The organism is Bradyrhizobium sp. 35, assembly GCF_023073215.1.
Taxonomy (GTDB): domain Bacteria; phylum Pseudomonadota; class Alphaproteobacteria; order Rhizobiales; family Xanthobacteraceae; genus Bradyrhizobium; species Bradyrhizobium canariense_D.
Map to the genome: position 1 here is coordinate 1 of NZ_JADPJC010000074.1, position 55522 is coordinate 55522.

A 55522-nucleotide genomic window follows, 5' to 3' on the forward strand; every position below is an offset into this window, starting at 1 on the left:
AAGGTTGCGAACCCCTCATCTCAAGACAGGACGCCTCGTTGCGCTATCCTCTCAGCCGCGCTGCCGGCCGTCGTGCCTACCGCGCGAGCGGTTTAGTCCTGTGGCCCCATAGCGGAAGTCTGCTCGACGTCGGCTTGTATCCCCTTCCATAGGTTGGGCGATATACGTGCTTAGGCGCGCGCTAGGCAGGCAAATCTGACCCGTCGGGCAAAACACCTCTCTCCTGCAAAATCTCGTCAACCCTCCCCCACAAAAATATTCCACTTTACCGAAATTCGGAATCGCAGTATCAATCCGCCATCCCGGTCCAGGGAGAGGGGCGATCGTCCGTCGTAACGTGCGTGGGTCGGGGGGCGGTGGACGCGGCAGTGTCGGGCACGCGAAGGCGGAACCAGGGCGAGATGAACCTCGTGAGGTCCTGTTGCGTGCGGACGAACGGCGCCTGTGTCCGGCGAGCCTCTTGGCGAAGCCGGATCGCTGCGTACGGCAAAATCGTGTGGTCCTGGCCGTCGTTGCTACGGTCAAGCCTTGCGGAGATGGATCGAGGCTCAACCGGGTCTCAATGCATCGTCAATTCGCAAGGCGACGGTGACAAAAAGGAACTCGTCGCCGGGGAGAGCGCGGCATAAGCCGTCAACCCACTGCGCAGGGAAGGCCGAGTGTTCGGCGTCACCTGTATGCTGCTGTGCGGTCTTTTTGCGCTACATTTTCGCGCAGCGGACCGCGGGTGCTAAGCCGGCACCCGGTCTTCCCTGCGCCTCTTCACAGAGGAGGGTCAAGGTAGAAGCAAAACTCGGGCATCTCATGCCGCGAGAAGGCTGTTTCATGTGTGATTTGAGCGAGGGAATGGTGCTGCCAGACAGGATTGAACTGTCGACCTCTCCATTACCAATGGAGTGCTCTACCACTGAGCTACGGCAGCATGTGCTGGGATAAGAATCGGCCGCCACGAGGGGCCTACCAAGCGGGCCGATATCTGCCACAAGGCCCCCTCCTGTGCAAGCTTGCTAGCTCCGCCAAAGCGATAAAATCGGGTCGATATCGGGGCCAAAATGCCTGTTCTGGCGCGAAACGGCCGACTTTCCGCGGAATAGGTTCCGATATCCCCACCCAACTGGCCAGTTGCCCGATACGCCGGATTCGATCCATTTCGATTTTCGCACGATCGGATCGCGCGGGCCTCTTGAGCCGCCTTATTCCTCGGGCATGTTATCGCCGATCGCTGTAATGGACCGGTGATGGCAGACGAGAACGACAAGAGCACGAAGCAGGACTCCAGACAGGCGAGGGCGTTCCGCGACGACCGGCTCAAATCGGCGCTGCGCGAAAACCTGAAGCGGCGGAAGATGCAGGCGCGCGAACGCGCCGCAAGCACCGACCCCTCGCAGAATGAAGATGGTTCCCTAGATGAGGGGGCCGCCGGCGAGATAGCCGGCAAGACCGGCGACTAGAATTTTTGGAGTGCATGGACGTGGCAATGGGGCAGGACGAATCGCAACGACCCGAGAGTGACGCGCAGATGTCGCGGTTCACCCGCCCTGAACAGACCTTTCCGGCGCTGACACCAGCCGAGATCGGGCGTGTCAGGCATTTCGGCGAGGTCCGCAACTATGCCGATGGGGAATTCCTGTTCGAGACCGGTAAGCCGGGACCCGGCATGTTCGTCGTGCTCAAGGGCCACGTCGCCATCACCCAGCGCGACGGCCTCGGCCATGTCACGCCGTTGATCGATCAGGGGCCGGGGCAATTTTTGGCCGAGCTGAGCCAGCTCTCCGGACGGCCGGCGCTGGTCGACGGCCGCGCCGAAGGCGATGTCGAGACGCTGCTGTTGCCGCCGGAGCGGCTGCGCGCGCTGCTGGTCGCCGAGGCCGAACTCGGCGAGCGCATCATGCGCGCGCTGATCCTGCGCCGGGTCAATCTGCTCCAGGGCGGCGTCGGCGGCGTGGTGCTGATCGGTCCGTCGCATTCGGCAGGCGTGGTGCGGTTGCAGGGCTTCCTCACCCGCAACGGCCAGCCGCATCATCTGCTCGATCCCGCGCGCGATCGCGACGCCGCCGACGTCATCGCGCGTTATTCGCCCAAGCCGGACGACTGGCCGCTGGTCGTCACACCCGATGGTGCGGTGCTGCGCAATCCCGGCGAAACCGAGCTTGCGCGCGCGATCGGCATGATCGGCGGTCCGCGCAACGACCGTATCTACGACGTCGCGATCGTCGGCTCGGGGCCAGCCGGGCTCGCCACGGCCGTGTATGCCGCGTCCGAAGGCCTCTCCGTCGCCGTGCTCGACACCCGCGCCTTCGGCGGCCAGGCCGGCGCCAGCGCGCGCATCGAAAACTATCTGGGCTTTCCGACCGGCATTTCCGGCCAGGCCCTGACCGCGCGCGCCTTCAACCAGGCACAAAAGTTCGGCGCGGAAATCATGATCCCGGTGACGGTGAAGTCGCTCGACTGCACGCGCAAGGACGGCGCGTTCTCGGTGGCGCTTGACGGCTGCGATCCCCTGCATTCGCGCGCGGTGGTGGTCGCAAGCGGCGCACGCTATCGCCGGCCCGAGATCGAGAACCTCGACAAGTTCGAAGGCCGTGGCGTCTGGTATTGGGCCTCGCCGGTCGAGGCGAAGCTCTGCGCCGGCGAGGAAGTGGCGCTGGTCGGCGCCGGAAACTCGGCGGGGCAGGCCGCTGTGTTCCTGTCGGGGCACGCCAAAAAAGTGCTGATGATCATCCGCGGCGGCGGTCTCGGCGCCAGCATGTCGCGCTATCTCATCGAGCGCATCGAAGCCACGCCGAACATCGAACTGATGTTCAACACCGAGATCACGGCGCTCGAAGGCGACGAGGCCTCGCTGCTGCGGCGCATCCGCTGGAAGAGCCGGCTCTCGGCCGACGAGGATTTCGCCGACATCCGCAATCTCTTCCTGTTCGTCGGCGCCGATCCCGCCACCAGCTGGCTCGACGGCTGCGGCATCACGCTCGATCGCGGCGGCTTCGTCGTCACAGGCGCGCAGTCCGAGCAGAACCAGGGCCGGCTGGTTGCGCCGCTGGAGACGTCGGTGCCCGGCGTGTACGCCGTCGGCGACGTCCGCTCCGGCTCGGTCAAGCGCGTCGGCGGCGCCATCGGCGAAGGCGCCCAGGTCGTGGCCTCCCTGCACGGCTTCCTCGGCGACGCCGCAAAACCGGCGCTTTAGTCAAGGACAAGGCAAGTAAATGGCAAGTCGAATGAGGCTTGCCATCTTGCGGTGTGATGCGTGACTATCTCCTCATCCTGAGGAGCGCGCATTGCGCGCGTCTCGAAGGATGAAGGCCCAGCTGCCAAAGCCGGGCCTGCATGGTTCGCGCGGCGATGCGCAAGCATAGTCCGCAGGGGCGCTCGCGCGCCTCCTCACCATGAGGATCGACAAAGAAGCGCTTAACGGGAGGACTAAATGGCTGAAATCGTCGTGCTGTATAAAACGCCCACGGATGCTGCGGCCTTCGACAAATACTATGCCGAGACCCATATTCCGCTCGCCAAGAAACTTCCAGGCTTGAAGAAGTACGCCATCAGCAAGGGGCCGGTCGGCTCCCCCGCTGGACCTTCCGGAATCCATCTCGTCGCCATTCTCACCTTCGACAGCACAGCCGACATCCAGGCGGCATTCGCTAGCCCGGAAGGCAAGGCGACCGGTGCCGACGTGCCGAAATTCGCCAGTGGCGGCGCCGACCTGTTGATCTTCGACACCAAGGAAGTGTGAACCGCGATTCGACTTCGTCGACTCGTAGCCCCGGATTTCGCTTCGCTCCATCCGGGCTACAACTGCCGTCGTTTGTGACAGCGGTGCAAATAATTCAGCCATGCGTTTTCTATTCGCACGACGACGCATGGCTGCGCACGCATGTGTGACGCCAGCGCGTGTGGCAATTCGATGAGGACCGTAATATCAATCCCGACCTCAATATGGAGAGTAGGAGAGATGTCATGGTTCTTGGGTTGAGCTTGCCCGCCTTCACGCTGGTTCATGTCATCATCAGCCTGATCGGCATCGCCGCCGGCCTTGTCGTGATGTTCGGCCTGCTCGGCTCGAAGCCGATGCCGCGCCTCACCACGATTTTCTTAGCGTTCACGATCCTCACCAGCGCCACCGGCTTCCTGTTTCCGTTCAAGGAGCTGCTGCCGTCGCATATCATCGGCATCATCTCGCTGGTCCTGCTCGCGATCGCCTGCGTCGCGCTCTACGGCATGAAGCTCGCTGGGGTGTGGCGCCCGGTCTACATCGTGACCGCGATGATCTCGCTCTATTTCAACGTCTTCGTGCTGGTGATCCAGTCGTTCCTGAAGGTGCCGGCGCTCGCCGCGCTCGCTCCCGCCGTGGCGCCGGCGCCGCCCGGAGGTCCGGTGTTCGCCGTGGTGCAGGGCCTCGTGCTGGTGTTCTTCGTGGTGTTCACCATCGGCGCCTGGCGCCGCTTCAAGCCGATGGCGGTCGCCTGAACATACAAGGAGCCTAGCAATGCCCACCATCACCACCAAGGACGGCGTCGAGATCTTCTACAAGGACTGGGGAAGTGGCCAGCCGATCGTGTTCAGTCACGGCTGGCCGCTGTCGGCTGACGACTGGGACGCGCAGATGATGTTCTTCGTCACGCGCGGCTATCGCGTCATCGCGCATGACCGTCGCGGCCATGGCCGTTCGTCGCAGGTCGCCGACGGCCACGACATGGATCATTATGCCGATGATCTCGCAGCCGTGACGGCCCATCTCGATCTCAAGAACGCGATCCATGTCGGCCACTCCACCGGCGGCGGCGAAGTCGTGCATTACATCGCGCGCCATGGCGAGAGCCGGGTGGCGAAGGCCGCGATCCTCTCCGCAGTGCCGCCGCTGATGCTGAAGACGGAGGCTAATCCCGGCGGCCTGCCCAAGAGCGTGTTCGACGATTTCCAGGTGCAGCTCGCTGCCGGCCGCGCCAGCTTCTACCGCGACATCGCGGCCGGCCCCTTCTATGGCTACAACCGTCCCGGCGCAAAGCCGTCGGAAGCGGTGATCCAGAACTGGTGGCGCCAGGGCATGATGGGCGGCGCGAAAGCCCATTACGACGGCATCGTCGCGTTCTCGCAGACCGACTTCACCGAGGATCTGAAGAAGATCAATGTGCCGGTGCTGGTGATGCACGGCGACGACGACCAGATCGTGCCCTTCGCCGATTCCGCGCCGCTGTCGGCCAAGCTCTTGAAGAACGGCACGCTGAAGACCTACAAGGGTTTCCCGCACGGCATGCCGACGACGCACGCCGAGACCATCAACGCGGACCTGCTTGCGTTCTTCAAGGGGTGAGCGGCCTCAGTCCACGCGCGGACCGATCTGATTTCGAACCGGCCGGGTGCGAACACGTTCCAGTCGCGTGTGAGCCGGTGGTTGCAGCCTTTCATTAGTCAGTCTGCCGCGGAAGGCGCGCTGCGGGGAGATCCCGATGCAGATCATCATCTTCGGCGCGACCGGCATGGTCGGGCAGGGCGTCTTGCGCGAATGCCTGATCGATGCCCGCATCGATCGCGTGCTCGTGGTCGGCCGCAGCCCGACCGGCGTGCGCCACGCCAAGCTCACCGAGATCACACACGGCGAGTTCACGGACTACTCGGCGATCGAAGCGCAGCTCACCGGCTTCGATGCCTGCTTCTTCTGCCTCGGCGTCTCCTCGATCGGCATGAGCGAGGAGCGCTACCGCCATCTGACCTATGACATCACGCTCGCAGCGGCGACCGCGCTGGCACGGCTCAATCCGCAGATGACATTCGTCTATGTCACGGGCGCCGGCACTGATTCCACCGAGCAGGGTTCGCGGATGTGGGCGCGGATCAAGGGCAAGACCGAGAACGACCTGCTCAAGCTGCCATTCAAGGCGGCCTACATGTTCCGGCCCGGTGCGATCCAACCGCTCCACGGTGCCCGCTCCAAGACTGCGTGGGTGCAGGCCGTGTATGCAGCAAGTTGGCCGCTGTGGTCGGTGCTGCGCCGGCTCTCGCCGCGGCTCGTTACCTCGACCGAGCAGATCGGCCGCGCCATGATCCGGGTTGCGCGGGAGGGGTATCCGCGAAAGGTGCTGGAGATGGAGGATATCAATAGCCTCTAGTCCCGTAGGGCATTAGTTCTAGGGAAATTTCGCCGCCCGCGCGCGTTGAGCCCTATCCGCCCGAAGGAGAAAGCGCCGTCGATGTCTCCCCAGCTCAAACTGATCGCACTCGACGCCGACGACCTCTCCGTAATCTCGGCCCACGTCCAGGACGCCCGCGTGCAGCCCTCGGACATCATCTGGCGGCAAAGTGAAAAGCGGCTGGTCGTCGGCATGAGCCGGTTGGACTGGGAGCAGACGCTGGACGGCGAAGCCGAGCCGCGCAGGCTGGTGGCGGCTCTCCGGTTCGACCGCGTGCTCGCCTGCAAGTCGCGCGACATCGACCTCGACGCGCCGGACACTGTCCTGGACCTTGTCGGCATCGAATTCCACGGCCAGGACGCCCCCGGCGGGAGCGCCCTGCTGCTGTTTGCCCAAGGCGGCGCCATCCGCCTCGACGTCGAATGCCTGGAATGCGAGCTGACTGATCTGGGGGCGGATCAGCTGGGGACGGGGTTGGAGGCTGAAGGCGAGGGGTGAGGTGGCATGCCAACGCCACGCCTTCCGGTTTCGCCAGGACGACGCCGGAGGGGAGCGGCCCGGCTCAAGGGTTGACGCAGCTTCCCCGCCGCGCCATTGAGCAGGGGCCTGGTGAGCCAAACCGCGCCCCCAAAAACCAGTTAGAAGCCAAGATGCCCGTTCGTCTCGACCGCAGCAGCGCCGATTTTGACCAGCGATTCGGGGCCTTCCTCGCCGCCAAGCGCGAGGCCTCGGCCGATGTCGAGGCGGCCGCGCGTGCCATCGTCGACGACGTGGCGAAGCGGGGCGATGCCGCCTTGCTCGAGGCCACGGCAAAGTTCGACCGGTTGACGCTCGATGCATCCGACCTGCGCGTCACCGCCGCCGAGATCGAGGCCGCGGTGAAAGCCTGTGATGCAGCGACGCTGGATGCGCTCAAGCTCGCGCGCGATCGCATCGAGACCTATCACCGCCGCCAACTGCCGAAGGACGAGCGCTTCACCGATCAGCTCGGCGTCGAGCTCGGCTGGCGCTACACCGCGATCGAATCCGCCGGCCTCTACGTGCCCGGCGGCACCGCGGCCTATCCGTCCTCGGTGCTGATGAATGCGGTGCCGGCAAAGGTCGCCGGCGTGACGCGTCTCGTCATGGTGGTGCCCTCGCCCGACGGCAAGCTCAATCCGCTGGTGCTGGCGGCGGCAAAGCTTGGTGGCGTCACCGAGATCTATCGCGTCGGCGGTGCGCAGGCGGTGGCCGCGCTCGCCCATGGCACCGCGACGATCGCGCCCGTCGCCAAGATCGTCGGCCCCGGCAATGCATATGTCGCCGCGGCAAAGCGGCTGGTCTTCGGCAAGGTCGGCATCGACATGATCGCGGGTCCCTCCGAGGTGCTCGTCATCGCCGATGACACCGGCAATGCCGACTGGATTGCCGCCGACCTGCTGGCCCAGGCTGAGCACGATGCCAGCGCGCAGTCGATCCTGATTACCGATTCCGCGCGCCTTGCCGCCGATGTCGAAAAAGCCGTCGAGGCGCAGTTGAAGACGCTGCCGCGCGCCGTAATCGCCAGCGCCTCGTGGGCCGATTTCGGCGCCATCATCATGGTGAAGAACCTCAACGACGCCATTCCGCTCGCGGATGCGATTGCCGCCGAACATCTCGAGATCATGACGCAAGATCCCGACGCGCTCGCCGCAAAAATCCGCAACGCCGGCGCCGTGTTCCTCGGGCCGCATACGCCGGAGGCGATCGGGGACTATGTCGGCGGCTCCAACCATGTGCTGCCGACGGCGCGCTCGGCACGATTCTCGTCGGGGCTCTCGGTGCACGATTTCCTCAAGCGCACCTCGATCCTGAAATGCGGCCCGGATCAGCTGCGTGCGCTGGGACCAGCCGCGATGATTCTCGGCAAGGCGGAGGGGCTAGATGCCCATTCGCGCTCGATTGGATTGCGCCTCAATTTGTCATGACCCAGCCGCCCGAACAGGACGACTCGACCAATCGCATCGTCGGCGTCACGCTCGACGAGGACTCGATCGGCCGTTCCGGGCCTGACATCGAGCATGAGCGCGCGATCGCGATCTACGATTTGATCGAGCAGAACCTGTTCGCGCCGGAGGGCGCCGACGGGAAGGGGCCGTTCACGCTGCATATCGGGATCACCGGCAGCCGGCTGATGTTCGACATCCGTCGCGAGGACGGCACGCCCGTGGTCGCGCATCTGTTGTCGCTGACGCCGTTCCGGCGGATCGTGAAGGACTATTTCATGATCTGCGACAGCTACTATCAGGCGATCCGCACAGCGACGCCGGACAAGATCGAGGCCATCGACATGGGCCGCCGCGGCATCCATGACGAGGGCTCGCGCACGCTGCAGGAGCGGCTGAAGGGCAAGGTGCGGGTCGATTTCGAGACCTCGCGCCGGCTGTTCACGCTCATTACCGTTCTGCACTGGAAGGGTTAAGCGCGATGGCGGGTCCGCCACGCGCACGCGATCCGCAATCGGTGCTGTTCGCTTGCGCCATGAACAGCGTGCGCTCGCCGATGGCCGAGAGCCTGCTGCGGCACATGTTTCCGCAAGGGCTCTACGTGAAATCGGCCGGCGCCAGGCGCGGCGAACTCGATCCGTTCGCGGTGTCCGTGATGGCCGAGCTCGGCCAGGACATCTCCGCCCACAAGCCTCAGACCTTCGAGGAACTGGAGGATTGGGAGGGGTTGAATTTCGACCTGATCATCACGCTGTCGCCGGAGGCGCATCACAAGGCGCTGGAGCTGACCCGCACGCTTGCCGCCGACGTCGAGTATTGGCCGACGCATGATCCCACCACCATGGAAGGCAGCCGCGACCAGAAGTTGGCTGCCTATCGCGACGTCTGCGACCAGCTCCTGCTGCGCATCCGCCGGCGGTTTTCGAAGGTGGGCGCGGCGAACGGGTAGCATTCGGCGCCCGTAACACCCGCGTCACAGACTGCAGGCACACGCATCCTGTACCCGTCGAATCAGTAAAGTCCGGGTTCCCGGGTTGTGAAATCAGCCCCCGTCCGATAGGTTCCGCGCGCAATTCACCCCCTGCTTCATTCCCCAAATCACCTGATGCTCGGCCGCCCCAAATTCGTTCTCGCCTCCGGTTCGCCGCGGCGCCTGTCGCTGCTCAACCAGGCCGGCATCGAGCCGGACGCGCTCCGGCCCGCCGACGTCGACGAGACGCCGAAGCGGGGCGAGCTGCCGCGCGCCTGCGCCAACCGGCTCGCGCGGGCCAAGGCGGATGCGGCGCTCAAATCGGTGCAGCTTGACGACGAGCTGCGCGGCGCCTTCATCCTCTCCGCCGACACGGTGGTGGCGGTCGGCCGCCGCATCTTGCCCAAAGCCAACCTCGTCGACGAGGCCGCGCAGTGCCTGCGGCTGCTGTCGGGTCGCAACCACCGCGTCTACACCGCGATCACCCTGGTGACGCCGCGCGAGGCCTTCCGCCAGCGCCTGGTCGAGACCCGCGTCCGCTTCAAGCGCCTCTCGGAGGACGACATTCAGGCCTATATCGGCTCCGGCGAATGGCGCGGCAAAGCCGGCGGCTACGCGGTGCAGGGCATCGCCGGCTCCTTCGTGGTCAAGATGGTGGGGTCCTACACCAACGTGGTCGGCCTGCCGCTCTACGAGACCACCACGCTGCTGGGCGGCGAAGGTTTCCCGATCCGCTTCGGCTGGCTCAACGCCACCGCCGCCTGAGCCGAAAAGCCGCTCCTGCAAAAATCGCGAAAACAACCCCATGCACAGTAGAATTGCCCCGCGGAAATCTGGCCGGGACGCCTGCGCTTCCGCCGGAGGAACCCCTTTGGCGACGGGCTCTTGAACTCTCTCACCTCGTGTAAGCTGAGCACCCTATGGACGACCAGGTGAAAAAGCCCGCAAGCCCCCTCAAAACCTGTCCGATCTGCGGCAAGCCGCAGTCCGAGGCCACCCGCCCGTTCTGCTCCTCGCGCTGCCGCGACGTCGATCTGAACCGCTGGCTGAAAGGCTCCTATGTCATTCCCGGCCGGGATGACGAGGCAGACGGAGAGGAATAACCCTGTTCTATCAAGCATTTAAATTGTAGATGCACCGCTACGCGGCGTTGCCTCCGAGCCACGTCCTGCCTTGTGCACAGCCGGGCCACGCCCCGCGAAGCCATCGGCGAAGCGTGGGTGGACAGGCAGCCTTCAGCCCACTATAAACCGCCCGCTCGATGGGCTTTGGCCCCTCTTTGGAGCACGCCCAGGTAGCTCAGTTGGTAGAGCATGCGACTGAAAATCGCAGTGTCGGTGGTTCGATTCCGCCCCTGGGCACCATTTTCGCTCTCCACGGGCAACATCTTGCCCAGCGCCAAGCCTTGAGCGCCAAGCCTTGACCAGCCGGCTCGCGCAGCAATCCGTTCCGGAACCAGATCGCGCCCGCCGTTGCTGGCACTCTGCTTGCTCAGCCAGGACCAAAGTCTGGCCTTGGAAGAGAGGCCGTTTCAGGTTGAGGCAAGTGATGCAAGAGATGTCCCGTTCTGGTGCTGCCGGCGAACTCCGGCTCGATGCGTTGGTCGCCGATTTGTGGTGGCGCGTTAGACTCATCAACACCGACATTCTCGAGGAAGAGGCGAGAGCAGGGGTGTTTGACGTGCTTCAGCCGACCTATCCGCTTCTTGCGCTGAATCTTCGCGCGCGACGCGACAATTTGGTCTCGACGATCGGCGTGCTCGAGCAGCGTGCGCGATCAACGTCGGAAGCGGCTTGAGCGCGGTCTTCTGTTACACCGGGAACGTCAGCGATTTCGCGAGCCTGACCAGATCGACCTGGCGCCGGCAGCCCGTCTTTTCGAAGACGTGAATGAGATGGCTCTTCACGGTGCTGACGGAAACGCGGAGCAAGGCCGAGATTGCGTCTCGTGTGTGTCCCTCGCAGATGAGCTCGAAGATGCGAATCTCGGCCGGCGTCAGGTCATAGAGCTGGTTGAGCGCATCGTGAAGCAATCGCGGCGGCCCGGAGGCTGACGTCACGAACACGGCGGCAGCGGCGCTCTGGATCAGACCGGATCGTGTGTGGCTGCGTCGCAGCGGCAGAACGTGGATGACGAGAGGCTCACCGCTTTGGCGAGGGATCGGGATGCCGATGCCTTTTTGCCCGAGCGTCGCCTCGTCCTTTGCCGCCTGCGCGACGGCTGATTGCAATGTGGCCGTGCTCGCCGCGGATTGAACCGCGATCCTGCCATGCCTTGCCACGATCGGATCGCCGGCCGCGAGCATCGCCGCGGCTGCGGCGTTGGTGTGAACGATCTTCGAATCCTCGTCGGCCAGGACGACGCCCACCGTCAGGGCCTCCACCGTCGCCGCGAATGTGTTGGCTTCCACCGCCTTCATGTCGAACAGATTGCTGATCGTCACGGCGCGGCGGATGTGAGGCGCCAGAAGGCGCAATCCGTCGACCTGCGCATCGTCGATCCGGCCTGCCGACTCATGCTGGCTGAATATCGCATTTCCAACCATCGTCCTGTCGCGAACGAGGCCGACGGCAACGGCGTCGAACAGGCCCCTGGGCATGGCCCATTCGCGATAGTAGCGGTTGCTGGAAATAACGTCCGGCCGGACGGCTTGGGATTGAACGACCGGCTCGCCGAGCGGGTATTGCCGAATGCGTTCGGCGCCGCCCCAGAGCTCGATGATGTCGGGGCCGTAGCCGACCCCGTTCTGGGCCATCTGGGCCAGGTCGGACCCGGAGACCGCATTGACGACGGCCTTCATGTTGGTGAGGCTGGCGACCGAGAGCGCGCCGGTGGCAAAGCCGAACTGGGCGCAGATCTGATCTAGAACTTCGGTCCAGCCTTCCGGCGCGATCACACAATCATAGACACTGCCGATGAGGTCCGAGAACTTCTCGACCGAAGCCTGCTGCATTCCAAACCACTCACTTGAAAATAACGGACGTCACGTGAACGCTAGTTTAGGAGTGGCTTCGTCGCCTATGGTGTATTTCACAATCCTGAGGTGATCTTATCATCGTGATTCCGTGGCGCAAACGGGAACACCGAACACAAATGCTTATGACGCTCTCCTGGGCAGCTGCCATGATTTTCACGAATTACGGAACGTCAACGCCTTGGCTGCATAAGCCCGACGCTCGGGTGTCTGATTAAAACTGCGGCAGATTCGACGTCGATTGCAAAATCTACCTTGTTGTCAGGTAGCTCGCAGTGATCCACCAAGCGAAAGGCAGAACTCCATGCACAACTCCATCCAGCGATCGCATTGGCGACGTGGTTACACCCTCGAGCGCGACGACGCATCGTCTGCGACCATCGCGACCAGCCCATCGTGGGCGACCATCGCAATCAACCCATCGTCCGGGACCACCGCCACTAAGCGTCCTGGCGCTTCGCGTCATGCATCGTCTGCGCGTGGCGCCTATGTCCATTCGCGATTGTGAGGCTGGAGAACGAGCCACGCCCGCGCTCTCATGCTATTGCTGCCTCGCAACGACGCGAGGACACCCATGCTCCCCCTTCCCGCCGATATCTTCACCGAGCCCGAGGACGTCTCGCCCGACGGACTTGCCAATCTCGGCCCGCTCCGCCGTCTCGCCGGTGTCTGGCAGGCCGACAAGGGTATCGACATCAATCCGAAGGCCGAGGGGCCGGAGCGGCGGACCTTCATCGAGCGCATCCGGATGGACCCGATCGATCCGCAGGCCAACGGGCCGCAGCTGCTCTATGGGCTGCGGTATCACATCCACATCAACACGCCCGAGGAAGACATCACCTTCCACGACCAGGTCGGCTACTGGTTGTGGGAGCCCGCGACCGGGTTGATCATGCAGACGCTGGCGATTCCGCGCGGGCAGGTGCTGCTGGCGTCGGGCAAGGCCGGGCCGGGCGACAAGGAGATCTCCGTGACCGCCAAGCGCGGCGACACCGCTTACGGGATCTGCTCGACTGATTTTCTGGAACAAGCGTTCCGCACCGATGCTTACCGCTGCGACATCACCTTCAACGACGACGGCAGTTGGACCTATCTGATCCAGACCGAGTTGTTCGTGCACGGCGCGCCGTTCAACCATCGCGACACCAACACGCTGAAACTCATCGCGCCGCCAAAGCTCAATCCCCTCGCTTTGATCGTGAACGATCGCGCCACGGGGAATGAGAAGGGCAATGAGCCGGCTGCCTGAGCGCGGCCCGGAGATACGCATGAAGCCTTACGTCATCTGCCTGATGCATTCGAGTCTGGACGGCCGCACCCATCCGAGCCGCTGGCGCCCGAAGGGGGCAGGAACGGACTGGTTCGAGAAGATCCACGACGAGCTCGGCGGCGACGCCTGGGTGATCGGCCGCATCACCGGCTCGGAGTTCGCCAAGGGCGATGCCTATCCCACGACGGCGGACGCGAAATTTCCGCGCGAAAACTGGTTTGTGCGACGCGACGCGAAAACCTATGGCGTCGTGCTCGATGCGCAGGGCAAGATCGGCTGGGGCCGCTCCGATATCGGCGGCGATCCGATCGTCGTCGTGTTGACCGAGAGCGTCGCCGATTCGCATCTCGCGGGGCTCCGCGGCGAGGGCGTGTCCTATATCTTTGCCGGCAAGTCCGAGATCGACCTCGCGCTGACGCTGGACATCCTCAACCGCGAGCTCGGCGTGAAGCGCCTGCTGGTGGAGGGCGGCGGTGTCGCCAACGGCGCGTTCCTGCGTGCCGGCCTGATCGACGAGTTCAACCTGATCCTCAGTCCCGCGATCGACGGTGCCAAGGGCGCGCCCTTCGTGTTCGATTCCACGGACTCGGACGGCGACCGGCGCGCACCGCTGAGCGCGATGACGCTGGAGAGCACGCGGGATCTCGGTGGCGGCGTCCTGCTGCTGCGTTATCTGATCCAGAACGATCCGCAGGCCGTGGGCAAGTAACAGCACCGAGATGTCGGCAACATCCGAGCATATCGTCATTGTCGGTGCCGGCGCGGCCGGTCTGATGGCGGCGCGCGAGCTGGCGCGCGCGGGCAGGACCGTGACAATCCTGGAGGCGCGCGAGCGCTGCGGCGGCCGCATCCACCCGCTGCCTGCTTCGGAGTTCGGCTACCCCGCCGACGGCGGCGCCGAATTCGTCCACGGCGAGGCGCCGGTCACGCGCGCGTTGCTGCGTGAAGCCGGGCTGTCCCTACAGGAGATCGAGGGCGAGCGATGGGGCTTTGACGGCGCTGACATCGTGCGCGAGGATCGCCACGATCCGCATCAGGCTGAGCTGCACGCCGTGGTCCGGGAATTGAACGACGACCTCACTGTCGCCGATTTCCTGCGCCGGCATTTTGCCGGGGATGAGCATGCGCGGCTGCGCCATTCGATCGAGCGAATGGTTGAGGGCTATGATGCGGCCGATCCCGAGTCCGCCTCCACGCTGGCGCTGCGCGAGGAATGGATGGCTGGCGGGCACTCTCCGCAGGCGCGCATCAAGGGCGGCTATGGTGGGATGATCGACTTCCTGGCAGCCGAGTGCCGCAAGCTTGGCGTGACGTTTCGCTTCGGCTGCGTGGTGTCGGCGATCGAGGAGGAGGGCGGCGCGATCGTCGTTCGCTGTGTCGGCGGCGACGTGCAGGGCTGCGATCGCGTGATCATCACCGTTCCGTTGCCGTTGTTGCGCGAGATCGGGCTGCCGAGCCGCGCGCGCGCGAAGGCGGCGGCGGCCGACGATATCGGCTTCGGTAACGTGATAAAAATCCTGCTGCGCTTCAGGCGGCCATGGTGGCGTGAGCGCAAGGAAGAGCTCGCGGACATGGCCTTCCTTTTGTCCGACCAGGCCATCCCGGTGTGGTGGACGCAATATCCGAACCGGCATCCCGTGCTGACCGGATGGTTCGGCGGCCCGCGCACGGCAGCGCTGTCGCGTCTCGACCCGCAAGCGCTGATCGATACCGGGCTCGATTCGCTTGCGATCGTCTTTGGCCTGTCGGGCCAGGACCTCGCACGCGAACTCGTCATCGCGGTCGCGACAAACTGGGCGCACGATCCCTACGCCCGCGGCGCTTATTCCTGGGCGACGCCGCGAACGCGCGAGGCGCAAACGATCCTTGCGCGCGCCGACGGTCCGGTGCTGTTCTCCGGCGAGGCGCTCTATCGCGGAGCCGACATGGGTACAGTCGAAGCGGCGCTGGCGAGCGGTCAACAGACGGCGGGGATAATCTTGCGGGAATAGGCTGACGAGCAAAGAAAGGCCCGCGTTTCGCGAGCCCTTCGTCTTGCTGCCTTTCGTCTTACCAGCGGCTGCCGCCGAAGCCGAACGTCACGCTGGGACCGCCGCCGCCGTAATATCCGTACGGTCCACCGCCGTAATAGCCGTGGTGCCGCGGATAATAGCCGTAGCTCCGGTAGTGCGGACGATGAAATCCGTGATGGTGGTGAGGACGCCAGTGATGGCGATAGCCGTGATGGTGGTGCCTGTGCTGCGCGCTGATATCGGTTGACTGGGCGGCTGGCGCGTTCTGTTTCGCACTTGAATGATTGGCCGCGTTCGCCGCGGATCCGCCGACAAGCGCCGCAGCACCGACGGCCATCGCGACAAAGAGATACTTCATGTCATCACTCCGGTTGAATGTCGTGTGACAACACATGGTCATCCGGCACGTTCCGGCCAGTGCGGGCGTCGAAACGACGCAGTTACATTGGTCCGGTTCGCGCGGCTGCGTGCGTCTCTTGAGATCTATTGTCGCATCACCGGCGTGATCGCAACTCTGCCATCACTCTGCCGCGAATGACGCAATCACGTCATCGGTGGTGACGATGCGCGCGAATTCGTCGGTGAGCAATCTCGGCTTCGACACACAGCTGGTGCGCGGCCATCTGAATTCGACCCTGGCGTCTTCGAGGATGCGATCTGCATTCCCTGCCGCATGCCCTACATCACCAGCATGTTCATGCCGCGCAGCGCGGCCGACCGCTGCCGGTGCCCAGGAATTCCGTCAATCTCGCCTTCTTCGCGACGCTGGAAAGGCGTTCACGTAACGGATGGAGCTATTTGAACGGATCCTGGATCGACGGCGCCGACTGCCTGATGCGGCGCACGCTCACCGGCGTGCCGTCGGAGACGAACAGGAGTTCGTACTTCCGGCCCTCGCTGTCGGTCGCGGAGCAGGTGACGTCGTTCACCTTCTTGGCGGCGAAATTGCCGGTCTGGCGGCAGAGGCCGGTGGAGGTCTGCTCGGCCGGCACCGGCAGCCCGTCGACCTTGGGGCGGTCCTTGGAGTTGAGCAGCATGCGGTCGATCGGCAGCTCGTAGGAATTGTCGTCGGCGCGCTTGCCGTTCTCGCCGGAGAACGACACGACGTGATTGTCATCAGCGGGATCGTCGACCGCGACCGTGAAATTGACCCGGCCCTTGTCACCATGAGCGTAGGCGACCGTCTTGCAGGGGAAGGTGCGGCCGGCAACCTTCAACGTCTTGCAGTGGCCGGACATCAGCGCCAGCAAGTCGATAAAGGCGGTCTGTTGCCCGGGCGGATTGTTGACGGGAATCGGCGCGGAAGACTCGGCAAAACAAGGGCTTGCCAAGAGGACCAAGGTGGCGACGAGGGCAGCAGCGAGGATGGGGCGGCAGAGGCGCATCGGAAGGCTCACATGCCAGGGAACGACCGAAAAGTCCCGTCGGATAACCAGCGAACCGTAAATTGGTTGCGATCCCGTTTGTTCTGCCGGACTCGTCTGAAATACCACCGCGCCACCCCAACGGCAATTCGCCCATATCGCCCAACCCATTCCCGGCCAGCACTTGCCGTCAGGCCGGTGTTTTTTTCGTGGCGGGCTACCCCATAGCCGCCCGCCAGCGCGTATCGCGCAAGGATGGGCGGCGGTGCAGGCGGGCGTCGAGCAGGGCGCGGGCGCGCGGCAGGTCGCCGCTGCGCATGAGGGCAACGACAAAAGTGTCCTCGATCAACTCGCGCTGGGCGTGGCTGCCGCCGAGACGCACGACCTCGTCGAGGACCGGCGCGAGCATTTGCACGCATGCCGCGTAATCCTCGTCCGCAAAGGCTGCCAGCGCGCGGCAGACCGCCGGCACGACGGGGCCGGCCGGCAGCTTGCCATCGGCGAGCCGCTGCTCGATCGCGGTCAACCGCGCGACAAGCGCCTCGCGATTTTGCGTTGCGGCTGCGAACAGTGCCATGTGGATATCGGCGAAGGGCAGGCTCGATTTCGGAAACAGTCTTTGCGCGGTGGCATCGGCTTCGACCCAGAGCGCTCTCGGCACGACGTGGCCGTAAGCCGACAGGCGCCAGAGCAGTGACGCACCGTCGGTGACGAGATTGAGCGGCGGCGCCTGTGTGGCCTTTGGCTGCAGCACATCGGCATAGATCGCGAGCGCCCGCGCGGCATCGCCATGCTCCAGCGCGCCGAGCGCCTGATGCCAGCGGATGTGGCCGTGCAAGATCCCGGCGCGGTCGTAACAGGGGATCCAGTCGTCGACGAGCCGGTCGGCCGCTTCGATCGAACCGTCCTCGAACATCGCATGCAGCACGGCGTGCACGGCATGGGCATTCTGCCGGCGCAGCTCGAAGCCGCGCTCGGTGACACCGCGGCCGCGACTGACATTGCCGTTCTCGGTCATCGCCCAGCCGTACATGGTGAGGAACCACCAATCCTCGCCATAGTCATGCGCGACGCGCTCGCACAGCTCCTGCCGGGCGCGGTCGTGATCGGCCATGCCGGAGAACGCGAACAGGCCGAAGGCGCCGAGCGGCAGCGACAGCACCAATGCATCGCGCGGCCACGCCTCGACGTGCTTCATCGTCGCCGCGATTGCCTCGGGCAGCCGGCCCTCAATTGAAAGCGCCAGCGTCTCGACATGCGAACGCTCGCGTTCCGTGCCGCGTGTCGCCACGAGCTCACGGGCGAGTGCCGCCTTCTGCCGTGCCAGATCGCCTTGCTGATAGAAGCCATGCAGGCGGGCGCGGGCGATATGGGCCAGCGCAAAATCCGGATCGGCCGCAATCGCGCACTCCAAGGTTTCCGCCGTGCCGGTCCAGCCCGCGAGCATGAGGTCGACGCCTTCGCGATAAGCGGACGCCGCCTTGGGCGAAGAGGTAGAGAGCGGCAGGCCGTAGCGATCTTCGAGGGCCATTCTTGTCTCCGGCTCAGGCCGTCCGCGCGCGACGTCCTTCAATCGGATAGGCCGGGTCGTTGTAGCCTGGCGTCGAGGGATGACCCGGCACGACCAGTCTGTCGATCAGCGCCTCGTCCTCGGCGGTGAAGCGATAGTCGAGCGCGCCGGTATAGCCGTCCCATTGCTCCTCGGTGCGCGGGCCGGCAACGATCGAGGAGACAAAGGCGGAGTTCAGCACCCAGGCGACCGCGAACTGGCCTGCGGTGATGCCATTTTTCTCGGCGTGGGCCTTGATCTCCTGCGCCAGCTGGAGCGATTCCGGCCGCCATTCGGTCTGCATCATGCGGGTGTCATTGCGGCCCGCGCGCGTCTCCTTGTCGGGAGCCGCGTCGGGCGTGTATTTGCCGGTCAGCACGCCGCGCGCCAGGGGGCTATAGGGCACGATGCCGAGGCCGTAATAGGAGCAGGCCGGGAAGTGCTCGACTTCGGGCATGCGATTCATGGCGTTGTAATAGGGTTGGCTCACCGCGGGCCGGTCGATGCCGAGCCGGTCGCAGATGTTGCAGATTTCGGCGACGCGCCAGGCGCGGTAGTTCGAGACGCCGAAATAGCGCACCTTGCCGGCGCGGATCAAATCGCCCATCGCGCGCACCGTCTCCTCCAGCGGCGTCGAATGGTCTTCCTTGTGCAGATAATAGATGTCGATGTGGTCGGTGCCGAGCCGCTTCAGGCTCTCATCCGCCGCTTGCAAGACCCAGCGTCGCGACAGGCCGACACGGTTGGGATCGTCGCCCATGGGATTGGCGAGTTTCGTGGCCAGCACCCAGGCGTGACGGTTGTTGCCGATGGCGCGTCCCACGACCTGTTCGGATGCGCCCTTGGAATAGGCGTCGGCGGTGTCGATGAAATTGACCCCGGCCTCGTGCGCCTTCGCGATGATCCGCTTTGAGGTGGCTTCATCGGTCGGCCCGCCGAACATCATGGTGCCCAAGCAGATCGGCGACACTTTCAGGCCGCTGCGGCCGAGTTGGCGGTATTGCATGGGCGCGTCCTTGCTGCTTCTTCTGGCGACAGCATAACCGTCTCACTCCGTCATTGCGAGCGCAGCGAAGCAATCCAGAGATGCGTCTGCGGCGGCAGTCTGGATTGCTTCGCTGCGCTCGCAATGACGCGGTTGGCGGAGATGCTTGCTACGCTCTCAGCTGTCATCGCCCGGCTTGACCGGGCGATCCAGTATTCCGAGAGGGCTGTAGTTCAATCGAGAAGCCGCGGCGTACTGGATTCCCCGCCTGCGCGGGGAATGACAGCGGTGGGTATCGCTCCTACCCCGGCCCCTTCAAGATCTTGAACACACCATTGGCCATCACCACGCAGCGGCCGTCCACCGTCACCTCGGTGCTCATGAAGATCAGGCTGCGGGTCGAGCGCACCACGCGCGGGCGGGAGATCAGGATGTCGCCGATCTGGCCGGCTTCGACGAAATGTGTGTCGAGCTGCACCGTCGCCATGAACTCCTTGCCCGAGACATAGCGGTCAGTCATGCCGCAGGTACGGTCCGCGAACGTCATCATCACGCCGCCCTGGACCATGCCGCGGCGATTGTGGTGCTTGTCCTCGGTCGCAAGTGCGAATTCGTACTGGCCGTCGACCTTGCGCTCCCACAATGGGCCGATCAGGTGCATGAAGCCCGTGGTCTCCAGGATGGTCCAGCCGTCTGCTTTCAGCCTCGCGGCGGTCTTGTTGGTCATGTCGTCCATTTCCTGAGCGGGTCGTGCGATCTCGTTTCATCGGGGCCGGACGTGGTGTAGTCAAGCATGATGAGACCGTTCGACGATGCCACACGGCGGAATATCGCGGCTGCCTGTGCGGCCTTCACGCGGCTGCCGGAGGATGAGGCGCCGGCGGCGTTGAAGCGTGCCGCTGTGGTGATTGCGCTGACCGCAGCCAGCGAGCGCGATGACACGGCGTTCCTGCTCACGCTGCGCGCATCGCATCTGCGCGCCCATCGCGGCCAATGGGCTCTTCCCGGCGGACGCTGCGATGCCGGCGAGACGCCGGTCCAGGCGGCACTGCGCGAGCTCGACGAGGAGCTTGGCCTGCGCCTCACCGGCGCGGAGGTGCTCGGCACGCTCGATGACTATCCGACCCGCTCCGGTTATCTGATCACGCCGGTCGTGGTCTGGGCCGCCGATAGTGCCGCGATCAAACCAAACCCGGACGAGGTCGCCTCCGTCCATCGCATCGCGCTTGCGACGGTCGAGCGCGCCGACGCCTTCGATTTCGTCGCGATCCCCGAGAGCACGCGCCGTGTGATCCGTTTCCATCATCAGTCGAGCTTGATTCACGCACCGACGGCGGCCCTGATCTACCAGTTCCGCGAAGTGCTGGCAGGACGGCACACCCGCGTCACCGAGCTGGAACAGCCGGTATTCGCCTGGAAATGATGCGAGGGGCGAAAACGAGGTAAACGGCGCGTTAACGTGACAGTTACCGGATGCCTGCTAAGAGGGCAGCATGCATCAATCGATTCGAAATGCCGTGAGACTGGTTCCACTCGCGCTCGTCCTGCTCGCGCCTGCCGTGCGCGGCGGCGAATCCGACGCGCTGCCGCCGGCCGTCCGCAATGCCAATGCCCAGCTGTTGTCGCAGTTCTTTGCGCAAGGCGGCGTGTCGCCCGCCGTGCTGGAATATCGCCGCAAGCTGCAGGAGTATCAGGCGGCGCGCGCGGCCTTTGACGAGGAAGCCGGCGCCTATTGGAGTCAGATCTCCGAGAAGCGGAAAGGCCGTAATGCCAAGCGGCGCAGCGGGCAGCAGGTCACGCTCGACGATTACGTGCTGGAGCATCCGCCGCTCTATAACGGGCCGAAACGGCCGGTGAATCCGGAGCCGGAGGAAACCCCGGACCGCCCGACGAAAAAGCCGATCCCGGTGGTCGCCGATCTGCTGCGCGCGGCGCAGGAGCTTTATCAGTTCACGCCACAGCGGCCGGCCAACGAAGTCGAATTCAAGCGCGTCTATGCACGCTACGCGCTGGCCTCGGGGCTGACGCGCGAGCAGGCGGTGCGGGTCTACGCGTTCGAGACCGGCGGCACCGGCAGTTACGACGTGCAGGCGGGAATCGAACATGGCGGCAAGCGCGCCATTTCGACCGCGATGGGCTACAACCAGCTGCTGACGACCAACAGCGTCGAGCTGCTGGCCGAGCAAGGCCATGAATTCATCCGCGCTCTCTCTGACAAGGTGGCGCGGACCTCAGGCCCGGCGCGTCAGTCGCTCGAGCACAAGCTCACTGTGCTCAAGAAAATGGTGGCGCACGCCAAGTCGGTGCCCGACACCTGGTCGGAGCACGAGAAGATCGGCAACACCGCGCAGGGCTGGGCCATGCATGCCATGGTGCTCGACATCGATATCGGGCCGATGCTGCAGACTCACAAGCTGCTCACCTCGGTGCTGTTCGCGCGTGCCAAGGGCTACAACCGCCCGCTCAGCGCGGCCGAGCTCGAGATGATGAACCTCACCGGCGACGGCACCGGCCTCGACATGGTGACAATGCCGCAGGTAATGCGCGAGCAGGTGCCGACTTCGAACTTCTTCCAGCGCGGCGGCTACGAGCGTAACCCGGTCGCGATCCGCCACAACACGGTGGCGAAGCTGCTGGCGGTGACGGATACGAGGATGGACAGCAACAGCAACAACGCCGGCGCGCGCGAGCTGGCGGGGGCGTTTTAGGCGGCGTCGTCCGGCGAAGGCCGGGACCCATTACCACAGGGCATAGTTTGGGAGGACGGTCGTTCGGTACTGCGGCCGTACGCAATCGAGGGATCACGCGGTATGGGTCGCGGCCTTCGCCGGGACGACAGCAGTGTGTGGCGTCGCCGCGACCTCGCCCTACTGATCCGACCCGAACTTGAACTTGCCGTCGCCTTCCAGATACGGGCCGCTGCGCATGTAGAGCTGGCCGTTGTGGCCGAGGAAGAACAGCGTGCCCTTCGGCACCTTCTTGGCGCCCTTCAGAAGTTCGCCGGCATTGCTGGTGCCCATCTTGTAGGAGAAGGTCTTGCCGTCCTTGTCATAGGCGTAGCCGGTGTCGGGCTTGAGCTCCCAAGGTGTTGCAGCGGTCTGCGCCAATGCGGGTGCAGCGAACGCGCCGAGCACGGCCGTCACCAAAAATATCCTTGTCGAAAATGCCATCACCCTATCCTCCCCATCGAGGCTCCCGGCTTGAACAAATCACGAACGGCGCTTCCAGGTCAATTTGCGAAAGCGCCGCAGCGCATCACGTCTTGCCGAGCAGTTTGTGATTTTCCCTTCGTCCCCGCGCGACTATGTTCCGCTTTCCGTCTAGAACGCAATTCGACAAAAACATTGGGTAGGGGATGATTCGAATGAACCTCGTCATTAAAGCTTGCTGGGCCGCCGGCCTGTTGCTGACGGTGCTCGCGCCGGCCGCCCGTGCCGATGATTACCAGCTCAGCCACAACCAGAGGATCTCGTGCAGCCGCGGCCTGGCCCCGGGCAAGCTGAACACCGCGACCTGCAAGTCATACACCTACCTCTTCAACACCAAGACCTCGGAATATTTCCGTTGTCAGGTCTCGCTGGCGCTGACCCGGGACAACAAGGAAGTCATCAACGTCCAGACCGACGGCGGCTGTACCAAGAAGCCGCGCATCTTCGACACCGACGGCCATTACGATTTCGACGCGACCGAGACCGAGCCGCCGAACACCAATTCGTTCTTCGGCCCCGGCGGCTACTCGGTGTGGGCCGCCGACGTCGGCGCGCAGAAGGTGCGCGGCTGCATCATCATCTCCTCCGGCCTCGGCTCCGACATCTCCAAATGCCTGGACATGACCTTCCAGTGAGGGGCTGACCAGACCTGGCTGCGCCACCTCGCCGCACCTGGCGAGTTCCCCAAAAATCGAACCAGCACAGCCATTTACTGCAGTCCTGTTTTGACTTTTGGATGGGTTGACCCGCCCCCCTCATCCGGCCAACTTCCGGCCGGTTTGGGGAGTAGAAAGATCATGAAACGAACGATTTTCGGCGTGGCCGCGGCTCTTGCTCTGGCGGCCTCGGCACCTTGCGCGCAGGCGCAATCCTTTATCAATGTGCTGACCGGTGGCACCTCCGGCGTCTACTATCCGCTCGGGGTCGCGATCGGGAAGATCTACGGCGACAAGATTCCTAACGTGAAGACGCAGGTGCAGGCCACCAAGGCGTCGGTCGAGAATCTGATCCTGCTCCAGCAGGGTCGCGGCGAGATCGCGTTCACGCTGGGTGACTCGCTGAAAGCGGCCTGGGATGGCGACGAGGAAGCAGGCTTCAAGTCCAAGCTCGACAAGCTGCGCACGATCGGCGCGATCTATCCGAACTACATCCAGATCGTCGCGACTGCCGAGAGCGGCATCAAGACGCTTGCGGATCTCAAGGGCAAGAGCCTGTCGGTCGGCGCGCCGAAATCGGGCACGGAGCTGAATTCGCGCGCCATCCTGGCGGCGGCCGGCATGAGCTACAAGGATCTTGGCAAGGTCGAGTATCTGCCGTTTGCCGAATCCGTCGACCTCATGAAGAACCGCCAGCTCGGCGCGACGCTGCAATCGGCCGGGCTCGGCGTGGCCTCGCTGAAGGATCTGTCGACCTCGAGCCCGATCGTGGTGGTGTCGGTGCCGAAGGAGACCGTCGACAAGATCGGCCTGCCCTTCATCGCGGCGACCATTCCCGCCAACACCTACACCGGGCAGGACAAGGACGTGCCGACTGCGGCGGTGGTCAACTACCTCGTCACCAGCTCGGCGGTGTCGGACGATCTCGCCTACCAGATGACAAAACTGGTCTACGAGTCGCTGCCCGAACTCGCCAACGCGCATGCGGCCGGCAAGGAGATCAAGCTCGAGACGGCCGCCAGCGGCAGCCCGGTTCCGCTGCACCCCGGCGCGATCCGCTATTACAAGGAAAAGGGGCTGATCAAGTAACGTCGGCCTCGTTATCGGACGTCATGGCCGGGCTTGTCCCGGCCATCCACGTTCTAAGGCCAGGCGAGAAAGATCGTGGATGCCCGGGACAAGCCCGGGCATGACGGCGCGGATGGACCGTGCCAATGCTATAAGCGCTCGACGATTGGGGATGGGTTGAAATGCTGGAGAAGGCAGAGGGCGCTCAAGAGCCCATCAAGGTCGAGTTCGACAATTTCGAGCACGGTTTTCCGGAAGGCTTTGGCCCGGGCTGGTGGGGCACGCTCGCCTACTGGATCGGCATCGCCTTCGCGATCTTCCAGCTTTATGTCGCGGCCTTCAATTATCTGCCGAGCCAGGTGGTGCGCGGCGTCCATGTCGGCTTCCTCATTCTCCTCACCTTCGGCCTGATCGGCAACTTCACCGCCAAAAGCGATTTCGGCCGCGCGATCGGCTGGCTGATCGGCGGCATGGGCTTTCTGTGCGGGCTCTATCAATGGATCTTCTATGCGGATCTGATCGCACGTGACGGCGATCCGACGCGCCTCGATCTGGTGGTCGGCACGCTGCTCGCCGTCCTGATCTTCGAGGGCACGCGGCGGCTGATGGGCGCAGCGCTCCCGCTGATGTGCGGCGCCTGTCTCGTCTACTGGTTCTTCGGCCAGTATCTGCCGTCACCGCTCAACCATCGCGGCTATGATTTCGACCAGATCGTCACGCATCTGTCGTTCGGCACCGAAGGTTTTTACGGCGTGCCGATCTACGTCTCGGCGACCTACATCTTCCTGTTCATCCTGTTCGGCTCGTTCCTGGAGCGCGCCGGCATGATCCAGCTCTTCACCGACGTTTCTCTTGGGTTATTCGGCAGGACCCGCGGCGGCCCGGCCAAGGTCGCGGTGTTCGCCTCGGGCATGATGGGCACGATCTCCGGCTCCGGCGTCGCCAACGTCGTCACCGTCGGCCAGTTCACGATTCCGCTGATGATCAGGTTCGGCTATCGCCGCGCGTTCGCGGCCGGCGTCGAAGCGACAGCGTCGATGGGTGGGCAGATCATGCCGCCGGTGATGGGCGCGGTCGCCTTCATCATGGCAGAGACGCTCGGCGTCCAATATTCTGAGATCGTGAAGGCGGCCGCGATTCCCGCGATGCTCTATTTCGCCTCCGCCTTCTGGATGGTGCATCTGGAGGCCGGCAAGCACGGGCTCACCGGCATGAAGCGCTCGGAGATTCCGAGCGCCTGGAAGGCCCTGGTGACGCGCTGGTATCTCGTGCTGCCGCTCGCGGCGCTGGTCTACATGCTGTTCGAAGGTTTTACGCCGCTCTATGCCGGCAGCATGGGCCTCGCGCTCACAGTGGCGCTGATCCTTGGCACCGCCATCACGACATGCGCGTCTTCGATGGCGATCCGCTATGTCTTCTGGATCGGGCTCGCGCTCGTCGTCGCGGCGCTCTCGCGCGACGGCCTTCAGATCGTGCCGGTCGCAGGCGTCGTCGTCGCGCTGATCGTGATCACTGCGTTCGTGCGTGGCGGATTTTCCGCCCTGCGCGCCTGCCGCGATGCCTTGGCTGAAAGCGCCAAATCCGCGATCACCGTCGGCATGGCCTGCGCCATCGTCGGGGTCATCATCGGCATGATGTCGCAGACCGGCGTCGGCACCATCTTCGGCGGCTGGGTGATCGGTCTCGGCGAGAAGAGCCTGTTCCTGGCGCTGATCATGACCATGCTGCTGTCGATCCTGCTCGGCACCGGCATCCCGACCATCCCGACCTACATCATCACGGCAGCGCTCGCGGCGCCCGCGTTGGCCAAACTGGGTGTGCCCCTGATCGCAAGCCACATGTTCGCGTTCTATTACGGCATCATGGCGGACCTCTCGCCGCCGGTGGCGCTGGCCGCGCTTGCCGCAGCACCGATCGCGAAGGAGAATCCGGACAAGATCGGCTGGGAGGCGATGCGCATCGCGCTCGCCGGCTACGTCATCCCCTTCATCTTCGTCTATTCGCCGGCGCTGATGCTGCAGGGCGGCGATCCCATGGCGGCCAAGCTCGGCTTCTACGGCGCGGTGGCATTGGCGACTGTCAAGGCGCTGGTGGCGATCGCGCTGTTCGGCATGGTCGCGATCGGATTCCTGTTCACGCGCCTGACGTTCCTCGAACGTTTGGTCGCGCTCGGTGCCGCGCTGTGCCTGCTCGGCGACTTCCCGTTCAGCGACACCGCGGGCTTCCTGCTCGCCGCTGCGATCGTGCTGTGGCAGTGGCGGCGGCGGCCGCCGGCGCCGGTCGAGGCGGTGTGAGCCTCTGCCTCGTCACAGCCTCAGGCCTGAAGGCGCTGGCGCTGTCCGCGTTCACACTGGTGTGGACGCATTCGATCGCGAAGGTCGACTGGCAGGAAGACTGGCGCGTCACCCCCGCCGGGCTCGAACTGGTGCAGGCACGCGTGAAGGGCACCGGCCCCGGCATGGAGCCGCCGCCCGAGGCGCGCCTCGTCGACGGCTGGTTTCAATGGAGGCCCGCGCGCGCGCCGATGCCGGAGGTCGTGCTGGGCAATTCGGACGCGGCTGGCGAATGGCGGCTATGCCATGACGGCAAGTGCCGGACGTTGTCCGAGATTGTCGGTCATCCCATTGGTGCTAACGTCACAGAGATGATCGTCTGCAAAGAACAATAATAAGGGAGACACGCGATGGGTCGGCTCAAGGGCAAGGTTGCGATGGTGGTGGGTGCCGGCTCGATCGGGCCTGGTTGGGGCAACGGCAAGGCCACCGCGGTCACCTTTGCCCGCCAGGGTGCGCAGGTGTTTTGCGTCGATCGCAACGGCGCGGCCGCCGAGGAGACCGCGAAGATCATCGCGGACGAAGGCGGCCAGGCGAGCGCGTTCACGGCCGACGTCTCGCATGCGCGCGAGGTCGAGGCGATGGTCGCGGCATGCCTCAAGGCCTACGGCCGCATCGACGTGCTCGACAACAATGTCGGCATCGCCGAGATGGGCAGCGTGGTCGAAGTGACCGAGGAAAGCTGGGACCGGGTCTTCAGCGTCAACCTCAAGAGCGCCTATTTCGCCATGAAGCACGTCATCCCCGTGATGGTGAAACAGGGCGGTGGCTCGATCATCAACATCTCCTCGATCGCTTCGATCCGCCACATGGGCATCTCCTACGTCACGTACGGCACCTCGAAGGCGGCGATGAACCAGATGACCCGCACCACCGCGATCGAGTTCGCGCGCCACCATGTCCGCGTCAACGCGATCCTGCCCGGCCTGATGAAGACGCCGATGGTGGAACATTCCGCAGGTCTTGCGAACAGCTATGCCAAGGGCGATGTTGAAGCGATGTGGCGGGCGCGCGATGCGCAAGTGCCGATGGGCCACATGGGCGACGCTTTCGACGTCGCCAACGCCGCGCTGTTCCTGGCCTCGGACGAAGCGAAATATGTGACGGGCATCGAGCTCGTGGTGGACGGCGGGATCACGTGCAAGGCGGGGGCCTAGGCGTCGTTCCGTGTTCGCCGTCGTCCTGGACAAGCGAGCGTAACGAGCGCTGATCTAGGACCCATAACCCCAGGGAGAAGTTTGACGAAGGCTGGCGGCTCCGGCTACTTCAACATTCGGCATTCGGGGTAATGGGTCCTGGCTTTCGCCAGGACGACATCATTGCGCCAGCGCCAGAATCCCGCCGGCGAATGAATGCCATGCCGCCGTTTCGCTGATCGGCCAGTTCAGCACCTTCACCGCCAGCAGCGCGAGCGTGCCGGTGATGTAGACTGGATGCACTCGGCCCGCGGTGCGCCAGTCGCGTACCATGGCGACGACGAGCAGCAGCGAAGCGACCATCGCGGGCGCGATGGTGACGGGCACCGGCGGCGGCCCTGGCGGTCCCGAAGGCGCGAGGAAAGTGAGAAACCAGCGCGCGATCGCGGCATCGAGGATGGAGACCGCCGCGAGCAGCATCAGGCGTTTGTGAATCTCCGGCTTTCGCGTGTTCATGATCGCGAGCACGAATACACCAGCGAAGAACGCGATCCCGCTCATCGGCACGATCGAGAAGGCGATGCCGGCCTCTTTCTGGCCGAGCGCCGCGGAATGCTGCATCACATGGACGGAGGCGAGGAAGCCGAAGATCGTCATCGCGGTCGCGAGCGAAACGCCGGCTATGCCGAGCGCACGGTGATTGACCATGCGGCCTGAGGCGGCGAGCCACGTCTGGATCACGAAATAGAGAGACCAGGTGAAGAACAACAGGCCGTGGAAATGAATGACGGGGCTTGCGGACAATGTCCGGTTCGCGAGCGGCACAAAATAGGTCGGTGCGAAGCCGAGAAAGGCGGTGGCCGCGCAGGCCAGTGCCATGTGGAGATAGAAATATCGTGCGGGCGACGCATCTCGCGCGCGCACACGACGGTCGTCGATCAGGGTCGTCATGAGGGATGAGTCTGGAGAGGCGGCGTTTGGTTCAAACCCCTAGCCACCTGTGCAGGGCGCTTGTCGGGATGACGAAATCTAACCCCCCGCGCTCAGTTCCGCGCGATCGAGCTCCTCCTCGATCCTGTGAAACGCGTCGTCACCGATCACCTCGGTGGCCCGGAGGTCGAAGATCGATTTTCGCGCGGCTTCGATGGCGCGGCGGCGCAGCGGATCGGCGGGCAATTCGCCGTTGGTGATGCCACCATGGGGATCGTCGTCGGCCTGCATCAGGATGGCACGATATTCGAGCCGCAGGATTTCGGCTTCCTCCGACGGATCGTCCTCGATCGCGTCGAGCGCCGCGCGATAGGCGACGGCGCGGGCGCGCGCGACCTCGATGCCGACGGGATTGTCGTCCTTGAGGCCGAACGCCAGGATCAGCGGCCGCAAGGTCAGGCCCTGCACGACCAGCGTGCCGAGCACGACCGCAAACGCCGAGAAGACGATGAAGTCACGATGCGGAAAGTTTTCCGGCAAGGCAAAGGCGGTGGCGAGCGTGACGAGGCCGCGCATGCCACACCAGGAGATGATGAGGCCGCCCTTGGCGGAGGCGACCTGCTTCGGATCCTTGGGGTGATAGATCCCGTGCGCCACCAGCGTGCGCAGCGTCGTGCGGTAGAGCGTGACCCAGGCCAACCGGACCAGGACCACGGTGAGCAGGATCCAGGCGGCGGCCAGGCAATAGTCCCAGCGCACGTCCGCGTCCAGCCGCGTCCAGATCGGTCGCATCTGCATGCCGATCAGCATGAACGCGAGCACGTTGAGCACGAACACCATCGTATCCCACACCGCGTAGGACGGCACCCGCAACCGCGCCGGCATGCGAGCGGGTGCAGCGCGTGCCATCGTGATGGCGTACACGACGATGGTGAGGATGCCGGAGAGGCCGAGATGTTCAGCGCCGATCCAGACCATGAAGGTAGTGGCGAATTGCATGATGATCGAACTGGGAGCCTCCGTGATCCGCACGATCACCAGTGGCATGACTCGCGCGGCGAGATAGCCGGCAACGACGCTGCCGACCAGGGCCAGAGCCATGGTTGGCGCGACCTGGCTCCATGCCAGATGCTCGGTGGCGGTCGCTCCGACGGCGATGCGATAGATCAAGAGCGCGGTCGCGTCGTTGAGCAGGCTCTCGCCTTCCAGGACCTTCACCATGCGGTGAGGCAGCTTCACCTGGCTCAGGATCGCGACCGCGGCGGCCGCGTCCGGCGGGGCCACGATGGCGCCGAGCGCAACCGCGGCGGCCCAGGGCATATCAGGCATCAGCCGGTGCGCGACGTAGGCCACAGCGGCCGTGGTCAAGCCGACCGCGGCGACGACGAGGGTGGAGACCGGAACCCAATTGTTGCGGAGATCGCGCAGCGAGGTGTCGAAGGCGGCATCGAGCAGGACCGGTGCGACAAAAAGAGCCAACGCCAGGTCGGGCTCCAGCGTCCAGGACGGGCTCGACGGCACAAAGGCGATCAGTGCGCCCCCGATTGCGAGAAAGGTCGGGTAGGGGACCTTGATCCGCCGCGCCAGCGCCGATAATGCAACGGCGCCGAGCAGAAGCACGATGATCCATTCGAATGTCGACACGTTGATCCCCGAACCCGATTTGAGCGGCGCCACAAGCTAGCACCAATCCGGTCGTATGATGGATGGTGCAGCCCCAAGGCAAGACCTCAAGGCGGACCTTAACTCAAGACTTTCCAACTGTGGCGAGCATGCGTTTTCTCATTCAATGGTCCGGCGCCGGGTTGCTCTTTGCGCTCTCGTTCGTTGCGGCTCATGCTGCGACCGGCGGCGAGCCGGCCGCGGTGCCGCAGGTCGACATCGCGCCGTGCCTCGCGGCTGCCGCAGCCGACGACATCGACAAGGCCGCCACGGCCTGCGCCGCCGTGATCGACAACGAGAAGACGGCGAAAGGGGACCTGATCAAGGCGCTGATCGCGCGCGGCGGGCTTTATGCGCGGCACGACCAAGTCGACCGCGCGATCGCCGACGACAGCCGCGCGCTGGAGCTCGATTCCGGTCTCGCCGATATCTTCAACGCGCGGGGCGAACTCTGGCTAAGGAAGGGCGACAAGCCCAAGGCGGTGCAGGATTTCGGTGCGGCGTTGAAAATCGATCCGAACCACGAGAAGGCCAAGCCCAATCACAAGGCGATGGCGCGCGAGATCGAGCGGATCGGCGCGCAGATGGCAGTCGCGGGCAAGCCCAGTTTCATTTGCAAGGGTGTGCGCCGTCCCGTCGAGAAGGCGATCTGCGCCAACCGCGAGCTCGCAGATCTCGACCGCGAGATCTTTGCCGCCAACGCGCGCGTGTTGCGCGAAGCCCGCAATGCAGGCGAAGCGAAGGCGCTTCAACGCGAGCAGGACGATTTCATCGCCGGCCGCAACGCCGGGTTCGGCCGGCCGGGGTACGATTTGAAGAAGGCGATGCAGGAGCGGCTGCAGCGGCTCAACGGGGTGGACGGGTATTGAGGCTCCTCGTCTCGCTCGTAAGAGCGGGACGAAGGAGGAAGGGATCGGTGCGCCGCTGGCACGCCTCGATTTGAACCGATTCTTTGGCTGCCGCGACAATGGTGAAAGCCTGATGTCCCGGAGCCCTATGCCATGTGCGGCACGCATCCTTCCGCGCAAATGCTCTCGTTTGCAAAAATCTCGTTTCGCTCGCTCCTGCTCAGCGCGGCAATGAGCGTCGTTCTCGTCGCCCCTGCTTCGGCCGGCGTCGATTGCGTAATCGGGAGCAAGGCCGCTCCGGCTGAGCTGATCCCGGCCTGCAGCGCCATCATCGACCAGGCCTCGAATCCATCCCTCGATCGCGCCGCGGCATTGCTGGTGCGCGCCGACGCCAATGCGCGAACCTCGGGCGCCCTCACGCAGGCGCTGCGAGATATCGATCGCGCCATCGCACTCGATGGCAAGAACGCAAAAGCCTGGCGCCTGCGCGGTGATCTCCTGCGCGAGGCCGGCGGCGATCTCAACCGCGCCGCGGCGGACCTCAGCAAGGCCATCGAGCTCGATCCGCAGGATTCGGAATCTTACGAGCTGCGCGGCGTCGTCTACACCAACCAGCACCGGCTCGACCGCGCGCTTGCCGATTACGACCAGGCGATCAGGCTGAAGCCTGACAATGCACAGGCCTGGTCCGACCGCGGCGTGACCTATTATCTCGGCGGCGACAACGAGAAGGCGATCCGCGATCTCAGCGAGGCGTTGCGCCTCGATCCGAACCGGCCGCGCAGCTACACCAATCGTGGCGCCGCCTACAAGAAGCTCGGCCAGCTCGACAAGTCGGTTGCCGACGACGGCGAGGCGATCCGGCTCGATCCGAAAGTGCCCGAATATTACGACAATCGCGGGCTGGCGCTGGCCGCGATGGGGGAGTACGACAAGGCGATTGCCGATTACGATCAGGCGCTCCGGCTGGCACCGCGGCCGAATTTCTTCACAAACCGCGGCGATTCCTACCACCTGAAGGGCGAGCTTGGCGCGGCGCTGAGCGATTACGAGGCCGCGCTGAAACTCGATCCGAATTTCGCGCTGACCTACAACAACCGCGCCGTGCTCTACAAGAAGATGGGCGAGCGCAAGAAGGCGCTGGCCGACTACGAGACCGCGCTGCGGCTCGATCCCGGCAACGACAATGCGGCCGGCGGCCGCCGAACCATGATCGCGGAGATCGCGAAATTCGGCGGCGAGCCGCTGCGGCCGCTCGCGGCGAATTCCGGCAATGGCCCGTCGTTCGATTGTGCCACCGCGAAGCGCGAGGTCGAGAAGGTGATTTGTGCCGATCCGCAGCTGGGGGTGCTCGATCGCCAGATCGCCGAGACCTACGAGCGCGTGCTGAAATCGGCCGGGTCCCGCTTCGCCGGCGGCCTCCGTCGCACCCAGCGCGATTTCCTCACCACCCGCAATACGAGCTTCGGCCGCCCCGGCTATGATCTCAGGAAGGTCATGCAGGAGCGGCTGCAGCGGCTGAATGCGATGGATAGCTGAGCATTGTTCTTTTCAGCTTGAACCGCGGCCCGTTCCCGGGAAAATACCCCTCAAACAAGGCCGGTACTTGATCCCTGTCATGGCGGGACGTCTGTCCTGCAACAAGGTCAAGGCCAGGCGAATAAGGGAACGGGAGCGCGGGAATGAACGTCCGAGGAAACATCGACGGGAAAAGTCTCTATCACGAGGTTTATGCGCGCTCGCTGGCTGACCCCAAGGGCTTTTGGGCCGAGGTGGCCAAGGAGATCGACTGGATCGAGCCACCGAAAAAGATCTTCGATCCCTCGCAAGGCGTCTACGGCCGCTGGTTCAGCGGTGGCGTCGTCAACACCTGCTACAACGCGCTTGACCGTCAGGTCGAACGCGGCCGCGCCGACCAGGTCGCGCTGATCCATGATTCGCCGCTGGCAAATAGCGTCACCAAATTCACCTACGCCGAACTGCTGGCCGAAGTGCAGGCGCTTGCCGCCATCATGCAGGATTTTGGTGTCGCCAAGGGCGATCGCGTCATCCTGTATATGCCGATGGTCCCCGAGGCCGTCGTCGCGATGCTCGCCTGCGCGCGCATTGGCGCGGTGCACTCCGTGGTGTTCGGTGGCTTTGCCGCGAAAGAGCTCGCCACCCGCATCGACGATGCGCAGCCAAAGTTGATTCTGTCGGCGAGTTGCGGCATCGAGCCCGGCCGGATCGTGCAGTACAAGCCGCTGCTCGACGAGGCGATCAGGCTTGCGGGGGCAAAGCCGAAGGCCTGCATCGTGCTGCAACGTCCGCAGCTCGTCTGCGCCCTCACGCCCGGCCGCGACTATGATTGGGCGGGCCTGCGCCGCAAGGCGATGAACGACGGCAAGAAGGCGCCTTGTGTGCCCGTCGCCGCTACCGATCCGCTCTACATCCTCTATACGTCAGGCACGACCGGCATTCCCAAGGGTGTCGTGCGCGACAATGGCGGCCATCTCGTCGCGGTGAAATGGTCCATGTTCAACCTTTATGGCGTCAAGCCGGGCGAGGTCTGGTGGTGCGGCTCCGACATCGGCTGGGTGGTCGGCCACAGCTACATCGTCTACGGCCCGCTGCTGCATGGCGCGACCTCGATCATGTATGAGGGCAAGCCGGTCGGCACGCCCGATGCCGGCGCGTTCTGGCGCGTGATCAGCGAGCACAAGGCCGTCGCCTTCTTTACTGCGCCGACCGCGTTCCGCGCGATCCGGAAAGAAGATCCGGAAGGAAAATTCATCCGGCAATACGACCTCTCGACGTTCCGCACGCTGTTCCTGGCCGGCGAGCGCGCCGATCCGCCGACGGTGGAATGGGCGGAGCAGCAGTTGAAAGTGCCTGTGATCGACCATTGGTGGCAGACCGAAACCGGCTGGTGCATCGCCGGCAATCCGGTTGGCTTAGGTCAGCTGCCGGTGAAGCACGGGTCGCCGACGGTGCCGATGCCGGGCTATCAGGTCGACGTGGTCGACGAAGCGGCAAAGCCGGTCGGTCCGAACACCATGGGTTCGATCGTCATCAAGCTTCCGATGCCGCCGGGCTGTCTGCCGACGCTGTGGAATCAGGACGAACGGTTCAAGGAAGCCTATCTCACCGAATTCCCCGGCTACTACAAAACGTCGGATGCCGGCTACAAGGACGACGACGGCTATGTCTTCGTCATGGGCCGCACCGACGACATCATCAACGTCGCCGGCCATCGGCTCTCCACCGGCGGCATGGAGGAGATCCTGGCTTCGCATCCCGATGTCGCTGAATGCGCCGTGCTCGGCGTCAAGGACGCGATCAAGGGCGAGGTGCCCTGCGGCTTCCTGGTGCTCAAGGCGGGTGTGAAACGGGCCCCGGCCGAGATCGAGAAGGAGATCGTCGCGCTGGTGCGCGACAAGCTCGGTCCCGTTGCCGCGTTCAAGCTCGCCATCACCGTCGGCCGCCTGCCCAAGACGCGATCCGGAAAGATCTTGCGCGGCACGATCAAGAAGATCGCAGATGGTGAAGCTTGGACCATGCCGGCGACGATCGAGGACCCCAAGGTGCTGGACGAGATCGGCGATGCGCTGAAGGGGCGGGTGTGAGGTTTGCAATGGGGCTTGAATAGGCCGCATTTTTCCGCTCAATCCTCATCCTGAGGACCTGGCGCGCGTCTCGAAGGATGAAAGGCCCCGCTGCGGCAGCTTGGCCTGCATGGTTCGAGACGCCCGCTGCGCGGGCTCCTCACCATGAGGATGAAGGGCCTGCCATGAATTCGAAGCCGTTTCTAGCGATTGCATTTGCGGGCCTCATTCTCTCCGCCTGCTCCGCGCGCTACCAGACGCCGGTGGCGATGGGCGGCGATGATGACGACGCGGTCTGCCAGAGCCGCGGCTATGCGGCCGGATCGCCCGAATACGTGGCGTGCCGCAAGGACCGCGACGTCCAGCGCAGTTCCGCGACCACCCGCGCCGACCGCCGCCAGCGCGACCTCGGCGAATACATGCTGAACCATCCGGACCGGCCATAAAGGCTGCGCTGCGCCGCTGCGCTCGCAATGACGAGGTTGCTGAAGCTTCTTGCGTCAGACTAGAAACGCGGCGAGTTTCCCCGCCGCGTTTGCATTCGATGACGACTGAAGTGGAAGGATTACTCCTCCTCCTGGTCCTGCTTCTTGCCGCCGAGCGTCTTCAGCTTGGCGAACACAGCATCGACGTTGAGATCGTCGCTGGACCTCTCCGCGGGTTCGTACTCGTCCTTCTTGGTGGTTTCTGAGGCCGGCAGCAAAGTGGCGCCGCCATAGGCTGCGTCGATCGGCTTTTCCTTCGCCGCGCGCGCGACCTCGAAATCGAGCTCGATCTGCGAGCAGAGGCCGAGGGTGACGGGATCGATCGGCGTCAGCTGGGAGGTGTTCCAGTGGGTGCGATCGCGGACACTCGCGATCGTACTCTTGGTCGTGCCGACCAGGCGCATGATCTGGGCGTCCTTGAGCTCGGGATGGTTGCGCAGCAGCCAGAGGATGGCGCTCGGGCGTTCGTGGCGGCGCGAGACCGGGGTGTAGCGCGGGCCCTTGCGCTTGGGCTGCGGCGGCAGCACCACCTTGCTCTCCTGGAGGCGGAGCCGGTAGTCCGGGTTGTTCTCGCCCTTCTCGATTTCCTCGCGGGTCAGCTGGCCATTGGAAAGGGGATCCATGCCCTTGATGCCCTGGGCGGCGTCGCCATCGGCGATCGCGCGCACCTCGAGGGGGTGCATTTTGGTGAAATCGGCGACCTGATCGAAGGTCAGCGCGGTATTGTCGAGCAGCCAGACGGCGGTCGCCTTGGGCATCAGAGGTGCGTTGCTCATGGCAAATCTCCTTTGTGCTTCGCCCACCCCTTTGGAGGCGAAACCGGTGGTCATCAGCGATGACTGGGAATTCGCGCTATATAAGCCCGGAGGGGCTAGCCACGCAATGGTTCTGCTATAGATAGTGCCTTGACAGCGCCCGAAAGGGGGCCCAATTCCCTCTGAAGTCTCTGTAAGACCGTACCCAAGCCCTGTTCATCCATCGACCGCTTCCCGCCCATTTGGCGAGGTGATTCGGTCCCGAGATCGCTCAATGTCAGCCAAACCAGACCTCAAGATCGTGCTTTGTTCTCCCCGTGGCTTCTGCGCCGGGGTGGTCCGGGCGATCGACACCGTGGAACGGGCGCTCGATAAATACGGCGCCCCCGTCTATGTTCGCCACGAGATTGTGCACAATAAATACGTCGTCGATGGGTTGAAGAAGAAGGGCGCGATCTTCGTCGAGGAACTCGCCGAGATCCCGGAAAACACCACCGCGCCGGTGGTGTTCTCGGCCCATGGCGTGCCGAAATCGGTCCCGGCCGACGCCACCTCCCGCAATTTGTTCTCGCTGGATGCGACCTGCCCCCTGGTCACCAAGGTGCACCGCGAGGCCGCGATCCATTTCAAGCGCGGCCGCGAGATCTTCCTGATCGGGCATTCCCATCATCCGGAGGTGGTGGGCACGCTCGGCCAGCTCCCGACCGGCGCCGTGACCCTGATCGAGACTGCCGAGGACGCCAAGACCATCGCCCCGAAGGACCCGAACAACCTCGCCTTCGTGACCCAGACCACGTTGTCGATCGACGACACCGCGGAGATCGTGGCGCTCCTGAAGGAACGCTTCCCGAACATCAACGGGCCGCACAAGGAAGACATCTGCTACGCCACCACCAACCGCCAGCTCGCGGTGAAGAAGGTGGCGCCGGTGGTCGACGCCCTGATCGTGGTCGGTGCGCCGAACTCGTCGAACTCGCAGCGCCTGCGCGAAGTCGCCGAACGCGAGGGTTGCCCGATCGCCGTGCTGGCGCAGCGCGCCACCGAAATCGACTGGAAGCGGTTCGAGAACATCACCAGCCTCGGCATCACCGCGGGTGCCTCGGCACCGGAAGTGATCGTCGAGGAGATCATGGACGCGTTCGCCGAGCGCTTCACGCTGCATGTGGAGACGGTCTCGGCCGCGGAAGAGAACGAGTTCTTCCCGCTGCCGCGCCAGGTGCGCCCCGAAGCCGCCGCCGAGTAGACGTTCATGGCGGTCTACACCGACGTTGCCGCCGACGAGCTTGCGGACTTCCTCAACCAATACGATCTCGGCGAGTTGCTCTCCTACAAGGGCATCGCCGAGGGCGTCGAAAATTCCAACTTCCTGCTGCATACGACCAAGGGGTCGTTCATCCTCACGCTCTATGAGAAGCGCGTGGCGAAGAACGATCTGCCGTTCTTCCTCGCGCTGATGACGCATCTTGCCGAGCACGGCGTCAACTGCCCGCTGCCGGTGAAGGGAACGGACGGCGAGGCGTTGCGCGAGCTGTCGGGCCGGTCGGCCGCGATCATCACCTTTCTCGAAGGCGTCTGGCCGCGCAAGCCGAACGCGGTCCATTGCGCCGGCGTTGGCGAGGGGCTCGCCAGGATGCATCTGGCCGGCGCGAATTTCGCGATCAGGCGTGCGAACGCGCTGTCGGTCCCGGGCTGGCGGCCGCTGTTCGATGCCGCATCACACCGGGCCGACGAGGTGCAGCCCGGCCTGCGCGCGTTCCTGAGCCAAGAGCTCGACTACCTCGAGAGCGGGGTCTGGCCGACGCTTCTGCCCGAAGGCGTGATCCACGCCGACCTCTTCAACGACAACGTCTTCTTTCTCGGCGACAAGTTGTCAGGGATCATCGACTTCACTTTCGCCTGCAATGACTGGCTCGCCTATGATGTCGCGATCTGCCTCAACGCCTGGTGCTTCGAGCCGGATCATTCCTTCAACGTCACCAAGGCGCGGGCCTTCCTCAATGCCTATGGCCGCGTGCGAAAGCTGTCCGAGCCGGAAGAGGCAGCGCTGCCGCTGCTCGCGCGCGGCGCTGCGATGCGCTTCCTGCTGACGCGGCTGGTCGACTGGCTCAACGTTCCGCCCGGCGCGCTGGTTCGGCCGAAGGATCCGCTGGAATATGTCCGCAAGCTGCGCTTCCACCAGAGCGTTTCCAGCGTGCGCGACTACGGGCTGATGCCGTCGGGGCTGGTGGCGTGAGCGAGCTTCCGATTGTCACGATCTACACCGACGGCGCCTGCTCGGGAAATCCGGGGCCCGGCGGCTGGGGCGCGATCCTGAAGTTCGGCGACAAGGAAAAAGAACTGAACGGTGGTGAGCGCCACACCACCAATAACCAGATGGAATTGATGGCGGCGATCTCCGCGTTGGAAGCGCTGAAGAAGCCGTGCACGGTCGATCTCTATACCGACAGCCAATATGTCCGTCAGGGCATTACCGGCTGGATCCACGGCTGGAAGCGCAACGGCTGGCGCACCGCCGACAAGAAGCCGGTGAAGAATGTCGAGCTATGGCAGCGCCTGGATGCCGCGCTGAAGGCCCATGACGTGCGGTGGCACTGGGTCAAAGGTCACGCAGGCCATCCCGAGAACGAACGCGCCGACCAGCTCGCGCGCGACGGGATCGTGAAGGCGCGGTTGCAGCAGAGGCTGGCGGAGTAGGCGCGCGGTCGGCGCTCCTTCCTCATGCTCCGCCGTCATCGCCCGGCTTGACCGGGCGATCCAGTACGCAGCGGCCTCTCGATTCAACAACAACTGCTCTGGAATACTGAATGCCCCGCTTTCGCGGGGCATGACAGAGTCGTTTGTGGCTGAAAGCGGCGTCTAAAGCTTACAGCTGCCCGAGCAGCGTATCGCCGCCGGACACCTCGACCTTGCCGGGCATCGCCTCGAGGTTCAGCTTCTTGACCACGCCGTCCTCGACCAGCATCGAATAGCGCTTGGAGCGGATGCCGAGACCGTTGCCGGAGGCGTCGAGCTCCATGCCGATCGCCTTGGTGAAGTCGGCATTGCCGTCGGCGAGGAAGATGGCCTCGTCGCGTTGGTCGGTATCGCGCTTCCAGGCGTTCATGACGAAGGCGTCGTTGACGGAGACGATGGCGATGGTGTCGACGCCCTTGTCCTTCAGGGCGTAGGCGTTGAGGAAAATGCTCGGCAGATGCATCTTGTGGCAGGTGCCCGTATAGGCGCCGGGCACCGCGAACAGCGCCACTTTCTTGCCCTTGAAGATGTCGTCGGTGGTCTTCACCTGCGGGCCTTCGGCCGTCATCACGCGGAATTTCGCCTCGGGCAGTTTGTCGCCAGTCTGGATCGCCATCGTCAGTCTCCCTGAAAATCGGTCCCGCTTTTTAGACCGTGCGGCGGCGCTGCACAATGTTGCCGGTAGGGCAGGCGGTGAGGGCGGGACCCTTCACCGTTATGTCATCAGCCGGCGAACCCGCCGCCGTCGAGGAAGGCCTGCTCGTCCGGGGTGGTGTCGCGGCCGAGCAGATGGTTGCGGTGGGGGAAGCGGCCAAACCGCCGGATGATGTCGGCGTGCTCACGCGCGTATTTCAGATTTTCGGCATTGTCGGTGTTTTGAAACAGCGCGACGCAGTGCAATTGGTCGGGCAGGTGCTCGGAATGCATGAAGGGCAAATAGAGGAATTCGAGCAGGACCGGATCGATCCTTTGATCTGCGCCCCGCGCAATGGCGCGGCGGGCGACGTCGCGCGCCAGCGCATCGCTGGCAAAGGCCTGCGACGTGCCGCGAAACATGTTGCGCGGAAACTGGTCGAGCACGATGACGAGCGCGAGTGCGCCCTCATCGGTCGCCTCCCATGACGAGAGTTCGCCGGCGACCGCCTTCTGCCACAGCGCGAGAAAGCGGCGCCTGATCTCCGCGTCGAATGCGTCGTTGCGCTCGTACCAGGCATCGCGGCCGGCCTCGCGCCAGAAGGCGAGGATGCCGGCCGGACTGATGTTGCCGTCGTCGGTCATGAACGAAAGAGGCGCTTACGCCGCCTCCGCCTTCTTCTCGTCGCGCAGCTGCCGCCGCAGGATCTTGCCGACATTGGTCTTCGGCAGGTCGGTGCGGAATTCGATGTGCTTGGGCACCTTGTAGCCCGTCAGCTGCTCCTGGCAGAACTTGACCAGGGCCTCCGCCGTGAGGTTCGGGTCCTTCTTGACCACGAACGCCTTCACCGCCTCCCCCGACTTGGAATCGGGAATGCCGATGACGGCGCATTCGAGCACCCCGGGGTTGCTCGCGATCACTTCCTCGATCTCGTTCGGATAGACGTTGAAGCCGGAGACCAGGATCATGTCCTTCTTGCGGTCCACGATCTTGGTGTAGCCCTTCTCGTCCATGATGCCGATGTCGCCGGTGCGGAAATAGCCGTCCGCGGTCATCACCTTGGCCGTCTCCTCCGGCCTGTTCCAGTAGCCCGACATCACCTGCGGGCCCTTGGCGCAGATCTCGCCGGGCTGGCCGAGCGGCATCTCGTTGCCGTCGTCGTCGCGGATCGAGATCCAGGTCGAGGGCACGGGGATGCCGATAGTGCCGTTGAACTCCGGATTGGTCGTGGTGTTGCAGGTCAGCGTCGGAGATGTCTCCGACAGGCCGTAGCCTTCGGCGATGGAGCAGCCCGTGATGGCCTTCCACTGCTCGGCGACGGGGCGCTGCACCGCCATGCCGCCACCGTTCGAGATCTTCAGCTTGGAGAAGTCGAGCTTTTTGAAGTCGGGATGATGCATCAGGCCGTTGTAGAGCGTGTTCACGGCAGGGAAGTTGTTGACCTGGTACTTCGCCAATTCCTTGATGAAGCCCGGGATGTCGCGCGGATTGGGGATCAGGAGATTGCAGCCGCCGGCGCGCACCGCGAGAAGGTAGCAGGCTGTCAGCGCGAAGATGTGATAGAGCGGCAGCGCGCAAACGACCATGAGTTGATCGACATGCGGCGGCGCGGCCATCGCCGGCTGCAGCCAGGCGTCGTTCTGCAGGACGTTGGCGACGATGTTGCGATGAAGCAGGGTGGCGCCCTTGGACACGCCGGTGGTGCCGCCGGTATATTGCAGGAAGGCGACGTCGCCGGGTGACAGCTTCGGCTTGTTGAAGGCCAGAGAGCGGCCGGCGGAGATCGCGTCGTTGAAGGACACCGCGCCCGGCAGCGACCATGCCGGCACCATCTTCTTGACGCGGCGGACGACCAGATTGACGATCACTCCCTTGAAGCCGAGCAGGTCGCCCATGCTGCCGACGATGACGTGCTTGACTTGCGTCTTGGCGATCACCTGCTCGACGGTGTGGGCGAAGTTCTCGAGCACGATGATGGCTTCGGCGCCGGAATCCTTGAGCTGGTGCTCGAGCTCGCGCGGCGTGTAGAGCGGATTGACATTGACCACCGCGAAACCGGCGCGCAGCACGGCTGCGGTCGCGACCGGATATTGCAGCACGTTCGGCATCATGATCGCGACGCGGGCGCCGCGTTGCAGGCCGCGCCCTTGCAGATAGGACGCCATCGCCAGCGACATCTGGTCGAGGTCGCGATAGCTGATCGACTTGTCCATGCAGATGAACGCCTTGCGGTCGGCGAACTTGGCGAAGCTCTCCTCCAGGAGGTCGACCAGCGATGAATATTGCGTCGGCTCGATATCGGCGGGGACGCCGGGCGGATATTGCTTAAGCCAGATGCGCTCCATGGAAACTCCCCTCATTGACCAGAGCCCGTTGTGTCTCGGGCTTGCCTCGTTGCCGTCAGTATCGAGCCTGCCGGAACGGGTGGCAAGCGGTCGAGGCTTAGGACAAACGTCAGGGAGTGGCTACCGGAATCCTTGCAAATGGCGCTGCCGCAACTGCGAAGTGCGGCGCGGTCTCGCCTCGCGTCGGCTGTTAACTGTTGTTGGCGGGCTTGGCGGGCTTGGTCGCGGCCTTGGGCTTGGCGGGCTTGGCCGCCTCGCCGCTCACCGCAGGCTTTGCCACCGCATCGGGCTTGGCTGCGGCATGCTTGGTACCGGCCGGCTTAGCTGCGGACTTGCCGTCGGCCGGCTTTGCGGCCGCCGCCGTCTTGGCATCGGGCTTCGCCGCCGCCGTCTTGGCATCCTTCGGCTTGTCTGCCGCGTCGGGCTTTTTGGCGACGCGCGACTTCTTGCCACGCGGCTTTGGCGTGGCCTGCTGGTCGGCATCGGCCGCGACCGCCGCGATCAGGGCGGTCCCGGTGCGGGTCGGACCGGTATACACCAGCACGGGCTCGGCCGCCGCCGGGGCCGAGGCCATCAGCTCGGAGGCCTTCATCAGAGGCGGCTGAAGCCCGGCCGTGAAGAAGGTGACTTGGGCTTCGCCGCCGGTGGCCGAGGCGGACCCGGACGTGCCGCCATTGGCCGCGATCAGCGCGTCGTCATCGTCGCTGGCCGGCCGCTTGCGATGGCCGCCGCACATGTCGTCACGCAGGTTCGGCGGCGAGGCGTCGACCGGGACCAGCTTGTCAACGGTGCCGAGCGAGGGGCGGAGCCAGGTGAGATTATCTTGCGAGAAGCCGCGCTCCAGCAGCTGCGCCGCCTTCACCGCGCGCGCGGTCCCGGAGTTGGCGCCCAGCACGACGGCGATCAGCCGGCGGCCGTTGCGGGTGGCCGACGCGACGAGATTGTAGCCGGAGGCGCAGATGAAGCCGGTCTTGAAACCGTCGGCGCCGGGATAGCGGCCGATCAGCTTGTTGAAATTGCCGGTGACGCGCTTGCCGAAGCGGATTGCCGGAATGTGCACGAAGTACTCGTACTCGGGCAGGTCGCGCAGGAACGAGCGCGCGAGAATGCCAAGATCCCGCGCGGAGGTGATCTGTCCGTCGGCGGGCAGGCCGTTCGGATTGACGTAGCTCGTCTGCGTCATGCCGAGCTTCTGCGCCGTGTCGTTCATCAGCGCCGAGAAACCATCGATCGAACCGCCAACGCCTTCGGCGAGCACGACGGCCATGTCGTTCGCCGATTTCACCATCATCATCTTGAGCGCGTTGTCGACGGTAAGCTGCGTTCCCGGGCGAAAGCCCATCTTCGAGGGCGACTGCGAGGCTGCCGTCGGCGAAACCGTGAGCAGTGTGTCGAGTGTGAGCTTGCCGTCCTTGACCGCCTTCAGCGTCACATAGGCGGTCATGATCTTGGTGACGGAAGCCGGATACCAGGGAATGGTCGCGTTCTCCGCCTGCAGCACCTTGCCGCTATCGGCCTCGATCAGGAGCAGCGCTTCGGCGCTCGCCGCGCGCGGCGCGAGCAACGCGGCACACGCGAGTGCCGCGGCGAACAGGTTGAACAGGGATTGACGAAGCAGCGGGCGAAGAGCGTGCACTATCCGATTCCGGTCCTTGGAGACCCGCCGGTTCCGGTCGGCTCTCGTGATCTGATGTTCGGTTCTGAAATCCAGCGCCGCCGCTTGCGGCGCCGCAAACCTATACCGGCTGGTGCGTCGGGAATAGGGGCATCAGCCGGGTATTCCGCAATGAAATGGGCCGAATTTCGACGATACGATGGGGACTTGCCAAGGCGGCTTGTTAAGGCGACTTGGCGGCCGTCGCGGCAGCCTCAGCCGCTGTCACGCTGGCCCGTGCGTTCTCCTGAACCATGAATTGAGCCCTGGCGAGGTCGGCGAAATGGCCGCCTTTGGCCACGAGTTCATCGAAAGTTCCGCTTTCGATCACGCGCCCGTTCTCGAACACCAGGATACGCGTGGCATTGCGGATGGTGGAGAGACGGTGGGCGATCACGAAGGTGGTGCGGCCCTTCATCACTTCGTCGAGAGCGGTATTCACCTTGGCCTCGGTGACGGCGTCGAGTGCGCTCGTCGCCTCGTCCAGGATCAGGATCGGCGGATCCTTCAGCAGTGCACGTGCGATCGACAGCCGCTGGCGCTCACCACCCGACAGCATCCGGCCCCGCTCGCCGGCATTGGTCTCGAAGCCGCCGCTGCGCTCGATGAATTCGAGCGCCTGCGCGCGCTCCGCCGCCTTGCGCATCTCGGCCTCGGTGGCGTCCGGCTTGCCGACGCGCAAATTCTCCGCGATCGAGCGGTTGAACAGCAGCGCCTCCTGAAAGACCACGCCGATGTTCCGCCGCAGCGATGTCAGCGTCACCCCGCGCACGTCCATGCCGTCGATCCTGATGAAGCCGGACTGCGGATCGAAGGCGCGATGCAGCAGCGCAATCGCCGTCGACTTGCCGGCGCCCGTCGCGCCGACCAGTGCGATGGTCTGGCTGGGAAGCGCGGTGAAGGAGAGGTCCTCGACCGCCGGCCGCTTGCCGTCATAGGAGAAGGTGACGTCGTTGAATTCGACGAGGCCGGAGAGCCGACCCGCATCGATCGCGTCGTGCCGGTCGTGCACCGCAGGAACCGCATCGAGCACGTTGAAGAACTCGCGCAGGCGCGGGGCTTCCATGAACACGTTGTTGATGAAGCTCACGACCTGCTCCAGCTTCTGGATCAGAAGCGTCGCGAAGCTCACGAACATGACGATCTCGCCGACAGAGGTCAGCCCCTGGTCGTGCAGCGCGATGCCGAAAGTGAAGATCGCGAGCACGGTGATCGTGGTGGAGGCGCGCGTGATGACGGTGACGAGTGCCCACCACGACAGCACCGGCATTTGCGCCGCTAGCAACTCGTCGGCGACGGAGCGCAGGCCCTTCACCTCGGATTCGACGCGGACGAAACTCTGCACCAGCGCGACGTTGCCAAGGGCGTCGGACGCGCGCGCGGAGAGCTCGCTGTAGTGCTCCTCCACCTCCATCTGCATGCCGAAGGTTCTGCGCACCACGAAGGTGGTCAGCGCGGTGAAGACGATGCAGAGCACGAACAGCAGGATTGCAAGCCGCCAGTTCAGGTAGAGCGATAGCGGCAGCAGCACCACGACCGAGAGGATCGCGGCAAAATGCTCTCGAAAGAAGCCGACCCATAACCGCCACAGCGCATCTGTGCCGTTCAGCATCACCTTCATCAACCGGCCCGAATGGGTGCCCGAATGGAAGGTCAGAGGCAGCTGCAGGATGTGCTCGAAATAGTCCGTCAGGACCGCCTGCCGCTGGCGGTGGGAGAGCCGGTCGGCCTGCAACGCTACGACCGCGCTGCAGACGATGGTGAACAGTCCGAACGCGACCCATGCAACCAGGAACGGCCAGGCCGAGTTGGAGCCTGCGACCGTCTTGCCGGAGAGCACATCGACGATCCGGCCGAACAGCACCGGTTCGGCGAATTGCGAGCCCGCAAGCAGGAGATTGACGACCGCAAGCAGCCAGCCCAGCCGTGCCTCCTTACCGAGCAGCTCGAGAACGCGGGTGTAGAGGCGGAGAATGGGCATGGGCGAGGAGCTCGGGCGGCTGGAACGGAGTGAGCGCATACTCTAATCAGGGATCGCCCGTGAGATATAGCGGAAGCTGTCGGTTTTGCTCAGTTGATCAACCGCCCTGCAACTGGCGGCAAGAACCCGCTGTCGAAGATGTCGCCCGCCGCCGGCCGGTTGCGGAATTTGAAATCCTGCCCGATCTGGTCGATCGCGCGATCCATGCGCGCCGGGTCGATGTCGCCGAGGCCGTTGCGACGGACCTCGTCCGTCAGGATGTTGTCGACGAGGACGGTGCGCAGCCGCTCCAGCTCAAGATCGCGATCGCCGCCGTCGATGCGGCTCGCGGCTTCGTCCGCCGCACGCGCCGGGTCCTTGACGGTCGCGTTGATGCCGGCGATCAATGCGCGGACGAATCCCTTCACGGTGTCCGGCTTGGCCGCGGCGAAAGCCGGGTTGACCACGACGGCAAAGCCATAGGCCTCGCAACCATAATCGGCATAGCGAAGCGCGACGAGATCGCCGCCTGGCACGCCGCGGTCGCGCAGGTTCACTGCCGAGAGATAGCTGAAGCCGGCGACGGCATCGACCTGTCCCGCGGAGAGGATCGGCTCGCGCACCGCGGCGCTGATCTTGTGGAATTTCACGTGAGCCGTGTCGATGCCGTTCTGCTGCGCCAGCGCCGGCCACAGCCGCATCGACAGATCGCTATCGGCAACGCCGACGGTTTTGCCGTCCAGGTCGGGCAGGAGGTGGATGCCGCGGCTCCTGCGGGAGACGATCGCGTAGGGCGCGCGGTTGAACAGCACGAATACCGCCTTGACCGGGGTCGCATCCTTGTCGCGGAAGCGGATCAGCTCGTTGATGTCGACGAGCGCGAGCTCGCTGTTGCCCTTGGCGACGCGCGCAAGCGCCTCCGGCGATCCGGCCGCGCTGCTGAAGGAGACGTTGAGACGTTCGGCGCCGAAGCTGCCGTCCTTGGCGGCAAGAAAGAACGGCGCCATGCTCGCATCGATCGGGCGGTCGAAGGTGAAGTGGATCGCAATGGAGGGCACGACGGTCTCGGCCGCGGTAGCATCGCGCGCAGTCAGCACCGCAAGCGAGATTGCAGCGGCCAGCAGACCGCGAAGAGCAATTGTCGTGAATTCGAACATCAGTCGCGCCGGTCCGGTGTTGTTATGGCTTGGTGACGCTCGGAGCGCCGGCTGGCGACAAGCTTGTTCGCGCCAACATGAACGGCGGATGAGCGGCGGTTGCGTCACGATCACGCAACCCCGTTCAGCTTGTGTTGGGGTTGGGGAACCCAACATGGGATGCGGGTGTTTGAGAGACACGAGCCTGTCATCAGGCACCATTCGAGGTCCCAAGGAGGGTCCAGGACATGTTTGACAGATTTTCAGGATTTGCCGGCCGTAAGGCCGTTCTCGCTACCGCCGCGGTGCTGGCGCTGACCGCAATAACCCCGACCGCTTCCTACGCGGGCGGCCGTCATTGGCATGGTGGCGGCGGTGGCGCGGCGGCTGCTGCAGCGTTTGCCGGCATCGTCGGCACCGGTCTTGCGATCGCCGCGACCCGCAACGCCTACGCCTATGACGATGGCCCCTATTATGGCGGCCCCGCCTATTACAGCGGCCCTGCCTATTACGGCGACGGCCCGTATTACGGACCCGGCCCGAACTACCAGTATCAGCGTTACGGCGGCACGGCTCCGTCGGAGCTCTGCGGCCAGGGCCACCGCACCAACTGCTACTAGTTTTGGCCACAACAAAAGGTTGACCACAAACGGGCCGTCGTGCTTGCCGCGGCGGCCCCTTTTTGGGCTCTACTATCGCGCGTTAACGCGCTGGCCATGGGTTTAGAGTAGCGTCGCGTACATGAGTGATTCGCTTGAGCGGCTATATCTGGCTGTGCTCGCGGCCAGGGACCTTGATCCGGCAACATCGCGCACAGCGCGGCTGTTTCAGCGCGGCCCGTCAAAAATGGCGAAGAAGCTGGCTGAAGAGGCCATCGAGGTCGTCATCGACGCGGTCAACGGCGATAGCGAAGCCGTGATCCGGGAAAGCGCAGATCTACTCTACAATCTGACCGTGCTCTGGGCCTCGGCCGGCGTGCGCCCCGAGGACGTCTGGCGCGAGATGACGCGGCGTGAAGACATGCTCGGCATCGCCGAGAAACTGCCGAAGTCGGCTATGAAACTGCCCAAAGTTGCGTCACCGCGTGTCGCCGCCAGGCGGCCAATCGTCGCGCTCGAAGGCCGCACCGCGCGCAAGCGCCACTAGTATTGGCACAAATCGGTCCCATCTCGGCATGGACAAATCCGTCCCATGGTGCTTCATCGCGGCGCCATGCTGAAACGTATTTACGACTGGTGCATCGACGCCGCTCACAAGCCTTACGCGCTCTGGATCATGGGCGCCGTGGCTTTCGCTGAAAGCTCCTTCTTTCCCGTCCCGCCGGACGTGATGCTGATCCCGATGTCACTGGCGCGCCCGCAACGCGCCTGGGTCTATGCGGCGATCTGCACTGCGACGTCGGTGCTGGGTGGCCTTCTGGGCTACGCTATCGGTGCGCTGCTCTTCGACTCGGTCGGCCATTGGCTGATCGAAGTCTATGGCCTCGGCGGCAAGGTCGACGCCTTCCGCGCCTCCTATGCCGAATGGGGCGCCGTGATCATCCTGCTCAAGGGCCTCACGCCGATCCCCTACAAGCTCGTGACCATCACGTCCGGCTTTGCCGGCTACAATCTCGGGCTCTTCATCCTGTGCTCGATCGTGGCGCGTGGCGGGCGCTTCTTTATCGTGGCGATCCTGCTAAACCGCTACGGCGACTGGATCCGGATCAAGATCGAGAAGCATCTCGGATTGGTGGTGGCAATCGGCGCCGCGGTGCTCGTGCTCGGCTTTGTCGTCGCAATCAAATTGATCTAACGCCCAAGGCGCTTTGCCACCGCGCCTCGTTCGGCTACGGTTGCCGCCATGATGCTTCGATCCGGCAATCCGGTCCTGCGACTGGGCACGCTGACATTTGCGGCGCTTTCGGTCCTGCTCGCTGCCGGCGGTACCGGATGGCCGCAATCCGCACCGCCGGCGCTCGGCTTGCAGGAGCAAGGACCGCAGGCCGCACCGGCGCCCTCGACAGCTCCTTCGTCGCCGCCGGCGCACGAGGAAAACCCCGGGCTGATCAACGAAATGGGCAAGCTGTTCGAAAAGCTGCCCTCGATCCTGCCGCCGATCAAAAGCCCGAGCGAGACCATGAACGATTTGTCGCGCCTGGCGAAGCCGTCGACCATGGTGTCGGGACGCGTGGCCTGTCCGGCCTCGTCGAACGGCGCGCCCGACTGCAAGCTCGCCGCCGACAAACTCTGCCAGAGCAAGGGCTACACGGAAGGCAAGAGCCTGAATGCCGACTCCGCGGAAAAGTGCTCGGCCAAGGTTCTGATCCCGGGCAGGCAACGCAAACCGGATGACTGCCGCACTGATACCTTCGTCACCAGCGCGCTGTGCCAGAACTGAGGACGTCGCGCGAGCAAGCAAGGAGCGCCCATGAGCCGCACGGAGCAGGACTTCCTCGGACAGCGTGAGATCGCCGACGACATCTATTACGGCGTCCAGACCATCCGCGGGAAGGAGAACTTCCACATCACCGGCATTCCGATGAACCAGGAGCCTTACTTCGTGAAGGCGCTTGGTTACGTCAAGAAGGCCGCCGCCATGGCCAACCGCGATCTCGGCGCGGTGGACACCAAAGTCGCGGAAGCCATCATCGTGGGCTGCGATCGCGTCATCGCCGGCGATATGATGGACCAGTTCGTCACCGACTTCATCCAGGGCGGGGCCGGCACCTCCACCAACATGAACGCCAACGAGGTGATCGCCAATCTCGCGCTGGAATCGCTCGGCTTTGCCAAGGGCGACTACCAGCACGTCAGCCCCAACGATCACGTCAATTACGGCCAGTCCACCAACGACACCTATCCGACCGCCTTTCGGCTGGCGCTGATCCTGCGGCTCGAGAGCTACATGACGGCGCTGCGTCAGCTCCAGGAGGCGTTCTTCGCCAAGGGCAGGGAGTTCGAGCGCGTGCTGAAGATGGGCCGCACCCATTTGCAGGACGCGGTGCCGATGTCGCTCGGCGCCGAATTCCGCGGCTGGGGCACCACCATGGGCGAGGAGGTCGATCGAATCTCCGAGGCCCGCGCGCTGCTGCGCGAGATCAATCTCGGCGCCACCGCGATCGGCACCTCCGTCACCGCGGCGCACGGCTATCCCAAGCTCGCGGTCCGGCATCTGAGCGCGCTCACCGGCGTCGACTTCATCCTAGCAGGCGATCTCGTGGAGGCGACGTCGGATACAGGCGCCTATGTGCAGCTCTCCGGCGTGCTCAAGCGCACCGCGAGCAAGCTGACCAAGATCTGCAACGACATCCGCCTGCTCGCCTCGGGCCCGCGTGCCGGCTTCAACGAGATCAACCTGCCGCAGCTTCAGCCGGGCTCCTCGATCATGCCCGGCAAGGTCAATCCTGTCATCCCCGAGGTCGTCAACCAGACTAGCTTCCTCGTGATCGGGCTCGACACCACCGTGACGCTCGCGGCGTCCGCGGGTCAGCTCCAGCTCAATGTGATGGAGCCGGTGATCTCGTTCGCGCTGTTCTTCTCGATCCGCACCATGGAGCGCGCGGTCAACAGCCTGCGTGAGAATTGCGTCGTCGGCATCACTGCCAACGAGGAGCACACCCGCAACATGGTGCTGAATTCGCTCGGTATCGTCACGGTGCTGAAGCCGCTGCTCGGCTACAAGGAATGCGCCGAGATCGCGCGCGAGGGCTACAAGAGCGGCAAGTCGCTGCATCAGATCGTCGTCGTCGAGCGCAAGCTGCTGACCCAGGAGAAATGGGACGAGATGTTCTCGTTCGAGCGGCTGATCAATCCGGATTTGCTTGCGTGATGTCGTCGGTCCGCGCTGAATTCCGCGGCTTGGAATTGCGGTAACGGCGTCCCTCCACGGCGCTAAAACGCAATACTTGACAGTGGAAAGATTGCCTTGTTGGTATGGCTCCCAACTTCGATGTGACCGCCAACAGAGGATCGTCTCGCAATGTCCATGCCTGCCTTGTTCAAGGGACGCCTGTCGATCCCCGTGATCGGTTCGCCGCTCTTCATCATCTCGGTGCCCGATCTCGTGATCGCGCAGTGCAAGGCGGGCGTGGTCGGCTCGTTTCCGTCGCTGAACGCGCGGCCGCCGGAGCTGCTTGACGAGTGGCTGGCGCGCATCACCGAAGAGCTCGCGGCCTATGATCGCGCGCATCCCGACAAGCCGTCGGCGCCGTTTGCGGTCAACCAGATCGTGCACAAGTCGAACAACCGGCTCGATCACGACATGCAGCTTTGCGCCAAGTACAAGGTGCCGATGATTATCTCCTCGCTCGGCGCACGCGAGGAGCTCAATCAGGCCGTGCACGGCTGGGGCGGCATCGTCTTCCACGATGTGATCAACCAGAAGTTTGCGCACAAGGCGATCGAGAAGGGCGCCGACGGCCTGATCCTGGTCGCCGCGGGCGCCGGCGGCCATGCCGGCACGATCTCGCCATTGGCGTTCGTCGCCGAGACGCGAAAATGGTTCGACGGCCCGATCGCGCTGTCGGGCGCGATCGGCAACGGCAAGGCGATCCGCGCCGCGCGCATACTTGGCGCCGACTTTGCCTATATCGGCTCGGCCTTCATCGCCACCAAGGAAGCCAATGCCGTCGACAAATACAAGGAGATGATCGCGGGCGCGACGGCTGACGACATCGTCTATTCCAACCTGTTCACCGGCGTGCACGGCAACTATCTGAAGCCGTCGATTCTCGCCGCCGGTATGGATCCGGAGAACCTGCCGACGTCAGATCCCTCCAAGATGAACTTCGGCACCGACGCCTCCGGCGAGCGCGCCAAGCCAAAAGCCTGGAAGGAAATCTGGGGTTCGGGCCAGGGCGTCGGCAGCATCGACGGCATCGTGCCAGCCGCCGAAATGATCGCGCGCTTCAAGAAGGAATACGACGAGGCGGTCGATCCGCCGTTGTGAACTTCGCCGGGACGACAGCTTTTGCTCAGCACCGAATGTGCATCACGGAGAAACGATGCCTCCCATCTACCGCATCGACGGCGACAGCGTCGTCACCAGCCCGGATGCCGCGGGCCCGTGGGACCGGCGTATGCAGCACGGTTCGGCGCCGGCCGCGCTGGTGACGTGGGCGGCTGAGCGCATTCCGACGCCAGTTGCAATGGACATCGCGCGCGTCACCATCGACCTGATGCGCCCGGTGCCGGTGGCACCACTCACGATCGCGACCGAGATCTTGCGCGAGGGCCGCAAGATCCAGCTCTGCGGAGTCAAGCTGCTCGCCGACGGCGTCCAGGTGGTCGGCGCCACCGTGCTCAAGATCAAGCGCCAGGCGCTGACGCTGCCCGAGCACGTCAAGGCGCTGCCGGTTACGCTGCCGTCGCCGGAGGACTCGCTGCTCGAGGACGGTCATGCCGCTACCAGCCCGTTCGTACGTTCAGTCTCGATGCGCGCTGCGCGCGGCCGCTTCGGGCAAGCCGGCGCCGGCGCGATCTGGTTTCGCGTCGACCATCCCCTGATCGCGGGCGAACCGCTCTCCCAGGCGACGCGCGCCGTGGTCGCGGCCGATTTTTCCAACGGCACCGCCTCGTCGCTCGATTTCCGCGCCTGGACCTACATCAACGCTGACCTCACCGTGAGCTTTGCGCGCCAGCCGGTCGGCGAATGGATCCTGCTCGACGGTGATTCCTGGATCGGCCCCGATGGTGCCGGGCTTGCGATGTCGCGGCTCGCCGACCGGCAGGGCTATTTCGGCCGAGCCGTGCAAAGCCTGGTGATCGAGAAGCGGTGAGGCACCTTATCTATCCCACCATCCGGCCCCGCCCGCTCCAAAAGCTCGCGCGCAGCATCTTCTTGTCGACCTTGCCGACGCCGGTCATCGGGAGTTGCTTGACGAACTGGATCTGCTTCGGTGCATGAGCCGAGCCTTTTCGCGTCTTCACCAGATTGATCAGTTCATCGGCGTCAGGTTTTGCGCCTTCGCGCAGGACGACGACAGCGGTCACGGCCTCGCCCCATTTCTCGTCGGGGATGCCGACGACCGCAACCATGGCCACATCGGCGTGCTGTGACAGCACGTCTTCGATTTCCCGCGGAAAGATGTTGAAGCCGCCGGAGACGATCATGTCCTTCTTGCGGTCGAGGATGAACATGTAGCCGCGATCGTCCTTACGAGCGATGTCGCCGGTGTGCACCCAGCCGTTCTTGAGCGTCTCGGCGGTGGTGTCGGGCCGCTTCCAGTACTCCGCCATCGCATGCGGAGCGCGCACGCAGATTTCGCCGGCCTCGCCCGTCTTCACCTCCTGGTCGTTGTCGTCGAGGATCTTGACCTCGCACGCCGCGATCGGGAAGCCACAGGACAGGAACAGTTCGGGCGTTTTGGGATCGTGATCCGCCTTGCGCAGCACCGAGATTGGGTAGCATTCGGTCTGGCCGTAGAGCTGCGAGAACACCGGCCCGATCCGTTCGATGCCCTCGACCAGCCGGCTCGGCGACATCGCGGAGGCGCCGTAGAGCACCAGCTCGAGCGAGGAGAGGTCGGTCCTGCTCAATGCGGGATGATCGAGCAGCACATAGACCATGGTCGGCACGAACAGCGTGAAGTTGATGCGCTCGCGTGCGATAGTCCCCAGCACCGCCTCGGGATCGAAACCCTTCAGCATGTGCACGGTGCCGCCCCGCATCAAGGTCGGTAGCACTTTCGTGCCGGCGACATGGCTGATCGGTGCCACCGCGAGGTAGCGCGCGCCATCGGGAATCTCGAAGTCGGCGAGGATCGCGGCCGCGGCTCCGGCATTTTCGCGGTGGTAGCGCAACGCGCCCTTGGATTTGCCGGTGGTGCCACCGGTGTAATTCAGCGTGGAGAGGTCGTCGGGTCGGGCGAGGCAATGCGCGCTGGCATGGCCTTCGATCTCGATCGCCTGCAAGAGATCGACGCCATAGTTGGCCGGTCCCGTGGTGAACACCGCCTTGAGCCAGGTCGCCTGCGCGGCGAGCTCGCCGCCGCGATCGTGGAAGGCGGCCGCATCGACCACCAGCACCTCGGCCTCGGAATCCTCGAGCTGGAACATCTGGTCTCCCGGCGATCCCAAAGGATGCAGCCAGGTGACGCAGAGCCGCGACAATTGCGCGGCAACGCCGGCGCACCAGGTGTCGGCGCGGTTCGCGGTGAGGAAGGCGACCCGCGCGCCGGGCTGCAATCCAAGCCGCATGAACACGCCCTGGATGCGCCCGATCAGGTCGATGGTGCCCTGATAGCTCAGCGATCCGCCGGGCCACGCGAACGCGGTTCGGCCCGGATAGCGCGACAGCGCCCGCAGCGCCTGCGCGCAAGTCGGGGACGATGCATGGAGCGGATCGGACATATGTTTCCTCGCTGCTTTGTTATCGGCTTCCGGCGTGCCAATGTTTACCGCGACGCTAGCACAGGGAATGCGGGATGGAACGACTAAGCCCGCGCGAGGGAGGCACGCGTGACGTCAGATCGGCTGCAACATTTCCACGGTCGTCTCGCCCTGCCGCTGATTGCCGCGCCGATGTTTCTGGTGTCGGGCGTCGAGCTCATGGTCGCGGCCTGCCGCAACGGCGTGATCGGCAGCTTCCCCACCGCGAATTGCCGTAGCACCGAACAACTCGATGAATGGCTCACCGACATCGAAGCGCGGCTGCGGCGGCATGAAGATCAAACCGGCCGAAAGGCCGCGCCGCTTTGCCCAAACCTGATCGTGCACCGCTCCAATGCACGGCTGGAGCAGGATCTCGCCGTGTTGCTGCACCACAGGCCGGAGATCGTCATCACCTCGGTCGGCTCGCCCACGACGGTGCTCAAGCCGCTGCACGACGTCGGCGCATTGGTGCTTGCGGATGTTGCCTCGATCCGCCACGCCGAACGCGCGGCGGAAGCAGGTGCCGACGGGCTCGTGCTGCTTACCGCCGGCGCGGGCGGGCAAACCGGCTGGCTCAACCCGTTCGCCTTCGTCCGCGCGGTGCGTGCGTTCTACGATGGCATCATCGTGCTCGCGGGGGGCATCAGCGACGGCCACGCATTGCGCGCGGCCGAAGTGCTCGGCTGCGATCTCGGCTACATGGGTACGAAGTTCATCGGGACGCGGGAGAGCATGGCGGATGAGCGTCACAAGCAAATGCTGGTCGACGGCAGCGCGGACGACATCTTGCTGACCACCGCGTTCACGGGCCTGCAGACCAGCATGCTCAAGCCGTCGATCCTGGCAGCCGGTCTCGACCCCGACGATCTGCCGGCGCGCGGTGCAATCGACGTCGGCAAGGACATCGAAGTCAACGCGCGCGAGAGCCGCCCCGAGCGCTGGCGCGATATCTGGAGCGGCGGGCATTCGATATCGGGTGTAACCGAAGTGATGGAGGCCAACGATCTCGTCGCGCGGACGGTCGCGGAGTATCGAGAGGCGGGTGGCCGCCTCTCCCCGTAAAAACCGGAGACCGACAGGGCCCGTCCCCTCCATCACAGTTAGTCGAGCGCTCCTTAGAAGCGGTCACTTAACGGCAGATTAACCATCGATCGCCCAGAATTCCCTCAGGCGCCAATCAGGACCGAGAGGGACAGGCGATGGACTTCGACTTTCTCAACGCCAAGACGGCGGCTTCGCTGGACGAAATTCGCGTTCGCGTGGCCCATGCGCTGGCCCGCCACCCGCTGTGCCGCAATGTTCGCTTCGACATCGTCAGCGTCCCCCGCACCCGCCGGGGCGGCAATTGGACGGTGGCGCTGCAATCGGTCGAGCCGCGTGGAGTCTGGGAGGCCTCGGAGATCGTGGCCGACATCCAGGACGCTTACGATCTGGCGCTAGCTGCTTGATTTTGTTGACCTTTCCAGATCATGTCGCCGCAGTCCGCGCGATTGCCGCCGCGATGGCACGGTTAAGCCTTAATTTTCGCCCAGTTTGCGCGCAGTGATCACGTGGACTTGAAGCCGGTTGCGGAGAGACGTTTGTCGAAAGCCATCACCATCGTCGTGCTGACCTGCTTCCTCGTCCTCGGCGCCGCCACCACCGCCATTCTCGGCCGCGATAGCGTGCCCAGCGTCAGCGCCGAAATGATCACGCAGGCGCCGGCGCCCAAGCTGCTTGCAACCAATCGGGCCGCCAAGGCCGACCGTCTGGTTCCGACGCTGGCGCTAGCCTCGGCCGCCATCGACCCGGTTCAGGTTCCGGCGGACAAGCTCTCGCAAATGCCCGTG

The 55522-nt window shown here is 64.4% G+C and carries 57 protein-coding genes, 2 tRNA genes and 1 pseudogene (1 of these 60 cut by a window edge); 42 read left to right on the forward strand and 18 right to left on the reverse strand.

The window, feature by feature from the left end; translation table 11 throughout:
* Positions 1 to 847: 847 nt before the first annotated feature.
* Positions 848 to 922 (reverse strand) — tRNA-Thr (locus IVB36_RS15505).
* A gap of 316 nt (positions 923 to 1238) precedes the next feature.
* Between IVB36_RS15505 and IVB36_RS15510 the strand changes: the two genes are divergently transcribed.
* The 14 genes from IVB36_RS15510 to IVB36_RS15575 all read left to right on the forward strand — a co-directional run bounded on the left by IVB36_RS15510 (position 1239) and on the right by IVB36_RS15575 (position 10856).
* Positions 1239 to 1451 carry a hypothetical protein gene (locus IVB36_RS15510; protein WP_018453104.1) on the forward strand — a complete coding sequence of 71 codons (213 nt, stop codon included), beginning with the start codon at positions 1239 to 1241 and terminating at the stop codon, positions 1449 to 1451.
* A 26-nt stretch (positions 1452 to 1477) separates the two neighbouring features.
* The gene (locus IVB36_RS15515; RefSeq protein WP_018453105.1) at positions 1478 to 3184 is read left to right on the forward strand and encodes an FAD-dependent oxidoreductase; all 1707 of its coding nucleotides are present in this window, start codon (positions 1478 to 1480) and stop codon (positions 3182 to 3184) included.
* Between the two features lie 237 nt (positions 3185 to 3421).
* A complete protein-coding gene (locus IVB36_RS15520) occupies positions 3422 to 3730 on the forward strand; it encodes an EthD family reductase (protein ID WP_007615494.1) in 309 nt (102 codons plus the stop codon).
* A 224-nt stretch (positions 3731 to 3954) separates the two neighbouring features.
* Positions 3955 to 4464, forward strand: coding sequence for a hypothetical protein (locus IVB36_RS15525; protein WP_026232463.1), 510 nt, complete (start codon positions 3955 to 3957; stop codon positions 4462 to 4464).
* A 19-nt stretch (positions 4465 to 4483) separates the two neighbouring features.
* Entirely contained in the window at positions 4484 to 5308 is an 825-nt protein-coding gene (locus tag IVB36_RS15530) for an alpha/beta hydrolase (RefSeq protein ID WP_018453107.1), read from the forward strand.
* Between the two features lie 136 nt (positions 5309 to 5444).
* Positions 5445 to 6104: an NAD(P)H-binding protein gene (locus tag IVB36_RS15535; RefSeq protein WP_018453108.1), complete on the forward strand. Its 660-nt coding sequence runs from the start codon at positions 5445 to 5447 to the stop codon at positions 6102 to 6104.
* A gap of 81 nt (positions 6105 to 6185) precedes the next feature.
* Complete coding sequence (locus IVB36_RS15540; protein WP_026232464.1) at positions 6186 to 6623, forward strand: DUF2948 family protein; 438 nt, start codon at positions 6186 to 6188, stop codon at positions 6621 to 6623.
* Between the two features lie 152 nt (positions 6624 to 6775).
* Positions 6776 to 8071 carry a histidinol dehydrogenase gene (gene hisD / locus IVB36_RS15545; RefSeq protein WP_018453110.1) on the forward strand — a complete coding sequence of 432 codons (1296 nt, stop codon included), beginning with the start codon at positions 6776 to 6778 and terminating at the stop codon, positions 8069 to 8071.
* A complete protein-coding gene (locus IVB36_RS15550) occupies positions 8068 to 8565 on the forward strand; it encodes a UPF0262 family protein (protein WP_018453111.1) in 498 nt (165 codons plus the stop codon). The genes hisD and IVB36_RS15550 overlap by 4 nt, the downstream gene beginning before the upstream one ends.
* A 5-nt stretch (positions 8566 to 8570) precedes the next feature.
* Positions 8571 to 9038 (forward strand): low molecular weight phosphatase family protein, encoded by a 468-nt coding sequence (locus IVB36_RS15555; protein ID WP_018453112.1) that lies wholly within the window; start codon positions 8571 to 8573, stop codon positions 9036 to 9038.
* A 156-nt stretch (positions 9039 to 9194) separates the two neighbouring features.
* Positions 9195 to 9824 carry a Maf-like protein gene (locus IVB36_RS15560; RefSeq protein ID WP_247392092.1) on the forward strand — a complete coding sequence of 210 codons (630 nt, stop codon included), beginning with the start codon at positions 9195 to 9197 and terminating at the stop codon, positions 9822 to 9824.
* 155 nt (positions 9825 to 9979) lie between these two features.
* Complete coding sequence (yacG, locus tag IVB36_RS15565; protein WP_007597555.1) at positions 9980 to 10162, forward strand: DNA gyrase inhibitor YacG; 183 nt, start codon at positions 9980 to 9982, stop codon at positions 10160 to 10162.
* Positions 10163 to 10347: 185 nt separating this feature from the next.
* Positions 10348 to 10423, forward strand: a tRNA-Phe gene (locus IVB36_RS15570).
* A gap of 184 nt (positions 10424 to 10607) precedes the next feature.
* A complete protein-coding gene (locus tag IVB36_RS15575) occupies positions 10608 to 10856 on the forward strand; it encodes a hypothetical protein (protein ID WP_007615460.1) in 249 nt (82 codons plus the stop codon).
* Between the two features lie 13 nt (positions 10857 to 10869).
* Here IVB36_RS15575 and IVB36_RS15580 read toward each other — a convergent pair whose 3' ends face one another.
* Entirely contained in the window at positions 10870 to 12012 is a 1143-nt protein-coding gene (locus IVB36_RS15580) for a helix-turn-helix transcriptional regulator (protein WP_018453114.1), read from the reverse strand.
* Between the two features lie 595 nt (positions 12013 to 12607).
* Between IVB36_RS15580 and IVB36_RS15585 the strand changes: the two genes are divergently transcribed.
* From IVB36_RS15585 to IVB36_RS15595, 3 genes are read left to right on the forward strand one after another with little or no spacing between them, the layout of a single operon-like run.
* Positions 12608 to 13282 carry a heme-binding beta-barrel domain-containing protein gene (locus IVB36_RS15585; protein WP_018453115.1) on the forward strand — a complete coding sequence of 225 codons (675 nt, stop codon included), beginning with the start codon at positions 12608 to 12610 and terminating at the stop codon, positions 13280 to 13282.
* 19 nt (positions 13283 to 13301) lie between these two features.
* A complete protein-coding gene (locus IVB36_RS15590) occupies positions 13302 to 14012 on the forward strand; it encodes a dihydrofolate reductase family protein (protein WP_026232465.1) in 711 nt (236 codons plus the stop codon).
* A 10-nt stretch (positions 14013 to 14022) separates the two neighbouring features.
* On the forward strand, positions 14023 to 15294 hold the full coding sequence (locus tag IVB36_RS15595) for an NAD(P)/FAD-dependent oxidoreductase (protein WP_018453117.1): 1272 nt from the start codon (positions 14023 to 14025) through the stop codon (positions 15292 to 15294).
* 58 nt (positions 15295 to 15352) lie between these two features.
* Here the strand turns inward: IVB36_RS15595 and IVB36_RS15600 are convergent, their stop codons facing one another.
* Positions 15353 to 15673: a hypothetical protein gene (locus tag IVB36_RS15600; RefSeq protein WP_018453118.1), complete on the reverse strand. Its 321-nt coding sequence runs from the start codon at positions 15671 to 15673 to the stop codon at positions 15353 to 15355.
* Between the two features lie 270 nt (positions 15674 to 15943).
* Between IVB36_RS15600 and IVB36_RS15605 the strand changes: the two are divergent.
* Positions 15944 to 16077: pseudogene (locus IVB36_RS15605) on the forward strand (oleate hydratase); the annotation flags it as partial.
* A 32-nt stretch (positions 16078 to 16109) separates the two neighbouring features.
* Here IVB36_RS15605 and IVB36_RS15610 read toward each other — a convergent pair.
* From IVB36_RS15610 to IVB36_RS15625, 4 genes are all read right to left on the reverse strand, one after another.
* Positions 16110 to 16700, reverse strand: coding sequence for a hypothetical protein (locus tag IVB36_RS15610; protein WP_018453119.1), 591 nt, complete (start codon positions 16698 to 16700; stop codon positions 16110 to 16112).
* A 196-nt stretch (positions 16701 to 16896) separates the two neighbouring features.
* On the reverse strand, positions 16897 to 18210 hold the full coding sequence (locus IVB36_RS15615; protein ID WP_247299245.1) for a tetratricopeptide repeat protein: 1314 nt from the start codon (positions 18208 to 18210) through the stop codon (positions 16897 to 16899).
* 13 nt (positions 18211 to 18223) lie between these two features.
* The gene (locus IVB36_RS15620; RefSeq protein WP_018453120.1) at positions 18224 to 19234 is read right to left on the reverse strand and encodes an aldo/keto reductase; all 1011 of its coding nucleotides are present in this window, start codon (positions 19232 to 19234) and stop codon (positions 18224 to 18226) included.
* Positions 19235 to 19514: 280 nt separating this feature from the next.
* Positions 19515 to 19940: a PaaI family thioesterase gene (locus IVB36_RS15625; protein ID WP_247392093.1), complete on the reverse strand. Its 426-nt coding sequence runs from the start codon at positions 19938 to 19940 to the stop codon at positions 19515 to 19517.
* 66 nt (positions 19941 to 20006) lie between these two features.
* Between IVB36_RS15625 and IVB36_RS15630 the strand changes: the two genes are divergently transcribed.
* Positions 20007 to 20636: a CoA pyrophosphatase gene (locus IVB36_RS15630; protein ID WP_018453122.1), complete on the forward strand. Its 630-nt coding sequence runs from the start codon at positions 20007 to 20009 to the stop codon at positions 20634 to 20636.
* Between the two features lie 70 nt (positions 20637 to 20706).
* Complete coding sequence (locus IVB36_RS15635; RefSeq protein ID WP_018453123.1) at positions 20707 to 21921, forward strand: hypothetical protein; 1215 nt, start codon at positions 20707 to 20709, stop codon at positions 21919 to 21921.
* 159 nt (positions 21922 to 22080) lie between these two features.
* On the opposite strand, the gene IVB36_RS15640 is transcribed toward IVB36_RS15635, so the two are convergent.
* Entirely contained in the window at positions 22081 to 22383 is a 303-nt protein-coding gene (locus IVB36_RS15640) for a hypothetical protein (RefSeq protein WP_026232467.1), read from the reverse strand.
* Positions 22384 to 22577: 194 nt separating this feature from the next.
* Between IVB36_RS15640 and IVB36_RS15645 the strand changes: the two genes are divergently transcribed.
* From IVB36_RS15645 to IVB36_RS15665, 5 genes are all read left to right on the forward strand, one after another.
* On the forward strand, positions 22578 to 23057 hold the full coding sequence (locus IVB36_RS15645) for a hypothetical protein (RefSeq protein WP_018453125.1): 480 nt from the start codon (positions 22578 to 22580) through the stop codon (positions 23055 to 23057).
* 162 nt (positions 23058 to 23219) lie between these two features.
* On the forward strand, positions 23220 to 24167 hold the full coding sequence (locus IVB36_RS15650; protein WP_018453126.1) for a TAXI family TRAP transporter solute-binding subunit: 948 nt from the start codon (positions 23220 to 23222) through the stop codon (positions 24165 to 24167).
* Positions 24168 to 24328: 161 nt separating this feature from the next.
* Positions 24329 to 26440 (forward strand): TRAP transporter permease, encoded by a 2112-nt coding sequence (locus IVB36_RS15655; protein ID WP_247392095.1) that lies wholly within the window; start codon positions 24329 to 24331, stop codon positions 26438 to 26440.
* Positions 26437 to 26814, forward strand: coding sequence for a DUF1850 domain-containing protein (locus tag IVB36_RS15660; protein WP_247392097.1), 378 nt, complete (start codon positions 26437 to 26439; stop codon positions 26812 to 26814). Before IVB36_RS15655 ends, IVB36_RS15660 begins: the two co-directional genes overlap by 4 nt.
* Before the next feature lie 15 nt (positions 26815 to 26829).
* A complete protein-coding gene (locus tag IVB36_RS15665) occupies positions 26830 to 27636 on the forward strand; it encodes a glucose 1-dehydrogenase (RefSeq protein ID WP_204512522.1) in 807 nt (268 codons plus the stop codon).
* Between the two features lie 159 nt (positions 27637 to 27795).
* Here IVB36_RS15665 and IVB36_RS15670 read toward each other — a convergent pair whose 3' ends face one another.
* Both IVB36_RS15670 and IVB36_RS15675 read right to left on the reverse strand, forming a co-directional pair.
* Positions 27796 to 28566: a hypothetical protein gene (locus tag IVB36_RS15670; RefSeq protein WP_018453130.1), complete on the reverse strand. Its 771-nt coding sequence runs from the start codon at positions 28564 to 28566 to the stop codon at positions 27796 to 27798.
* Between the two features lie 78 nt (positions 28567 to 28644).
* Positions 28645 to 30222: a sodium:proton antiporter gene (locus IVB36_RS15675; protein WP_018453131.1), complete on the reverse strand. Its 1578-nt coding sequence runs from the start codon at positions 30220 to 30222 to the stop codon at positions 28645 to 28647.
* 95 nt (positions 30223 to 30317) lie between these two features.
* Here IVB36_RS15675 and IVB36_RS15680 point away from each other — a divergent pair, with 95 nt between their 5' ends.
* The 4 genes from IVB36_RS15680 to IVB36_RS15695 all read left to right on the forward strand — a co-directional run bounded on the left by IVB36_RS15680 (position 30318) and on the right by IVB36_RS15695 (position 35085).
* Positions 30318 to 31076 (forward strand): tetratricopeptide repeat protein, encoded by a 759-nt coding sequence (locus tag IVB36_RS15680; protein WP_018453132.1) that lies wholly within the window; start codon positions 30318 to 30320, stop codon positions 31074 to 31076.
* A gap of 132 nt (positions 31077 to 31208) precedes the next feature.
* The gene (locus tag IVB36_RS15685) at positions 31209 to 32594 is read left to right on the forward strand and encodes a tetratricopeptide repeat protein (RefSeq protein WP_018453133.1); all 1386 of its coding nucleotides are present in this window, start codon (positions 31209 to 31211) and stop codon (positions 32592 to 32594) included.
* 143 nt (positions 32595 to 32737) lie between these two features.
* Positions 32738 to 34660: a propionyl-CoA synthetase gene (locus tag IVB36_RS15690; RefSeq protein ID WP_018453134.1), complete on the forward strand. Its 1923-nt coding sequence runs from the start codon at positions 32738 to 32740 to the stop codon at positions 34658 to 34660.
* A gap of 164 nt (positions 34661 to 34824) precedes the next feature.
* Positions 34825 to 35085, forward strand: a complete 261-nt coding sequence (locus tag IVB36_RS15695) for a hypothetical protein (RefSeq protein WP_018453135.1) — start codon at positions 34825 to 34827, stop codon at positions 35083 to 35085.
* Between the two features lie 119 nt (positions 35086 to 35204).
* On the opposite strand, the gene IVB36_RS15700 is transcribed toward IVB36_RS15695, so the two are convergent.
* Positions 35205 to 35900, reverse strand: a complete 696-nt coding sequence (locus IVB36_RS15700; RefSeq protein ID WP_007597507.1) for a cell cycle transcriptional regulator TrcR — start codon at positions 35898 to 35900, stop codon at positions 35205 to 35207.
* 253 nt (positions 35901 to 36153) lie between these two features.
* Between IVB36_RS15700 and ispH the strand changes: the two genes are divergently transcribed.
* The 3 genes from ispH to rnhA are packed head-to-tail and all read left to right on the forward strand — an operon-like array spanning position 36154 to position 38573.
* Positions 36154 to 37122, forward strand: a complete 969-nt coding sequence (gene ispH / locus IVB36_RS15705) for a 4-hydroxy-3-methylbut-2-enyl diphosphate reductase (protein ID WP_007597506.1) — start codon at positions 36154 to 36156, stop codon at positions 37120 to 37122.
* A gap of 6 nt (positions 37123 to 37128) precedes the next feature.
* Entirely contained in the window at positions 37129 to 38112 is a 984-nt protein-coding gene (locus tag IVB36_RS15710) for a homoserine kinase (RefSeq protein ID WP_018453137.1), read from the forward strand.
* Positions 38109 to 38573: a ribonuclease HI gene (gene rnhA / locus IVB36_RS15715; RefSeq protein WP_018453138.1), complete on the forward strand. Its 465-nt coding sequence runs from the start codon at positions 38109 to 38111 to the stop codon at positions 38571 to 38573. Before IVB36_RS15710 ends, rnhA begins: the two co-directional genes overlap by 4 nt.
* A 169-nt stretch (positions 38574 to 38742) precedes the next feature.
* Here the strand turns inward: rnhA and IVB36_RS15720 are convergent, their stop codons facing one another.
* The 6 genes from IVB36_RS15720 to IVB36_RS15745 all read right to left on the reverse strand — a co-directional run bounded on the left by IVB36_RS15720 (position 38743) and on the right by IVB36_RS15745 (position 46362).
* Positions 38743 to 39228: a peroxiredoxin gene (locus IVB36_RS15720; RefSeq protein WP_018453139.1), complete on the reverse strand. Its 486-nt coding sequence runs from the start codon at positions 39226 to 39228 to the stop codon at positions 38743 to 38745.
* A 107-nt stretch (positions 39229 to 39335) separates the two neighbouring features.
* Complete coding sequence (locus IVB36_RS15725; RefSeq protein WP_018453140.1) at positions 39336 to 39890, reverse strand: DUF924 family protein; 555 nt, start codon at positions 39888 to 39890, stop codon at positions 39336 to 39338.
* A gap of 15 nt (positions 39891 to 39905) precedes the next feature.
* The gene (locus IVB36_RS15730) at positions 39906 to 41591 is read right to left on the reverse strand and encodes a long-chain fatty acid--CoA ligase (protein ID WP_018453141.1); all 1686 of its coding nucleotides are present in this window, start codon (positions 41589 to 41591) and stop codon (positions 39906 to 39908) included.
* A gap of 190 nt (positions 41592 to 41781) precedes the next feature.
* Complete coding sequence (locus IVB36_RS15735; RefSeq protein WP_085361117.1) at positions 41782 to 43227, reverse strand: D-alanyl-D-alanine carboxypeptidase family protein; 1446 nt, start codon at positions 43225 to 43227, stop codon at positions 41782 to 41784.
* 202 nt (positions 43228 to 43429) lie between these two features.
* Positions 43430 to 45226, reverse strand: coding sequence for a glucan ABC transporter ATP-binding protein/ permease (locus tag IVB36_RS15740; protein WP_018453143.1), 1797 nt, complete (start codon positions 45224 to 45226; stop codon positions 43430 to 43432).
* A gap of 89 nt (positions 45227 to 45315) precedes the next feature.
* Positions 45316 to 46362 carry an ABC transporter substrate-binding protein gene (locus IVB36_RS15745; RefSeq protein ID WP_247392099.1) on the reverse strand — a complete coding sequence of 349 codons (1047 nt, stop codon included), beginning with the start codon at positions 46360 to 46362 and terminating at the stop codon, positions 45316 to 45318.
* A gap of 227 nt (positions 46363 to 46589) precedes the next feature.
* Here IVB36_RS15745 and IVB36_RS15750 point away from each other — a divergent pair, with 227 nt between their 5' ends.
* The 7 genes from IVB36_RS15750 (at position 46590) to IVB36_RS15780 (ending at position 52099) form a co-directional block, all read left to right on the forward strand.
* Entirely contained in the window at positions 46590 to 46961 is a 372-nt protein-coding gene (locus IVB36_RS15750) for a hypothetical protein (protein WP_018453145.1), read from the forward strand.
* A gap of 121 nt (positions 46962 to 47082) precedes the next feature.
* A complete protein-coding gene (hisE, locus tag IVB36_RS15755) occupies positions 47083 to 47487 on the forward strand; it encodes a phosphoribosyl-ATP diphosphatase (RefSeq protein WP_007597487.1) in 405 nt (134 codons plus the stop codon).
* Between the two features lie 45 nt (positions 47488 to 47532).
* The gene (locus IVB36_RS15760; protein WP_085385485.1) at positions 47533 to 48135 is read left to right on the forward strand and encodes a YqaA family protein; all 603 of its coding nucleotides are present in this window, start codon (positions 47533 to 47535) and stop codon (positions 48133 to 48135) included.
* Positions 48136 to 48183: 48 nt separating this feature from the next.
* On the forward strand, positions 48184 to 48720 hold the full coding sequence (locus IVB36_RS15765) for a hypothetical protein (protein ID WP_018453147.1): 537 nt from the start codon (positions 48184 to 48186) through the stop codon (positions 48718 to 48720).
* A 30-nt stretch (positions 48721 to 48750) separates the two neighbouring features.
* Positions 48751 to 50151, forward strand: a complete 1401-nt coding sequence (locus IVB36_RS15770) for an aspartate ammonia-lyase (protein ID WP_018453148.1) — start codon at positions 48751 to 48753, stop codon at positions 50149 to 50151.
* A 150-nt stretch (positions 50152 to 50301) separates the two neighbouring features.
* A complete protein-coding gene (locus IVB36_RS15775) occupies positions 50302 to 51270 on the forward strand; it encodes a nitronate monooxygenase family protein (protein ID WP_018453149.1) in 969 nt (322 codons plus the stop codon).
* A 55-nt stretch (positions 51271 to 51325) separates the two neighbouring features.
* Complete coding sequence (locus IVB36_RS15780; RefSeq protein ID WP_247299252.1) at positions 51326 to 52099, forward strand: thioesterase family protein; 774 nt, start codon at positions 51326 to 51328, stop codon at positions 52097 to 52099.
* A 10-nt stretch (positions 52100 to 52109) separates the two neighbouring features.
* Here IVB36_RS15780 and IVB36_RS15785 read toward each other — a convergent pair whose 3' ends face one another.
* Positions 52110 to 53672: an AMP-binding protein gene (locus IVB36_RS15785; RefSeq protein ID WP_018453150.1), complete on the reverse strand. Its 1563-nt coding sequence runs from the start codon at positions 53670 to 53672 to the stop codon at positions 52110 to 52112.
* 108 nt (positions 53673 to 53780) lie between these two features.
* On the opposite strand from IVB36_RS15785, the gene IVB36_RS15790 reads away from it, so the two are divergent.
* The 3 genes from IVB36_RS15790 to IVB36_RS15800 all read left to right on the forward strand — a co-directional run.
* A complete protein-coding gene (locus IVB36_RS15790) occupies positions 53781 to 54755 on the forward strand; it encodes a nitronate monooxygenase (protein WP_018453151.1) in 975 nt (324 codons plus the stop codon).
* A gap of 137 nt (positions 54756 to 54892) precedes the next feature.
* The gene (locus IVB36_RS15795; protein WP_018453152.1) at positions 54893 to 55141 is read left to right on the forward strand and encodes a hypothetical protein; all 249 of its coding nucleotides are present in this window, start codon (positions 54893 to 54895) and stop codon (positions 55139 to 55141) included.
* A gap of 132 nt (positions 55142 to 55273) precedes the next feature.
* Positions 55274 to 55522, forward strand: partial view of a hypothetical protein gene (locus tag IVB36_RS15800; RefSeq protein ID WP_018453153.1) — the beginning only. It continues 462 nt past the right edge of the window; only the first 249 of its 711 coding nucleotides appear in the window; it begins with the start codon at positions 55274 to 55276; its stop codon lies beyond the right edge, outside the window.

Coding starts and splice junctions, on each gene's coding strand:
- IVB36_RS15510 (WP_018453104.1), top strand. CDS start 1,239: ATGGCAGACGAGAACGACAAGAGCACGAAGCAGGACTCCAGACAGGCG.
- IVB36_RS15515 (WP_018453105.1), top strand. CDS start 1,478: ATGGGGCAGGACGAATCGCAACGACCCGAGAGTGACGCGCAGATGTCG.
- IVB36_RS15520 (WP_007615494.1), top strand. CDS start 3,422: ATGGCTGAAATCGTCGTGCTGTATAAAACGCCCACGGATGCTGCGGCC.
- IVB36_RS15525 (WP_026232463.1), top strand. CDS start 3,955: ATGGTTCTTGGGTTGAGCTTGCCCGCCTTCACGCTGGTTCATGTCATC.
- IVB36_RS15530 (WP_018453107.1), top strand. CDS start 4,484: ATGCCCACCATCACCACCAAGGACGGCGTCGAGATCTTCTACAAGGAC.
- IVB36_RS15535 (WP_018453108.1), top strand. CDS start 5,445: ATGCAGATCATCATCTTCGGCGCGACCGGCATGGTCGGGCAGGGCGTC.
- IVB36_RS15540 (WP_026232464.1), top strand. CDS start 6,186: ATGTCTCCCCAGCTCAAACTGATCGCACTCGACGCCGACGACCTCTCC.
- hisD (WP_018453110.1), top strand. CDS start 6,776: ATGCCCGTTCGTCTCGACCGCAGCAGCGCCGATTTTGACCAGCGATTC.
- IVB36_RS15550 (WP_018453111.1), top strand. CDS start 8,068: ATGACCCAGCCGCCCGAACAGGACGACTCGACCAATCGCATCGTCGGC.
- IVB36_RS15555 (WP_018453112.1), top strand. CDS start 8,571: ATGGCGGGTCCGCCACGCGCACGCGATCCGCAATCGGTGCTGTTCGCT.
- IVB36_RS15560 (WP_247392092.1), top strand. CDS start 9,195: ATGCTCGGCCGCCCCAAATTCGTTCTCGCCTCCGGTTCGCCGCGGCGC.
- yacG (WP_007597555.1), top strand. CDS start 9,980: ATGGACGACCAGGTGAAAAAGCCCGCAAGCCCCCTCAAAACCTGTCCG.
- IVB36_RS15575 (WP_007615460.1), top strand. CDS start 10,608: ATGCAAGAGATGTCCCGTTCTGGTGCTGCCGGCGAACTCCGGCTCGAT.
- IVB36_RS15580 (WP_018453114.1), bottom strand. CDS start 12,012: ATGCAGCAGGCTTCGGTCGAGAAGTTCTCGGACCTCATCGGCAGTGTC.
- IVB36_RS15585 (WP_018453115.1), top strand. CDS start 12,608: ATGCTCCCCCTTCCCGCCGATATCTTCACCGAGCCCGAGGACGTCTCG.
- IVB36_RS15590 (WP_026232465.1), top strand. CDS start 13,302: ATGAAGCCTTACGTCATCTGCCTGATGCATTCGAGTCTGGACGGCCGC.
- IVB36_RS15595 (WP_018453117.1), top strand. CDS start 14,023: ATGTCGGCAACATCCGAGCATATCGTCATTGTCGGTGCCGGCGCGGCC.
- IVB36_RS15600 (WP_018453118.1), bottom strand. CDS start 15,673: ATGAAGTATCTCTTTGTCGCGATGGCCGTCGGTGCTGCGGCGCTTGTC.
- IVB36_RS15610 (WP_018453119.1), bottom strand. CDS start 16,700: ATGCGCCTCTGCCGCCCCATCCTCGCTGCTGCCCTCGTCGCCACCTTG.
- IVB36_RS15615 (WP_247299245.1), bottom strand. CDS start 18,210: ATGGCCCTCGAAGATCGCTACGGCCTGCCGCTCTCTACCTCTTCGCCC.
- IVB36_RS15620 (WP_018453120.1), bottom strand. CDS start 19,234: ATGCAATACCGCCAACTCGGCCGCAGCGGCCTGAAAGTGTCGCCGATC.
- IVB36_RS15625 (WP_247392093.1), bottom strand. CDS start 19,940: ATGACCAACAAGACCGCCGCGAGGCTGAAAGCAGACGGCTGGACCATC.
- IVB36_RS15630 (WP_018453122.1), top strand. CDS start 20,007: ATGATGAGACCGTTCGACGATGCCACACGGCGGAATATCGCGGCTGCC.
- IVB36_RS15635 (WP_018453123.1), top strand. CDS start 20,707: ATGCATCAATCGATTCGAAATGCCGTGAGACTGGTTCCACTCGCGCTC.
- IVB36_RS15640 (WP_026232467.1), bottom strand. CDS start 22,383: ATGGCATTTTCGACAAGGATATTTTTGGTGACGGCCGTGCTCGGCGCG.
- IVB36_RS15645 (WP_018453125.1), top strand. CDS start 22,578: ATGAACCTCGTCATTAAAGCTTGCTGGGCCGCCGGCCTGTTGCTGACG.
- IVB36_RS15650 (WP_018453126.1), top strand. CDS start 23,220: ATGAAACGAACGATTTTCGGCGTGGCCGCGGCTCTTGCTCTGGCGGCC.
- IVB36_RS15655 (WP_247392095.1), top strand. CDS start 24,329: ATGCTGGAGAAGGCAGAGGGCGCTCAAGAGCCCATCAAGGTCGAGTTC.
- IVB36_RS15665 (WP_204512522.1), top strand. CDS start 26,830: ATGGGTCGGCTCAAGGGCAAGGTTGCGATGGTGGTGGGTGCCGGCTCG.
- IVB36_RS15670 (WP_018453130.1), bottom strand. CDS start 28,566: ATGACGACCCTGATCGACGACCGTCGTGTGCGCGCGCGAGATGCGTCG.
- IVB36_RS15680 (WP_018453132.1), top strand. CDS start 30,318: ATGCGTTTTCTCATTCAATGGTCCGGCGCCGGGTTGCTCTTTGCGCTC.
- IVB36_RS15685 (WP_018453133.1), top strand. CDS start 31,209: ATGTGCGGCACGCATCCTTCCGCGCAAATGCTCTCGTTTGCAAAAATC.
- IVB36_RS15690 (WP_018453134.1), top strand. CDS start 32,738: ATGAACGTCCGAGGAAACATCGACGGGAAAAGTCTCTATCACGAGGTT.
- IVB36_RS15695 (WP_018453135.1), top strand. CDS start 34,825: ATGAATTCGAAGCCGTTTCTAGCGATTGCATTTGCGGGCCTCATTCTC.
- IVB36_RS15700 (WP_007597507.1), bottom strand. CDS start 35,900: ATGAGCAACGCACCTCTGATGCCCAAGGCGACCGCCGTCTGGCTGCTC.
- ispH (WP_007597506.1), top strand. CDS start 36,154: ATGTCAGCCAAACCAGACCTCAAGATCGTGCTTTGTTCTCCCCGTGGC.
- IVB36_RS15710 (WP_018453137.1), top strand. CDS start 37,129: ATGGCGGTCTACACCGACGTTGCCGCCGACGAGCTTGCGGACTTCCTC.
- IVB36_RS15720 (WP_018453139.1), bottom strand. CDS start 39,228: ATGGCGATCCAGACTGGCGACAAACTGCCCGAGGCGAAATTCCGCGTG.
- IVB36_RS15725 (WP_018453140.1), bottom strand. CDS start 39,890: ATGACCGACGACGGCAACATCAGTCCGGCCGGCATCCTCGCCTTCTGG.
- IVB36_RS15730 (WP_018453141.1), bottom strand. CDS start 41,591: ATGGAGCGCATCTGGCTTAAGCAATATCCGCCCGGCGTCCCCGCCGAT.
- IVB36_RS15740 (WP_018453143.1), bottom strand. CDS start 45,226: ATGCCCATTCTCCGCCTCTACACCCGCGTTCTCGAGCTGCTCGGTAAG.
- IVB36_RS15745 (WP_247392099.1), bottom strand. CDS start 46,362: ATGTTCGAATTCACGACAATTGCTCTTCGCGGTCTGCTGGCCGCTGCA.
- IVB36_RS15750 (WP_018453145.1), top strand. CDS start 46,590: ATGTTTGACAGATTTTCAGGATTTGCCGGCCGTAAGGCCGTTCTCGCT.
- hisE (WP_007597487.1), top strand. CDS start 47,083: ATGAGTGATTCGCTTGAGCGGCTATATCTGGCTGTGCTCGCGGCCAGG.
- IVB36_RS15760 (WP_085385485.1), top strand. CDS start 47,533: ATGGTGCTTCATCGCGGCGCCATGCTGAAACGTATTTACGACTGGTGC.
- IVB36_RS15765 (WP_018453147.1), top strand. CDS start 48,184: ATGATGCTTCGATCCGGCAATCCGGTCCTGCGACTGGGCACGCTGACA.
- IVB36_RS15770 (WP_018453148.1), top strand. CDS start 48,751: ATGAGCCGCACGGAGCAGGACTTCCTCGGACAGCGTGAGATCGCCGAC.
- IVB36_RS15775 (WP_018453149.1), top strand. CDS start 50,302: ATGTCCATGCCTGCCTTGTTCAAGGGACGCCTGTCGATCCCCGTGATC.
- IVB36_RS15780 (WP_247299252.1), top strand. CDS start 51,326: ATGCCTCCCATCTACCGCATCGACGGCGACAGCGTCGTCACCAGCCCG.
- IVB36_RS15785 (WP_018453150.1), bottom strand. CDS start 53,672: ATGTCCGATCCGCTCCATGCATCGTCCCCGACTTGCGCGCAGGCGCTG.
- IVB36_RS15795 (WP_018453152.1), top strand. CDS start 54,893: ATGGACTTCGACTTTCTCAACGCCAAGACGGCGGCTTCGCTGGACGAA.